This is a genomic window from Actinoplanes sp. NPDC023714, assembly GCF_040639855.1.
In the GTDB taxonomy this organism is placed as follows: Bacteria; Actinomycetota; Actinomycetes; order Mycobacteriales; family Micromonosporaceae; genus Actinoplanes.
Genome location: NZ_JBFAAR010000002.1, coordinates 1,473,138 through 1,518,994 on the forward strand (window position 1 = coordinate 1,473,138; position 45,857 = coordinate 1,518,994).

General features: G+C 72.2%; 42 protein-coding genes, 2 tRNA genes and 2 pseudogenes (1 of these 46 only partly in view). 27 read left to right on the forward strand and 19 right to left on the reverse strand.

All coding sequences use genetic code 11. The features are described from left to right. Positions 1-574, reverse strand: partial view of an LLM class flavin-dependent oxidoreductase gene (locus AB0G10_RS15080; RefSeq protein ID WP_360920526.1) — the 5' portion only. It extends 323 nt beyond the left edge of the window; the window shows 574 of its 897 coding nt (coding positions 1-574); the start codon lies at positions 572-574; the stop codon falls past the left edge of the window. Then, positions 571-2,637 carry an LLM class flavin-dependent oxidoreductase gene (locus AB0G10_RS15085; protein ID WP_360920528.1) on the reverse strand — a complete coding sequence of 689 codons (2,067 nt, stop codon included), beginning with the start codon at positions 2,635-2,637 and terminating at the stop codon, positions 571-573. The genes AB0G10_RS15080 and AB0G10_RS15085 overlap by 4 nt, the downstream gene beginning before the upstream one ends. Positions 2,638-2,715: 78 nt before the next feature. Here AB0G10_RS15085 and AB0G10_RS15090 point away from each other — a divergent pair, with 78 nt between their 5' ends. Together AB0G10_RS15090 and AB0G10_RS15095 are read left to right on the forward strand one after the other, a co-directional pair. Continuing rightward, positions 2,716-3,150 (forward strand): MarR family transcriptional regulator, encoded by a 435-nt coding sequence (locus AB0G10_RS15090; RefSeq protein ID WP_360920531.1) that lies wholly within the window; start codon positions 2,716-2,718, stop codon positions 3,148-3,150. 55 nt (positions 3,151-3,205) lie between these two features. Next, on the forward strand, positions 3,206-3,577 hold the full coding sequence (locus tag AB0G10_RS15095) for a VOC family protein (protein ID WP_360920533.1): 372 nt from the start codon (positions 3,206-3,208) through the stop codon (positions 3,575-3,577). A 2-nt stretch (positions 3,578-3,579) separates the two neighbouring features. Here the strand turns inward: AB0G10_RS15095 and AB0G10_RS15100 are convergent, their stop codons facing one another. Continuing rightward, on the reverse strand, positions 3,580-4,998 hold the full coding sequence (locus AB0G10_RS15100) for a PAS domain S-box protein (protein ID WP_360920536.1): 1,419 nt from the start codon (positions 4,996-4,998) through the stop codon (positions 3,580-3,582). Positions 4,999-5,135: 137 nt separating this feature from the next. On the opposite strand from AB0G10_RS15100, the gene AB0G10_RS15105 reads away from it, so the two are divergent. The 5 genes from AB0G10_RS15105 (at position 5,136) to AB0G10_RS15125 (ending at position 8,028) form a co-directional block, all read left to right on the forward strand. After that, positions 5,136-5,315, forward strand: coding sequence for a hypothetical protein (locus AB0G10_RS15105; RefSeq protein WP_360920538.1), 180 nt, complete (start codon positions 5,136-5,138; stop codon positions 5,313-5,315). Positions 5,316-5,328: 13 nt separating this feature from the next. After that, a complete protein-coding gene (locus tag AB0G10_RS15110) occupies positions 5,329-5,676 on the forward strand; it encodes an MmpS family transport accessory protein (RefSeq protein ID WP_360920541.1) in 348 nt (115 codons plus the stop codon). A gap of 80 nt (positions 5,677-5,756) precedes the next feature. Further along, positions 5,757-6,080, forward strand: a complete 324-nt coding sequence (locus AB0G10_RS15115) for an STAS domain-containing protein (protein WP_360920544.1) — start codon at positions 5,757-5,759, stop codon at positions 6,078-6,080. A 38-nt stretch (positions 6,081-6,118) separates the two neighbouring features. Continuing rightward, entirely contained in the window at positions 6,119-7,141 is a 1,023-nt protein-coding gene (locus AB0G10_RS15120) for a LuxR C-terminal-related transcriptional regulator (protein WP_360920547.1), read from the forward strand. Beyond that, positions 7,138-8,028, forward strand: coding sequence for a hypothetical protein (locus AB0G10_RS15125; protein WP_360920550.1), 891 nt, complete (start codon positions 7,138-7,140; stop codon positions 8,026-8,028). The genes AB0G10_RS15120 and AB0G10_RS15125 overlap by 4 nt, the downstream gene beginning before the upstream one ends. A gap of 114 nt (positions 8,029-8,142) precedes the next feature. Here the strand turns inward: AB0G10_RS15125 and AB0G10_RS15130 are convergent. Together AB0G10_RS15130 and AB0G10_RS15135 are read right to left on the reverse strand one after the other, a co-directional pair. Beyond that, positions 8,143-8,715, reverse strand: a pseudogene (locus AB0G10_RS15130) (ABC transporter permease); the annotation flags it as partial. Further along, positions 8,688-8,930 (reverse strand): annotated as a pseudogene (locus AB0G10_RS15135) (daunorubicin/doxorubicin resistance ABC transporter ATP-binding protein DrrA); the annotation flags it as partial. The pseudogenes AB0G10_RS15135 and AB0G10_RS15130, both read right to left, overlap by 28 nt. A gap of 105 nt (positions 8,931-9,035) precedes the next feature. Here AB0G10_RS15135 and AB0G10_RS15140 point away from each other — a divergent pair. Beyond that, a complete protein-coding gene (locus AB0G10_RS15140) occupies positions 9,036-9,578 on the forward strand; it encodes an EXLDI protein (RefSeq protein ID WP_360920553.1) in 543 nt (180 codons plus the stop codon). 5 nt (positions 9,579-9,583) lie between these two features. Here AB0G10_RS15140 and AB0G10_RS15145 read toward each other — a convergent pair whose 3' ends face one another. From AB0G10_RS15145 to AB0G10_RS15160, 4 genes are all read right to left on the reverse strand, one after another. Next, positions 9,584-10,036, reverse strand: a complete 453-nt coding sequence (locus tag AB0G10_RS15145) for a hypothetical protein (protein ID WP_360920556.1) — start codon at positions 10,034-10,036, stop codon at positions 9,584-9,586. A gap of 24 nt (positions 10,037-10,060) precedes the next feature. Next, positions 10,061-10,134 (reverse strand) — tRNA-Pro (locus AB0G10_RS15150). Positions 10,135-10,152: 18 nt separating this feature from the next. Further along, positions 10,153-10,235: transfer RNA gene (locus AB0G10_RS15155), tRNA-Ser, on the reverse strand. Between the two features lie 239 nt (positions 10,236-10,474). Beyond that, positions 10,475-11,842, reverse strand: coding sequence for an alpha/beta hydrolase (locus AB0G10_RS15160; RefSeq protein ID WP_360920558.1), 1,368 nt, complete (start codon positions 11,840-11,842; stop codon positions 10,475-10,477). Between the two features lie 129 nt (positions 11,843-11,971). Here AB0G10_RS15160 and AB0G10_RS15165 point away from each other — a divergent pair, with 129 nt between their 5' ends. Together AB0G10_RS15165 and AB0G10_RS15170 are read left to right on the forward strand one after the other, a co-directional pair. After that, the gene (locus tag AB0G10_RS15165) at positions 11,972-14,095 is read left to right on the forward strand and encodes an alpha-galactosidase (protein WP_360920560.1); all 2,124 of its coding nucleotides are present in this window, start codon (positions 11,972-11,974) and stop codon (positions 14,093-14,095) included. Continuing rightward, on the forward strand, positions 14,092-14,481 hold the full coding sequence (locus tag AB0G10_RS15170) for a VOC family protein (protein WP_360920563.1): 390 nt from the start codon (positions 14,092-14,094) through the stop codon (positions 14,479-14,481). The genes AB0G10_RS15165 and AB0G10_RS15170 overlap by 4 nt, the downstream gene beginning before the upstream one ends. 1 nt (position 14,482) lies before the next feature. Here AB0G10_RS15170 and AB0G10_RS15175 read toward each other — a convergent pair whose 3' ends face one another. Then, on the reverse strand, positions 14,483-15,286 hold the full coding sequence (locus AB0G10_RS15175) for a TIGR02569 family protein (protein WP_360920565.1): 804 nt from the start codon (positions 15,284-15,286) through the stop codon (positions 14,483-14,485). A 4-nt stretch (positions 15,287-15,290) separates the two neighbouring features. Further along, complete coding sequence (locus AB0G10_RS15180) at positions 15,291-16,166, reverse strand: helix-turn-helix transcriptional regulator (RefSeq protein ID WP_360920568.1); 876 nt, start codon at positions 16,164-16,166, stop codon at positions 15,291-15,293. 104 nt (positions 16,167-16,270) lie between these two features. Between AB0G10_RS15180 and AB0G10_RS15185 the strand changes: the two genes are divergently transcribed. Beyond that, positions 16,271-16,948 carry an ATP-binding protein gene (locus AB0G10_RS15185; RefSeq protein WP_360920570.1) on the forward strand — a complete coding sequence of 226 codons (678 nt, stop codon included), beginning with the start codon at positions 16,271-16,273 and terminating at the stop codon, positions 16,946-16,948. Positions 16,949-17,050: 102 nt separating this feature from the next. On the opposite strand, the gene AB0G10_RS15190 is transcribed toward AB0G10_RS15185, so the two are convergent. Continuing rightward, a complete protein-coding gene (locus tag AB0G10_RS15190; protein WP_360920573.1) occupies positions 17,051-17,467 on the reverse strand; it encodes a cupin domain-containing protein in 417 nt (138 codons plus the stop codon). Positions 17,468-17,529: 62 nt separating this feature from the next. On the opposite strand from AB0G10_RS15190, the gene AB0G10_RS15195 reads away from it, so the two are divergent. Both AB0G10_RS15195 and AB0G10_RS15200 read left to right on the forward strand, forming a co-directional pair. Beyond that, positions 17,530-19,737 carry a bifunctional diguanylate cyclase/phosphodiesterase gene (locus AB0G10_RS15195; RefSeq protein WP_360920575.1) on the forward strand — a complete coding sequence of 736 codons (2,208 nt, stop codon included), beginning with the start codon at positions 17,530-17,532 and terminating at the stop codon, positions 19,735-19,737. Between the two features lie 70 nt (positions 19,738-19,807). Next, positions 19,808-21,529, forward strand: coding sequence for an ATP-binding protein (locus AB0G10_RS15200; protein WP_360920578.1), 1,722 nt, complete (start codon positions 19,808-19,810; stop codon positions 21,527-21,529). On the opposite strand, the gene AB0G10_RS15205 is transcribed toward AB0G10_RS15200, so the two are convergent. The 5 genes from AB0G10_RS15205 to AB0G10_RS15225 all read right to left on the reverse strand — a co-directional run bounded on the left by AB0G10_RS15205 (position 21,526) and on the right by AB0G10_RS15225 (position 27,007). After that, positions 21,526-22,608 carry a hypothetical protein gene (locus tag AB0G10_RS15205; protein ID WP_360920581.1) on the reverse strand — a complete coding sequence of 361 codons (1,083 nt, stop codon included), beginning with the start codon at positions 22,606-22,608 and terminating at the stop codon, positions 21,526-21,528. The genes AB0G10_RS15200 and AB0G10_RS15205 overlap by 4 nt on opposite strands. Before the next feature lie 35 nt (positions 22,609-22,643). Next, on the reverse strand, positions 22,644-23,891 hold the full coding sequence (locus tag AB0G10_RS15210) for a PIN-like domain-containing protein (RefSeq protein ID WP_360920584.1): 1,248 nt from the start codon (positions 23,889-23,891) through the stop codon (positions 22,644-22,646). A gap of 175 nt (positions 23,892-24,066) precedes the next feature. Further along, positions 24,067-24,915, reverse strand: coding sequence for an SgcJ/EcaC family oxidoreductase (locus tag AB0G10_RS15215; protein ID WP_360920587.1), 849 nt, complete (start codon positions 24,913-24,915; stop codon positions 24,067-24,069). Between the two features lie 70 nt (positions 24,916-24,985). Beyond that, positions 24,986-25,963: a sigma-70 family RNA polymerase sigma factor gene (locus AB0G10_RS15220; RefSeq protein ID WP_360920590.1), complete on the reverse strand. Its 978-nt coding sequence runs from the start codon at positions 25,961-25,963 to the stop codon at positions 24,986-24,988. 63 nt (positions 25,964-26,026) lie between these two features. Further along, positions 26,027-27,007, reverse strand: a complete 981-nt coding sequence (locus AB0G10_RS15225) for a serine hydrolase (RefSeq protein WP_360920593.1) — start codon at positions 27,005-27,007, stop codon at positions 26,027-26,029. 85 nt (positions 27,008-27,092) lie between these two features. On the opposite strand from AB0G10_RS15225, the gene AB0G10_RS15230 reads away from it, so the two are divergent. Further along, positions 27,093-28,706, forward strand: coding sequence for a GAF domain-containing SpoIIE family protein phosphatase (locus AB0G10_RS15230; protein ID WP_360920596.1), 1,614 nt, complete (start codon positions 27,093-27,095; stop codon positions 28,704-28,706). 68 nt (positions 28,707-28,774) lie between these two features. Beyond that, the gene (locus AB0G10_RS15235; RefSeq protein WP_360920598.1) at positions 28,775-29,119 is read left to right on the forward strand and encodes an STAS domain-containing protein; all 345 of its coding nucleotides are present in this window, start codon (positions 28,775-28,777) and stop codon (positions 29,117-29,119) included. Between the two features lie 3 nt (positions 29,120-29,122). Here AB0G10_RS15235 and AB0G10_RS15240 read toward each other — a convergent pair whose 3' ends face one another. Beyond that, positions 29,123-30,361 carry a multidrug effflux MFS transporter gene (locus AB0G10_RS15240; protein WP_360920601.1) on the reverse strand — a complete coding sequence of 413 codons (1,239 nt, stop codon included), beginning with the start codon at positions 30,359-30,361 and terminating at the stop codon, positions 29,123-29,125. A gap of 97 nt (positions 30,362-30,458) precedes the next feature. Here AB0G10_RS15240 and AB0G10_RS15245 point away from each other — a divergent pair, with 97 nt between their 5' ends. Next, complete coding sequence (locus AB0G10_RS15245; protein WP_360920603.1) at positions 30,459-31,301, forward strand: phosphatase PAP2 family protein; 843 nt, start codon at positions 30,459-30,461, stop codon at positions 31,299-31,301. Here the strand turns inward: AB0G10_RS15245 and AB0G10_RS15250 are convergent. Continuing rightward, positions 31,298-31,696 carry a DUF6157 family protein gene (locus AB0G10_RS15250; protein ID WP_360920605.1) on the reverse strand — a complete coding sequence of 133 codons (399 nt, stop codon included), beginning with the start codon at positions 31,694-31,696 and terminating at the stop codon, positions 31,298-31,300. The genes AB0G10_RS15245 and AB0G10_RS15250 overlap by 4 nt on opposite strands. Positions 31,697-31,731: 35 nt before the next feature. Here AB0G10_RS15250 and AB0G10_RS15255 point away from each other — a divergent pair, with 35 nt between their 5' ends. The 11 genes from AB0G10_RS15255 (at position 31,732) to AB0G10_RS15305 (ending at position 45,644) form a co-directional block, all read left to right on the forward strand. After that, positions 31,732-32,634: an AraC family transcriptional regulator gene (locus AB0G10_RS15255; protein ID WP_360920608.1), complete on the forward strand. Its 903-nt coding sequence runs from the start codon at positions 31,732-31,734 to the stop codon at positions 32,632-32,634. Positions 32,635-32,796: 162 nt separating this feature from the next. After that, a complete protein-coding gene (locus AB0G10_RS15260; RefSeq protein ID WP_360920765.1) occupies positions 32,797-34,209 on the forward strand; it encodes a choice-of-anchor M domain-containing protein in 1,413 nt (470 codons plus the stop codon). A gap of 55 nt (positions 34,210-34,264) precedes the next feature. Continuing rightward, positions 34,265-35,380 carry a DUF916 domain-containing protein gene (locus tag AB0G10_RS15265; RefSeq protein ID WP_360920611.1) on the forward strand — a complete coding sequence of 372 codons (1,116 nt, stop codon included), beginning with the start codon at positions 34,265-34,267 and terminating at the stop codon, positions 35,378-35,380. Then, positions 35,377-36,939, forward strand: a complete 1,563-nt coding sequence (locus tag AB0G10_RS15270) for a TIGR03773 family transporter-associated surface protein (RefSeq protein ID WP_360920614.1) — start codon at positions 35,377-35,379, stop codon at positions 36,937-36,939. The genes AB0G10_RS15265 and AB0G10_RS15270 overlap by 4 nt, the downstream gene beginning before the upstream one ends. Further along, on the forward strand, positions 36,936-38,447 hold the full coding sequence (locus tag AB0G10_RS15275; protein ID WP_360920617.1) for an anchored repeat ABC transporter, substrate-binding protein: 1,512 nt from the start codon (positions 36,936-36,938) through the stop codon (positions 38,445-38,447). Before AB0G10_RS15270 ends, AB0G10_RS15275 begins: the two co-directional genes overlap by 4 nt. A gap of 8 nt (positions 38,448-38,455) precedes the next feature. Then, positions 38,456-39,334: a choice-of-anchor M domain-containing protein gene (locus tag AB0G10_RS15280; protein WP_360920620.1), complete on the forward strand. Its 879-nt coding sequence runs from the start codon at positions 38,456-38,458 to the stop codon at positions 39,332-39,334. Further along, positions 39,331-40,053: an anchored repeat-type ABC transporter ATP-binding subunit gene (locus tag AB0G10_RS15285; RefSeq protein WP_360920623.1), complete on the forward strand. Its 723-nt coding sequence runs from the start codon at positions 39,331-39,333 to the stop codon at positions 40,051-40,053. The genes AB0G10_RS15280 and AB0G10_RS15285 overlap by 4 nt, the downstream gene beginning before the upstream one ends. A 1-nt stretch (position 40,054) precedes the next feature. Further along, positions 40,055-40,915, forward strand: coding sequence for an anchored repeat-type ABC transporter permease subunit (locus AB0G10_RS15290; protein WP_360920626.1), 861 nt, complete (start codon positions 40,055-40,057; stop codon positions 40,913-40,915). Then, a complete protein-coding gene (locus AB0G10_RS15295; RefSeq protein ID WP_360920629.1) occupies positions 40,912-44,055 on the forward strand; it encodes a choice-of-anchor M domain-containing protein in 3,144 nt (1,047 codons plus the stop codon). Before AB0G10_RS15290 ends, AB0G10_RS15295 begins: the two co-directional genes overlap by 4 nt. A gap of 68 nt (positions 44,056-44,123) precedes the next feature. Next, the gene (locus tag AB0G10_RS15300; protein ID WP_360920632.1) at positions 44,124-44,828 is read left to right on the forward strand and encodes a thioredoxin domain-containing protein; all 705 of its coding nucleotides are present in this window, start codon (positions 44,124-44,126) and stop codon (positions 44,826-44,828) included. A gap of 3 nt (positions 44,829-44,831) precedes the next feature. Further along, positions 44,832-45,644 (forward strand): cytochrome c biogenesis CcdA family protein, encoded by an 813-nt coding sequence (locus AB0G10_RS15305; RefSeq protein WP_360920635.1) that lies wholly within the window; start codon positions 44,832-44,834, stop codon positions 45,642-45,644. Positions 45,645-45,857 lie beyond the last annotated feature (213 nt).

Genomic DNA, 45,857 nt, shown 5'->3' on the forward strand with positions numbered 1-45,857 from the left:
CGCCGTCGGCGGCCCGGCCGACCAGGCGCAGCATCCTGGGCTTGTAGGCGCCCACCCAGATGCTCATGTCGTGGGCCGGCGCCGGGCCGCGCTTGAGGCCCTCGATCTGGTAGTACGTGCCGGGCACGCCGACCGGCCCGGTCCGGCCGGTGTCCCACACCGCGCGGATCACCTCGATCGCCTCGCCGAGGGCCGCGACGGACTGGCCGGCGCTGAGCCGCCGCGCGCCCATCGCCTCGATGCCGTCCCAGAACGCGCCGGCGCCGAGGCCCAGCTCGATGCGCCCGCCGGTGAGGTGGTCCAGCGCCGCGTGGCTGCGGGCCAGCACGGCCGGTGGCCGCAGCGGCAGGCTGAGCACATTGCCGGCGAGGCGGATCTTGGAGGTCAGGGCTGCCGCGTACGAGATCAGCGTCCAGGTGTCGTGGAACCGGGGCAGGTAGGGGTGGTCCTGGAAGGTGGCCAGGTCCAGTCCGGCACGGTCGGCGACGACCGCCAGCTCGACGGCCTGCCGCACCGGCTGGGCGGTCGGGGTGATGAACGTGCCGAAGAGCAGGTCGTGTCCGTAATCGGTCATCGCGCCACCGTCCTGATGTTGAAGTTGTCCCGGAACAGGTTGTCCGGGTCGTAGCGCCGTTTGATTCCCCGCAGCCGTTCCATGGTGGCGGCCGGGAACGCGTCCGCCACCCGCTCCGGCGTGGGATCGGTCTCGAAGCTCAGGTACAGGCCGTCGAAGTGCGGCAGCAGCGTCGCCCAGGCCTCGTCGACCCGCCGTTTCGAGGACCCCATCACGGCGATCGAGAAGTTCGCGGAGCGGTGGGCATAAGCGGTCTCGGACGGGTCCACGTCGGCGACCGCGCCACCCACCGTGCGGATCTGGAACCAGTGCACCGCGCCGCTCGCGATCAGGGCGGCGGCGGCCCGCGCGAACGCCGGCGTGAGGTGCTCGATCAGCCCGGAGCGCGAGATCGGGTCGCCCTGCCCCTGGTGGTGGCCGTCGGCCGCATTCGCCATGACCGATGCGTACGGCTGTAGCGTCACGTTCTGCTGGTAGAGCGGGGACACCGCGGCGATCGGCTGCAGCGTGTCGATGATGGTCTCCGGATCGCTGCTGTCGACCATCGCCATGAGCTGCGCGAACGCCGGCTGCCCGGGCCGGCGCCCACCCATGATCAGCTGCCCGCTGAGGTCGCGCGGCGCCGCCTCGATCGCCCTGCCCCAGTCGACGAGCAGCTGTGCCGGGTCGTCGGCGGCGACCACGAGCTGGGCGAACCCGACGTCGCCGACCTCGTCCACCTCGAAGTCGAACGAGGTGACCACGCCGACGTTGGCGCCGGCACCGCGAACCGCCCAGAACAGGTCGGCGTTCTCGGTCACGGAGGCGCGCACCACCGTGCCGTCGGCGAGCACCACCTCGACGCCGCGCAGGTGGTCGATCGTGAGCCCGTGCTTGCGCGCCAGCCAGCCGATGCCGCCCGCCGTGGCGAGACCGCCGACGCCGACGCCGCCGTAGTCGCCGGAGCTGAGCGCCCAGCCGTGCGGAGCGAGGAACCGCGCGACGTCCATCCAGCGGGCGCCGGGTCCGACTCTGATCAGCCGGTGCGACGCGTCGAGGATCTCCATGCCGTCCATCGCGGCGAGGCTGATCACGATGCCGCCGTCGTTCGTCGAGCGCCCGCTGATGCCGTGGCCGGCGCTGCGGACGCCGAGCGGCACCCCGGGGTGCGCGCGGGCGAACGCGAGGGCGTCGGCCACTTCGGCCGTGGTGCGCGGGCGCAGCACGATCCCGGGCGCCCCGCCGCGCATGTAGGTGTTGCGCACCCGCGCGTAGTCGAGATCACCGGGCTCGACGGCGGTCGCGGCGAGACTGTCCGGCACGGCGTCGTAGTCGATCCCCACGCGACGCTTCGCCCGTACCGAAGGGGGTCTGAAAACGGACAACGGCCCGGCGGTCTCCCGCAAGGGCGACCAGGCGGTGAGATCGGGGAGCTCGTCGGCGCGGATCAGGAAGGTGTCCGCGCCCAGCGCCACCAGCTCGTCGCCGGAAAGCCCTGGCTCGATGATCAGAATGCGACGGACCTCGCTAGGGTCACGGCCCGCGTCTGCCGCGGCCTTTTCCAGAGATCGGTACGAGGTGAGCACGTCATCGCTGCTCAACACCGTGGCGTCGGCGACCCAGCCGTCGGCGAGACGCCCCGCCCGGCGCAGCTCCTCGGGATCGTCACCGGTCAGCCAGATCGGCACGCGATGGGCCGGCAGAGGACCGCGCTGCGCCTTCGGAACGTGGTGGCTCTCGCCCCGGTACCGCAGCGGACCCGGCTCGCCGGCGTCCAGGACGCCGCGAACGATTTCGGTCACCTCGCCGGCGTCCGCGCCCGTCAGGCCGATCTCCAGCCGGCCGCCGGAGAGCAGGTCGAGGCTGGCCGCGGCGCGCCCGATCACGGTCGGCTCGCGGTGCCCGGTATCGATCACGGCGGCCAGGCCGATGCGCTCGGTGTGGCCGGCGATCCAGGTCAGCAGGGTCCACGGGTCGGCGTGCGCCCCACCCGTGATCACTGCCAGGTCGTAGCCGAGCTCTTCGGCGCGGCGAGCCTCGGCCACCGAGGTGACCAGCGCGCCGAACCGCAGCCGATGTGTCATGGTGTCTCCATGGTTGATGTGTCAACTCGTTGATACATCAACCGGCGGCTGATCTGCAAACAGACGTAATATTCGACGGTGACCCCGGACGTCTCCACCACCTGGCAGGCCTATCAGCGCATGCGCGTGCTGCTGAACGGCCAGATCAGCCGCGAGCTGAGCCGCACCACCGGGCTGTCCGAAGCCGATTACGACATCCTGTTCTTCCTGGAGCAGTCCGCCGAGACCAGTGTCCGCTCGGTCGCCCTGCGCTGCGGCCTGGCCTGGGAGAAGTCACGTCTCTCACACCAGCTGCGCCGGATGGAACAGCGCGGCCTGATCGAGAAGTCGGCCGGCGCGATCATCCGCCTGACCGACAAGGGCCGCTCGCAGATCGCCGCGGCCCGGGACTGTCACGAGGCGGCGGTGGCCCGCTATTTCGGTGAGGTCCTCTCCCCCGAGCAGCTGGCGGCGCTGGCCGCGATCTCCGACCAGGTGGTGTCCCGGCTGCAGCAGGATCATCCGCACGCTTGACCTCGACAAGGCTTCACCTTGCATCCTTGCCTTCCATTGACGGAAGGGCATGGCCATGCGGGTGCGAGGGATCTCCTGGGTCGGCGTGAAGACCGATTCCTATCAGTCGATGCGGAACTTCTTCGCCGACGTGGCCGGGATGACACCGGACCACGAGGACGGCGACTTCACGGTGTTCGGCCTGCCCGGCGGCGACAAGCTGGAGATCTTCGGGCCGGGCGCCGCGGATCCGCCGGGGCAGTTCGCCGCCGGGAAGGTCGTGGCCGGGCTGCTCGTCGACGACATCGACGAGGCCATCGCCGAGCTGCGGGCCGCCGGAATCGCGCTGATCGGCGAGAAGCAGGGCGGCGACGGCTACTGGTGGCAGCACTTCCGCGCGCCGGACGGCACGGTCTTCGAGCTGGCGGAGGACGCCGGGCACCCCTGAGGTCAGGCGGGCAGGCGGGCCGGGACGTCGGTGACCGGCAGCAGGATCACGAACGTGGTGCCGATGCCGGGCGTCGAGTCGACGGTGATGTGGCCGCGGGCGTCGGTGACGATGCCATAGACGGTGGACAGGCCCAGGCCCGTACCCTGATCGATGGGTTTGGTCGTGAAGAACGGCTCGAAAAGGCGATCGCGGACCTCGGGCGTCATGCCCGTGCCGGTGTCGCTGACGGTGAGTTTGCCGTAGCGCCCGGGCGGGACCGGCGCGGCCATGCCGGCGGGCACCTCGATCAGGTCGGTCTCGATCACGACCATGCCGCCGCCGGGCATCGCGTCGCGGGCGTTGATCACGAGGTTCAGCAGGATCTGGTCGAGGCGGCCGCGGTTCGCGCAGACCGGGACCGTGCCGGGATGCAGCCGGCAGGTGAGTTCCACACCGGCGCCGATGCTGCGGCTGAGCAGGTCATACGCGCCGGCCACGGACTCGTTCAGGTCGACCTCCTCGACCTGGGTCGGGTCCCGCTTGGCGAACAGCAGCAGCTGGCTGGTCAGCGAACCGGCCTGGCCGGCGGCGTTGCGGATGCGCTCCAGGTCGGCGGCGCCCTGCGGGGTGACCTGGTCGGCCAGCATCTCGGCGTAGTTCCCGATGATCGCCAGCAGGTTGTTGAAGTCGTGCGCGACACCGCCGGCGAGCTGGCCGAGGCTCTCCATCCGGGCGGCGCGGGCCGACCGCTCCTTCTGCGTGATGTCGCGTTCCGTGGCGGCCGCCGCGACCACCCGGCCCTGCTGGTCCCGGATCGGCGCCACGGCGACCGAGACCAGCACCTCGCTGCCGTCCCGGCAGACCCGGCGGGTCTCGTCGAGCTGCACGGGCCTGCCGCTCGCCAGTTCGGCCAGCTTCTCGGTGAGCGCCTCGAGCCGGCCGGGCGGCAGCACCTTGCTGAACTTCGTACCGATCACCTCGGCCGCGGGATAGCCGTAGAGGTTCTCCGCACCCCGGTTCCAGGTGGTGATCGTGCCGTCGAGATCGGTCACGATGATCGCGTCCGACGACTGCTCGATGATCGCGGCGAGCATCTCCTGATGCTTCGCCGCGTCCGCGGCGCCGTCGAGCAGCCGGCGCAGGTGCCGGGCTATTCCCCAGCCGATCCCGGTGGCGGCGAGCACGACCAGCAGCCGCACCACCTGGTCGACCGAGCCGAGCAGCCCGTGCCGGGTGGAGACGGCCCCGGCGGCGGCCAGCGCGTAGCCGCCCACGGCCAGCACGGCGGGCGGGTTCGCCGAGGCCGCCGCGAGCGCCGGGCCGAGCGCCAGCATGCCGAAGGTCAGCATGTGCGCCGGCAGCACCGCCGACAGCACCGCCAGAACCGTCACCGTCGCGAACGACACCGCGATGTACGGTCCCGATCGCATGATCTTCATCAGGGCCGCCTTCCTGGTGATTTGCGGCATCCCTCCTGATACACCCTAGTCCCGGGCGTGACGAGTTCGCCGAGTTCGCCGACTCTTCAACCGCCGTACCCCTGCGGCCCCGGCCGTCCTGGTGAAACCGTCGGCACATGGTCTTCTTGATGACGGCGTCGATGGCCCTGCTCGGCGGAACGACGTGGCTCGCCCTGGAGTCGCCGGTCACCCGCCACCCCGAACGCACCCGCCGGCTGGCGGGCATCGGGGTGGCGGCGTGCCTGTCCATCGCCGCGATCGTCGTGGCGGTGTGGCTGCTGACCCTGTGGCGATGACTATCATGCGGCGGTGAATCGCAGGCTTCTCGCCGCCCTCGCGGTGATCGTCGTCGTGGCCGGGGCCGCCTGGGTCCATCTGGCCGGTGAACGCGAGGTCCGGCTGGAGATCACCGCCCGCAGCGGCACCGTGTCACGGATCCAGTGGCGGGCCGGCGGCGGCGCCGAGCAGTCGGCCGGTGGCCGGCTCCCGACACCCTGGTCGACGACCATCACGGTGAAGCGGCTCAGCGGGATCGTCACCCTCGCCGCCCTGTCCACCCGCGACGATGAAGTCACCTGCCGCATAGCCGTCGACGGCGAGCCCGCCACCGAATCGACGGCAAACGAGGCCACCGGCTGCACCGCGACGCTGAGCTGAGGGCCGCCGAGGCGTAGGAATTTCTGCCGATGTGACCGTCCATCGTGCCCCGTAGCGTCGGCACGAAGGGGGTGGTCGGCTTGTCGGAAACCCTCACCGTGCGGTTCTCGCGGCTCGCCTGCGGCGACTGTCTCGTCTGCGTACGAGGCGAACTCGACCTCGACACACGGTCGCTGTTCCTGGCGCGGATGGCACTGCTGCTCGCCGAGCACCGCCCGCGCCGGGTGCATCTCGACCTGACCGGCCTGACGTTCTGCGACTGCGCCGGCCTGCGGGCGATCCAGGCCGTCGGCCGGCTCGGGGAGGCGCGGCATCGGGTACGGGTCACCGCGGCGAGCCAGTGCGTCGACCTCATTCTGCGGTTGTGCCACATCGAACACCTTTGGGGGCACCGGCCCGCATGACCGGATTCCGCCGGACATACTGAAGGATGCCCGTCGTCATGGCCTTGCCGGAGCTGGCGGCGGAGCTGTCCGCGATCGGCGGCTCGGCGCTCAGCCCCGGCGACCGCGCCGATGCGGTGCTCGATCTGCTGCAGCGGGTGTATTCGTTCGACGCCGGATTCGTCGGGTTGTTCGATCCGCGCGTGCACCGTCAGGTGTCGCTCACCAGCCGGGGGCATACGGCGCGCGTCCGGCACTACCACGAGAGCCCGCAGCTGATCGACGACTTCGCCCGTGTCGCCCTGCTCCGGCCCCACCATCCACCGGTGCAGGTCAACGACCGGATGCCGGCGGTCGACGCGATGCGGGGGTGGCGGGAGATCATGCGACCGGAAGGCTTCCGTTCCGCGATCGGCCTGGTGCTGACCACGGCTGACGGTCGCTACCTGGGCAACATCGGCCTGCAGAGCACCGGCGGCAAGGGGCCCGGCGAGGAGCAGGTGCGGCTGCTGCACCAGGTCTCCCGGTTGATCGCCGACATCCTGGATCCGCTGCGTGCCGTCGCCGCGGTCGCCGCCCTGGTGGCGCACGCCCGTGCCGGGGTCGGGCTCACCCATGCCGCGACGACAGTGCCGGTTCCGGGCCTGCCCGGCGACGCCCTGCTGGCCGAGGGGTCGGCGGTGCTGCGGGTCACGGCCGAGCGGCTGCGCGGCGGGCCGCAGCTGTTCACGTTCCTGACCGGCGACCCCGGCGGCGGGCTCGTGCGGGTCACGGCGCTGGCTTGCCCACCGCAGCCGGCGAGCGATCTCCACGCGGTCGTCGTGCTGTCGCCGCCGCCCGATCAGCACGGTCTCACGATGCGCGAACTGGAGGTGCTCGGCCTGCTCGTGGACGGCTGCAGCAACACCGAGATCGCGGTCGCCCTGCGGATGGCGCCGCGCACCGCCGTGGCCCACCTCGAACACATCATGATCAAGCTGGCGGCGCCGTCCCGTACCTTCGCCGCGGTCCAGGCCCTGCGGCGAGGCCTCTTCATCCCCGCCGAGCTGACCCTCGGCCGGCAGCGGGCGGCCGTCCCGTGACCCGCCACGACGCGGTGTTCGCCGAGCTCGCGACCGTTGCGCACCGTCCCGGCGCCCCGCACGCCCGCGCCCGGGCCCTGCTCACCCCACTTCAAGACCTTTTCGGGTACGACGGAGTCGACATCGCCCTGCACGACCCGGAACGACGGAGTCACCAGCCGCTGGTCCGGCACGGGCACCCGCCGTCCGCCGACGATCTCGTGATCGCCCTGCGCGCCGCCGACGGCTCCCTCGTCGGCTGTCTCGCCCTGCACCTCCCCGGCCCCGTCCCCGAGGAGACGCGCGCCCTGCTCACCACCGTCGCCCCGATCGTCGCCCACGCGATCGATCCCCGGCCGTTGCTGGCGGAGGCGGCCTCGCTGATCACCGCACCGATCGCCGGAACCGTCCTCACCCGAGCCGGAAACACCGAGCCGCTGCCGAGCCTGCCCGGATCGCCGAAGATGCCCGGGCAGCCGAAGACACCCGGGCCGCCGGAGATGCCCGGGCCGCGGGAGATGCCCGGCCACCCGCTTCTCGCCCGCGGCTCCCCCACGCTCACCGAGGCCCGCGCCTGCCTGGCCGCCGGCGCCACCCACGCCACCTACCTGGCTGCGGCCGGGCACTTCTTCCAGGTCACCGTGCTGTCCACCGCGCACATCCCGCCCGGCCACCGCATCGGCCTGGTGCTGCTCTCCGCGCCCCAGGACCTGCGCGAACTGACCCACCGCGAACTCACGCTCCTCGGCCTCCGCCTCGCCGGACGGCGGGGACGGCCCGCCTTCGACTCGATCGCCACGATGAACGCCATCCGGGCCAAGCTGGGCGTCTCGAGCAGGAGAAAGGCCCTCCTGTACGCCGCGGCCCACGGCCTCTACCTCCCCGCCGGCCATTGCGGCGACCCGTGAAGGACCGGAACCGATCAGCGGCCACGGTCGAGGGGACTCCCGGCCGCGGGAGTCCGGATTGTGCTCGGCGAAGGTGCGGACGCCGGTGGGCATCGTCGCGATCGGGACGAAGGCCGACGACGCGAAGGTCAGCGGGAACACCCAGATCAGGCCGGCGGATTGGGCGGCCTCGGCGTTGCGGACCGACAGGCCGATCCACGCGCTGATCCAGGAGAAGACGTAGGAGAACGCCAGGACCAGCAGAAACGCGAGGGCCAGCCGCCACGGCTCCGGCCCGGGGCGGAAGCCGACGAGCAGGCCGACGGCGGTCATGACGGACAGCGTGAAGACGTTCATGACGAGGTCGGCGGCGGTCCGTCCGACGAGGACGGCGGAACGGGCGATCGGCAGGGAGCGCAGGCGGTCCACCACGCCGCCGCCGAGATCCTCGGTCAGTCCGATTCCGGTCACCAGGGCGCCGAAGATCGCGGTCTGCACGATGATGCCGGGCATCAGGTAGTCGACGTAGCTGACCGTGCCGGTGTCGATGGCGCCGCCGAAGATGTACCGGAAGAGCAGCACGAAGATGACCGGCTGGATGAACGAGAAGACGATGTACGTCGGGCGGCGCAGCGTCTTGCGCAGTTGCCGGCTGACGCATCGGGCCGGCTGACGCGCATCCGGTCGGCCGCGCCGGTCAGGTCGAATCGTTCGAGGATCTCGCGGGCCCGGCGGCGGGCCTCGGCGCGGGACAGCCGGTAGAGCCGGCCGACCATCTCGAGGTTCTCCCGGCCGACCATCTCGAGGTTCTCCCGGCCGGTCAGCTCCTGGTCGACGGCGGCGTACTGCCCGGCCAGCCCGATCGCCCGGCGCACCGGGAGCGGATCCGCGACGACGTCGTGGCCCATCACGCGCGCCGTGCCACGCGCCGGCGGCAGAGGTCCTCTACTTCCACCGGGAATTCCGTGTACGTATGCATGTACGTACTCCTACACGTATGCGTATACTACTGTCCAGAGGTGAGACACATGCCGAACAAGACCATCTACATCGCCGACGACGACATGCCCCTGCTGCACCGCGCCCAGGAGCTCACGGGCGGCAACCTGTCCGGGGCCATCGTCACCGCTCTCCGGCGTCTGGTGCAGATCGAAGAGGCGAAAAAGGCCGGGTACGACGAGATCACCGTGAAGGTGGGCGTCGGCAGTTCCTCGGTCAAACGATTCCTCGGCGTGGCCCTGGGCGAGTGGACGTCCTCGGGCAACGAGGGCGAGGAGACGTACTCCCTGTTCCGGACGAGCCGCGGCCGCTACGCCGTCCACCACTCCCGCTCCGAGCTGAACACCCCGGTCGGCCCGACCGCCGAACGCAGCCGCAAATGGTCCACCGGCTGGCGCGGCTGGATCGGCGACTGGTCACCCGACCAGGCCTGGATGCGCACCCCGGCGCAGGCCAGCTTCGCCGTCGTCGACACCGTCGAGGAGCTGGAGCCGCTGCTGCCGGCGGAGCTGTACGTGTATGCGCTGCAATCCATCCACGACGAGCCCGAGGTGGAGGATCTCGACATCTGACGCCGTCAGTCGTAGAAGAACAGTTCGAGATCCTCCACCGAGCCGGGCCCGGCCAGGAGGCACTCCACCTCGGCGACGGCCCGTTCCGGCGGCAATCCCCCGGCAGCCACTTGCTTCCTCCACAGGTCGCCCTGCTGGCCGATCGCAAGAAGGGCGGACAGCAGTTCCGCCATGCCGGCCGAGCCGATGAACGGCGGTCCGGCCGGGTGCCCGGCCACAGTGTGGATCTCCCATCCGCCGGCCCGGGCCGCAGCCCGGACCACCGTGGCCCACTCGGCGATCCGCTTCACGCGCACGTCCATCGGGTCCCCGGTGAACGGTGGCATCCGTCCGCCGCTCAAGGCACCGGTGGCCGCCACGATGTCCGCGATCACCCGCCGCTCCGTGGCGTTCCGGACCCAGCGGCCCTCCTGCGCCTCGTCGATCGCGGCGGACCACCACCGCCAGAACGACTCCATGCCACCCATCCCTGTTGCTCTCTGTCGGGTCGGCCGGATTCGAACCGGCGGCCCCTCGCTCCCAAGGCGAGTGCGCTACCAAGCTGCGCCACGACCCGTTCTTACAAAGACCTTCGCGGAAGCGGGAGGATTCGAACCTCCGTCGGTTGCCCGATCCGCCTTAGCAGGGCGGTGCCATAGGCCACTCGGCCACGCTTCCCGGTCAGGGAATGGAAGAAGCCGCCTTCCCGGACGGGGAGGCGGCTTCGCGTCGACGCGCGTGAAGCTCAGACGCCGATGCGCCTCCCGGTGCGGGGCTCGGAACTCCCGGGAATGCGGGCAGCCGGCCCCGGCAGCGTGCGCTGCGGTCGGAAGGCGGCGGACCAGCGGTTCATCGGGAAGCTCCTCGATCGGTGTGGTGATGACGATAGGGCGGGACCGGTGAGCGGGACAACGTATTTAAGCGGCGGGACAGCTGGCGCCCCGCGCCGGCACCGTCAGGTCGATCAGGTAGCGGTCCACCACCGCGACCGTGCAGGCGTTGCGCCGGTAGGACCCGTGCCCCCAGCCCTCGTACGTCACGAGCCGCCCGCTGCGGCCCAGCTGCGCCGCGACGTTCCGGGCCCACTCGTACCCGGATCGCGGATCGTGCCGGGCGTTGATCAGCAGCAGGGGCGTACGGGTGTGCACGCGCAGCCGGTGCGGCGGGTTCGCTACCGGTTGCGGCCAGCCCAGGCAGGTCGCGATCGCCAGCGGGCCGGCGCCGTAGCGGATGTCCGGGCCGGCCTCGGCCGCGACGCGCAGCAGGCGGGTGTACTCGCGGTGGTCGCGGACGGTGACCGGGAAGTCGGCGCAGAACGCGCCGGGGGCCGGCTGCGGGATCTTCAGCGGCTGCGATTCGCCGGCCGCGAGGGCGCGGATGGCCGCCAGGAATCCGGGCCAGTCCGGGGTGGCGAGGTAGACCACCGGCAGTGAGGCGATCTCGAAGACGGTGTTCGGCGCGTATTCGCCGGCGTCGGCCCGCTCCACGATCCCCCGCCAGGTGGAGCGGATGTCCGGGTCGCATCCGGTGCGCTCGCACCAGGCCACGAACTCGTCGAACGATTCTTGAAGAGCACGGGCTTGGGTACGCACGAAGCCCGTCACGTCGAGGCTGTGGTCGAACAGACTTTCCAGCACGACGGCGCGGACCCGGTCCGGATAGCGCTCGGCGTACTGCTGGCCGAGCAGCGTGCCGTACGAGCTGCCGTGGAAGGTGAGCCTGCGTTCGCCGAGGGCGCGGCGCAGGGCTTCCAGGTCCCGTACCGTGCTGATCGTGTCGGCGTGGTCGAAGACCGCGCTGGTCTCGCGGCACTGCTGCCAGTAGGCCCGGTTGCGGGCGATCCGCTCGTCGAAGTCGGCCTGGTCGCGCAGCAGGATCGGCGGGCCGCCGGGCGACGGCGTGCAGGACGGGGCGGCGCTGCCACCGATCGTGCGCGGGTCGAAGCTGACGATGTCGAACCGGTCGAGCTGCTCGTCGCTGAACCGGTCGCCGAGCCGGATCCGGTTGACGCCGGAGTCGCCGGGCCCGCCCGGGCCGAAGACGAGGGTGCCGGTCCGCTGCTTGCGGGCCTCGCGCCGGGCCACGGCCAGCTCGAAGGTGGGCCCGTCCGGCCGGGACCAGTCGACCGGCACGGTCAGGCCGGCGCAGCGCACCTCGGGCTGCGACTCCATCCCGGCGCACGGCCCCCAGTCGAGGGCGGGCGCGGGTGGCTTCGCGTGGGCGACGCCGGGGACGAGCGCGAACGTCAGCGCTCCGAGCAGGGCGGTGATGCGGCGACCGGGCATGGACCGGCTCCTTCCTCAAAGGACACTGACGATCCTCCGGGGAGGACACCGCGCCGGCCCATCGGGAAAGGCCCCTAAGTCTCAGTAAGCTCGCTGGCGCAGCTCAACGCTCTCGTCAAGGGGTGGCCCGTGACCCAGTACGTGCATTGGCGTGCCGGTGGAGTCAGTCTCGTGCTGGACTGCACCGGCCCGCGCCTGCCCCGGATCCTGCACTGGGGCGCCGACCTCGGCGACGCCGACCCGGACGAGTTCGCGGCGCTGGCCTTCGCGTCGATCCCGCAGCCGGTCTCCAACACCATCGACCGCCCGGTTCCGATCAGCCTGCTGCCGGAGCACGCGGCCGGCTGGCTCGGCACCCCCGGGCTGACCGGGCACCGCGACGGCGGCGCGTTCTCCACCGAGTTCACCGTCGAGCGGACCACCGAGGAGCCCGGCCGGCTCGCCGTGTCCGCCCGCGACGACGCGGCCGGCCTGGGGTTGCTGCTGGAACTGGAGATGACCGAGGACGGGCTGCTGCGCCAGCGCGCCACCGTCACCAACCGGGACCCGGCCGCGGTGTTCCAGCTCGACGGGGTGCTGCCGGTCTTCCCGGTACCGTCCGAGGCCACCGAGATCCTCGACTTCACCGGCCGCCACCTGCGCGAACGCATCCCGCAACGGCAGCCGTTCACGGTCGGCACCCGGCTCCGGGAGAACCGGCGCGGCCGCACCGGCGCCGACGCGGCGACCATCCTGGCCGCGGGCGCGGCCGGCTTCGGCTTCGCCTCCGGGGAGGTGTGGGGCGTCCATGTGGCGTGGAGCGGCAATCACCGTACGCTTGCCGAACGCACCTCGACCGGGGCGTCCCTGCTCGGCGGGGGCGAGCTCCTCCTGGCCGGAGAAGTGCGGCTGGAACCCGGTGGGTCCTATCGCAGCCCGTGGCTCTACGCCTCGTACGGATGCGGTCTTGATCGAATGTCGTCCCGCTTCCACCGCTATCTCCGCGGCCGGCCGCACCACCCGCGGACCCCGCGCCCGGTCATCCTGAACACCTGGGAGGCCGTCTACTTCCAGCACGACCTGGCGAGACTCACCGAGCTCGCGGACGTCGCGGCGCAGGTCGGGGTGGAACGCTTCGTGCTCGACGACGGCTGGTTCCGGCACCGCCGCGACGACCGTGCCGGGCTCGGCGACTGGTACGTCGACGAGACCGTCTGGCCGAAAGGCCTGCACCCGCTCGTCGACCACGTCCGCGCGCTCGGCATGGAGTTCGGCCTCTGGGTCGAACCCGAGATGATCAATGTGGATTCGGATCTCGCCCGAGCCCACCCCGACTGGATCCTGCAGACCGGCGGGCGGCTCCCCCCGGAGGCCCGCCACCAGCAGGTCCTCGACCTCGGACAGCCCGGCGCCTACGCCTACCTGCTCGAACGGCTGGACGCGCTGCTGACCGAATACGACATCGCCTACCTCAAGTGGGACCACAACCGCGACCTCATCGACGCCGGGCACTCCCCCACCGGTGCGGCCGGCGTGCACGTCCAGACCGTCGAGGTCTACCGGCTCCTCGACGAGCTGCGCGAACGCCACCCGGCCGTCGAGATCGAATCCTGTTCCTCCGGCGGCTCCCGCGTCGACCTCGGCATCCTCGAGCACACCGACCGGATCTGGACGTCGGACTGCAACGACGCCCTGGAACGGCAGGCCATCCAGCGCTGGACCGGCCTGCTCGTGCCGCCCGAACTGATCGGCGCGCACGTCGGCCCGACCGTCTCGCACACCACCGGCCGGGTGCACACCCTCGACTTCCGGGCCGGCACCGCCCTGTTCGGCCACTTCGGCATCGAATGGGACATCACCCGCGCCGACCCCGCCGACAGGGAACGCCTCGCCGCCTGGATCGCCCTCTACAAGCGGATGCGCGGCCTGCTGCACACCGGCACGGTGGTTCGCGCCGACCACCCCGACCCGTCCCTGTGGGTGCACGGCGTGGTCGCCGCCGACCGGTCCGAAGCCGTCTACGCCCTGGTCGCGACCGCCACCTCGGTCTGGTCACCGCCGGGCCGGGTACGCCTGCCCGGCCTCGACCCGGACACCGTCTACGCCATCAGCCCGCTCCCGCCCGGCGACCGGCTGCGCGAACGCATGCGGCACCCGCTGCCCTGGTGGAAGTCGGAGCTGCGGCTGCGCGGCCGCACCCTCGCCGCCACCGGCATCCAGGCGCCGGTCCAGCACCCGGAGCGCCTCGTCCTGCTGCACGTGGCCGCCGCGTGAACGTCGACCTGGTCGCGCTCATCGTCGACGACTACGACACCGCCATCGCGTTCTTCACCGGGGTGCTCGGCTTCGACCTGGTCGAGGACTCGCCGTCGCTCACCAACGACGGGCGGCCCAAGCGCTGGGTGGTCGTCCGGCCGCCCGGCGGGCAGACCGGGCTGCTGCTGGCCCGCGCCGACGGTGAGCGCCAGCGCGCCGCCGTCGGCGACCAGGCGGCCGGCCGGGTCGGGTTCTTCCTGCACGCCGACGACTTCGACGCGACCCATCAGCGGATGGTCGCGGCCGGGGTGACGTTCGTGCGGGAGCCGCGGACCGAGAGCTACGGGCGGGTCGCCGTCTTCCTCGACATCGCCGGCAACCGGTGGGACCTGCTGGGCGACTAGGTCAGAGGCCGATCGCCGCGGCGGCACGAGCGTATCGCCGGGCCTCGTCCCGCACGTCGACTCCCCCGCCGCCGGACAGGACGCGCTCGTTCGTCGTCGCCATCCGGAACAGCAGGGCGCGGGCCACCGCCGCCACCGGCACTCCTGCCGCCTCCGCCAGCGACGACGGCGCGTCGTGCCAGCAGAGCGCATCGGCCACCACGACGCCGTCGGCGTAGGGGGGCGGCCGCCAGTACGGCGAGATGTCGATGATCGCCGGAGGCAGCCCCGGGGCGAACAGGACGTTGCCCGTCAGGTCGGCGTGCACGAGCTGCGAGGGCCCGAGCGGCAGCAGTGCGCCCTCCAGCCGCCGTGCCAGGGCGGCGAACTCCGGCACGAACCGGACGGTCCGCTCCGCCCAGGCCGCCCTGTCCGCTTCCGCCCACCAGTCCCGGCGCGTGTCGAGGAAGGCCGGCCGGCCGAGATGGGCCACCGCCCGGTGGAACGCCCGGCCCGCCGCGAGGATCTCCGGCCACGTCGGCGCCGCGGAGTAGTCCGGTGCGGCGCCCCGGACCCGTCGCGTGGCCGACCATCCCCGCACGCTCCACGCGCCGTCCCGGGCACGTACCGGCGCCGCGAGCCGGAAGCCCTCGCACGCGACGCCGGCGAACGCCTCGCCCAGCCATTCGTGCAGGCCGCCACCGTCCGGCTTGAGCACCACCTCGCCCGCGGCCCACGAGCTGCCCTGCCCGCCCGTCAGCCGCCGCGCGGGTCCGCCGGCGCCGAAGGCGCGCAGGACCGCCGGTGAAGGGTGATCACGGGACACTCTGTCAGCGCTCCGACGAGGCCAGGTCGGAACCGGTCGTGGCGGCCCACGAGGCGAGCAGCGTCAGCGCCTCGGCGGTCGGGGAGGCGGGCTCGGCGGCATAGATGGTCATGGCCAGTCCCGGTTCTGCGATCAGATCCATGCTTTCGTACGAGAGCTCGAGCTCGCCCACGACATGGTGGCGGAACCTCTTCACGCCCGTGCCGTGGATGCGCACGTTGTGCGAGCCCCACCGCCGCCGGAAGTCGTCGCTGCGCGTGGAGAGCTCGCCGACCAGGTCGTGCAGGGCCTTGTCGTGCGGGTCCACGCCGGCCGCGGTGCGCAGGTTCGCCACCAACATCTCGGCGGCGAGATTCCAGTCGGGGTAGAAGCGGCGGGCCGCGGCGTCCAGGAACGTGAACCGGCCGAAGTTGGGCCGGCCGGTCGGATCGGACGCGTACACGTCGCTGTACATGGCCCGGCCCAGCAGGTTCGCGGCGATCAGGTCCTGCCGGTGATTCCCCACGATCGCCGGGGCGGTGATCGTGTCGAGGGTCCACTGCAGGCTGGGCCGCACCGTGGCCTGTTTCGCCCGGCTGCGCCGGATCAGCGCGCCGCTGCCGTTCGCCTCCTGCGCGAGCCGGATCAGGTGGGCGCGCTCGGCGTCGTCGAGCCGCAGCGCCCGGGCGACCGCCTCGAGGACGCCGGCCGAGACCCCGGCGAGCGAGCCGCGCTCCAGCTTCGCGTAGTACTCGACGCTCATCCCGGCCAGCGCCGCCACCTCGCTGCGCCGCAGCCCCGGCACCCGGCGCTGACCGGCGACCGGAAGGCCGGCCTGCTCCGGCGTGATCTTCGCGCGTCGCGAGGTGAGGAAGTCGTGCACTTCGGCTCGGTTGTTCACCCCTCGACGGTACGGCGGCCGCCGCTCCCCAGCGATGCACTGCCGGTACATCCCACAGCGGGCGGCCATGGCGTCATCGGCCGGGCATCGGGTATGCATGACACGTGCTCACCTCTGGTCATCTCCGGACCGGCGAACCGCGCCGGCTGGCCGCGCAGGTCCGGCGTTCCGGGGAACTCGCCGCCGCCTCCACCGAACTGCGGGTGCGGGCGGCTGCCGCGGTGGCCGGGGCGACGGCGCTCGTCTCGATGTCGACCGCCCACCGCGACCGTCTCCGGCGGCTGCGCGGCGTCGTCGCGGAGGTCCGCCCGGCTCCCGCCGCCCGCCCGCCGCGGCTGGTCAGCCGGGTGTTCACGCTCGCCGGGATCGGCGCGGTGCGGCAGCTGATCCGCACCGCGGCGGCCGGCGCCGGGCTCAGCCGGCGGGCCGTGCCCGACTTCGTCCTGGCGGTGCAGGAACTGATGACCAACGCGGTCCGGCACGGCGGCGGCTGGGGTTGCGTACGCCTGCACCGGGACGGCCCGGTCCTGGTGTGCGTCGTCAGTGACCGCGGTCCCGGCATGACCGGCGACCTGACCCGCATGGGCCGGCTCCCGGACACGACGACGGCGGCCGGCGGGCGGGGCCTGTTCCTGGCCGGGCAGATGACCGACAGCCTGCACCTGAAGAGCAGCCCGCGCGGCGTCATCGTCACGGTGACCATGAACCTGCCGGACGGCGGCCCGCCCCGGCCACCGGCGGTCGGCGCCGCCGCCCCGGCCATCGCTTCCGGCACGTCGTAGTCACCGGCCGACGAGTCCGCGAGGTTCCATCGTTTCCGGCACGTCGTAGTCACCGGCCGACGAGTCCGCAAGGTTCCAGCATCCTAGGAACCTAGGCTGAAATCACGGCCCGGCGAGCCGGTTCGCGTTCTCGTAGAGGTCGTCGGGGACCGGCTCCAGCCAGGTCGTCGGGTCGCTGCCGTCGGGTTTGGCCTCGAGCATCGCGAGGTGGCTCATGAAGGTGCCCGCCGTGGCGCCGTGCCAGTGCTCCTCGTCCGGCGGGCAGATCACCGTCTCGCCCGCGTGGATGCGCAGCACCGTGCCGTCGCGGACGCCGACCAGACCGACGCCCTCGGTGACGTGCAGGGTCTGGCCGACGGCGTGCGCGTGCCAGTTCGTACGGGCGCCGGGGGTGAACCGCACCAGCGCGACGGTCATCCGCGACGGGCCGGTGCCGTTGACGATCGGGGTCATGTAGACGTCGCCGGTGAAGGCCTGCGCGGGGGTCTTCACGGTCGGTCGGACGGGCAGGAGTTCCATCTCTTCCATGTAACCGCCCCGGATGGCCTCAACACCGCGGATCGCCCGCCGATGTCCACGACGTGCGGCGGGCGAATCTGTGGGGCTGGTGGGTGGCGGCGGGTGCCGCGGCGACCGCCGGCTACCACCTGCTGCCCGCCGGCGGCGAGGGACGCGACCTCGCCTACAACGTCATCGGCCTGGTGTCGGTGCTGGCGATCCTGGCCGGGGTCCGGCTGCACCGGCCGGAGCGCCCGGCGATGTGGTACTGGTTCGCCGCCGGTCAGGCTGCCTCGGTCGCCGGCGACCTGGTCTGGAACTACTACGTCTACGTGCTGCACGAGGAGCCGTACCCGTCCGTCGCCGACGTGTTCTACCTGGCCGCCTATCCCCTGCTGGTGGCCGGTCTGTGGCTGCTGGTGCGCGGGCGCGGCGGCGGGCTCACCGAGGCGGGGATCGTCGGCGTCGGCCTCGGGCTGGTGTTCTGGGTCTTCGTGCTGCACCCGATCGCCGCGGACACTGCGGTCACCGGTCTGGAACAGGCCGTCAGCACCGCGTATCCGGCCGCCGACGCGCTGCTGCTCGGCTTCTTGGCCCGGCTCTTCCTCGCCCGGGCCGGCACCGCGAGCACCCGCCTGCTCGCGGTCGCGGCCGTCCTGCTGCTGATCGCCGACGTCGGTTACTCCGTGGTCAGCCTCTACTCCGGGAGCGATGACGATCAGTTCGCCGCCGGCTGGCTTCTTTCGTACGTCGTCTGGGCCGCGGCCGCCCTGCACCCGTCGATGCGGGTCCCCCCGGAGCCGGAGTCCGCGGCCTCCCGCGGTGGGCGCGTGCAGGCCGCCGTCCTGGGCGCCAGCGCGCTGCTGGGCCCGGTCCTGCTGTTCGTGCCCGGCGTCGGCGGCAACGCGGTCGACCGGGCCGCCATCGGCGCCGGCTCGGTCATCCTGTTCCTGCTCGTCCTCGCGCGGGTGTACGGCCTGGCGCGGCGGGTGCGCGGGCAGGCGGCCGAACTCGAGCGCATCGCCATGCACGACGACCTGACCGGGCTGCCGAACCGCCGGCAGTTCGAGCAGGCGCTGGTCGCCGCCGCGGCGCACGGGCCGCCCTGGGTCGCCTTCGTCGGCCTGAACGGCCTCAAGAACATCAACGAGGAGCTCGGCCGCCCCGTCGGCGACCGGGTCCTCACCGTGCTGGCCGGCCGGATCGCGCTGGCCGGGGGCGTCGCGGCCCGCATCGGCGGCGACGAGTTCGCGGTGCTGCTGAGCAGCTCCGCGGACGCCGGCCCGGCCGCCGAGCGGCTCGCCGCGACGCTGGCCGAACCGGTCGCGGCGGGCGGCCACGAACTGCTCGTCGGCGCCGGCGTCGGCCTGGCCGAGGCCGCCGACCCGGTCGAGGTGCTGCGCCGGGCCGAGGCCGCCATGCACGCCGCCAAGGAGACCGGCGAGCCGTACCGGACGTGGACCGCCGAGCTGGACGAGCGGGCGGGCGAGCACGCCCGGGTCGGCGCCGAGCTGCGCGCCGCCCTCGACGCCGGCCAGTTCCAGGTCGTCTACCAGCCGATCGTCGCGGTGCCGGAGGGCCGGATCGCCGCCGTCGAGGCCCTGGTCCGCTGGCACCACCCGCAGCGCGGCCTGGTCAGCCCGGCCCAGTTCATCCCGGTCGCCGAGCACACCGGCCTCATCGTCGAGCTCGGCGCGTGGATCCTGCGCACCGCCTGCGAGCGGATGGCCCGGTGGCGGGCCGAGCTCGGTGCGGGCGCGCCGGACCGGGTCAGCGTCAACGTCTCCGCCCGTCAACTCGCCCGGCCGGGCTTCTCCCGTACCGTTGCTGATGCTCTGGCCCTTGCGGGACTGCCTCCGGAATGCCTCACCGTGGAGGTGACCGAGACGGCGGTGTTCGGTGGCGGGCAGGCCGTCACGACGCTGCACGAGCTGCGCGCGGCCGGCGTCCGGATCGCCCTCGACGACTTCGGGACCGGCCATTCGTCGCTCGGGCTGCTGCACACCGTGCCGGTCGACGTGCTCAAGGTCGACAAGTCGTTCGTCGACGACGTCACCGAGGCGGGCCGGCACACCGTCATCGCCCGCGCGCTGATCCAGGTCGCCGACGGGCTCGGCCTGACCGCGGTCGCCGAAGGGGTGGAGACCGCGGAACAGGCCGAGGCGCTGTATGCGCTGGGCTACCGGCTGCTGCAGGGCTACTACTTCGGCAAGCCCGCCGCCGAGCTGCCGGCCACGATCAGCCGACGGCCTCGACCCGAAAAGGCCACTGACCTGCCCGTCCGGGCGTAACGTCCGACAGGTGGGGCGGCAGCGCACTGCGAATCGTCAGAGCCGGGGATTCGGAGTCGCTCGGCGATCGGTGCTGCTCCTGGTCCTCGTCGCGGTGCTCGGGCTGGCCGGCACGGCCGCGGCCTCGCTCGGCCTGTGGCGCGGGGAGGAGCGGCTCGCCGCGCGCGCCGCCGACCAGCAGGCGGCCCGGGTCGCCGAGGCGGTCACCGACGGCGTACGCCGCTACAGCGACTACCTGACCGGCCTCGCCGCCTCGGTCGGCGCCCAGCAGACGCTCGAGGCCGAGGAGTTCGCGGCCATCGCGGCGCCGATCGACCGCACTAACCTGCCCGGGGTGACCGGGCTCGCCTACGTCGTGCCGTCGACGCCGGCGCAGATCGGCGAGGTGCAGGCGTACTGGCGGGCGCACGGCGCCGACGGCCTGGTCCTGCGCCCCGGCGAGGCCGGCGCGCGGAACGGGCAGCACCTGTTCATCGTGCTCGGCCACTCCGCCGACACGGTGCCCACGCCGGTCGGCGGCGACCTCACCGCCACCCCGGCCGCGGTCGCCGCGATGCGGGCCGCCCGGCAGAGCCGGGAACTGGTCATGAGCGCCACCCACCACCTGATCAAGGATCGGGCGCTGCCCGCGGAGAAACAGCAGGCCTCGTTCGTGATGGCGGCCGCCATCCACGCCACGGCCCCGGCCCGGGACGCCGGCTGGTTCCGGGGCTGGCTGCTGCTCGGCCTCCGTGCCGGGGACTTCCTGCGCGCGACGGTGGAGGCCGTCGCCACGCAGGCTTCCGCCGTACGGATGATGGATCCCGGCACGGACGGTGACGTGCCCCTGGTGCTCTGGAAGGCAGGCCGCGAAAGCGGCCCCGGCAGACTCGACCGGCAGGTGAGCGTCGATGTGCTGGGCCGCACGTGGGACCTGACCATCCAGCCGGCGGCGCGGCTCGTGGATCGGCGGGGGCCGGCGCCGTACGTGATCGCGCTCTACGTCGGCGGGGTGATCAGTCTTCTGCTGCTGGCGCTCACCGCGACCGTGACGACGTCGCGGGATCGCGCGGTGCGGCGGGTGCGGGAGGCCACCACGGCGCTGCGCACCGACATCGCCCGGCGTGAGGCCGTCGAGCAGCAGCTCCGGCACCGCGAGACCGAGCTGCGCGGGTTCGCCGGGATTGTCGCACACGACCTGCGGGCGCCGCTCGCGAGGATCACCGGCTATGCCGAGCTGCTCGCCGCCGACGCCGCCGACCGCCTCGCACCGGACGAGCGCGACATGCTGGGCCGGCTGCACGACGGCGCCAACCGGATGACCATGCTCATCGACGATCTGCTGGACTACGCGACCGCCGACAACACCGCCCTGCGGATGGCGCCGGTCGATCTCGGGCCATTGCTCGCGGAGATCATCCGCGATCACGCCGGCGCGGTCTTCACGGTGGGGTCGCTGCCGGTCGTGGAGGGCGATGTGGTGCTGTTGCGGCAGGTCTTCGCCAACCTCGTCGGGAACGCCGTGAAATATTGCGCTCCGGGGCGCCGGCCACGCATCGACATCTCGGCGCGCCGCGCGGGTGACCGGTGGCGGATCGAGGTGGCCGACAACGGCATCGGCGTCCCGCCCGACCAGGTGGAGGCCGTGTTCACCGCGTTCACCCGGGTCGAGGAGCACCGGCACTATCCGGGCACCGGCCTGGGTCTCGCGATCGTCCACCGGATCGTGCAGCGGCACGGCGGCGAGATCGGCGTCGAGCCGAACCCGGACGGCGGCAGCCGCTTCTGGCTCACCCTCGGCGCCGCCGCCTAGTCCTCGCTCCCCAGCACCGGCCGGAACCACCAGCTCCACGCCGCCACCGCGACGCCGAGCGCGCCGACCCAGGCGAAGTTCCAGGCCTCGAGGCGCAGCAGCGGCGCGGCCGGCACCGCCAGCGCCGCCGCGACCAGCACGTTCGCCGGCGTGAACAGCCACGTCCAGATCCGCTGCATGTTCCGCATCACCACCCACGCCGACGAACTGGGCGGACGCCGCGGCAGCCATCGTCCCGCGCGGCCGCTCCTCGTTCCCTCCGCCCAGAACCGCGGCGGCATGAGCAGGCTGTCGTAGGAATACATGGTCACCAGATAGAGGGCCAGAGCCGAGAGCAGAAGAACACAACTGATCTGTACGCCGGACTGCCCGTCGTAGGAGAACCCACCGAGCTCGGCCCGCGCCGCTGCCAACCCGTCCCACCGGTCGGCCGTCAGCAGCGCGCCCAGCAGTGCCGTGAGGACCAGGGTGAGGACGCCGCTCAGCAGCTTCGCCGACTCCATCTTGCCCTTCACCTTGTCGGTGACCGCGGCGAGCGCGGCGCTGTCGTCGGGCGTGAGGGTCCACAGAAGGTCCCCGCGCCACCCGCCCTTCCGGCGCTTCCGCTTCCTCAGACGCAGGCAGGCCACTTCGGAGTGGGTCAGCGGGATCGCGGAGCGCCCGGTGAGCCGCGCGCTCAGCCGGCTCAGCTGAGGCTGATGACCGACCAGCAGGAGGGTGTCCGTCTTCGCCAGCTCCCCGTCGATCCTCTCGTATGCGTCACCCTCCGGCAGGGGATCCAACTCCGGCCAGACACCGTGATCGCCTCGCGGCAGGGCCGGTTGCCGCGGCCTCTCATCGGCGACGATCACCTCGTTGCGCAGGCGCCGCAGCAGCACGGCCGCGGTCGCCCGGGCCTCGGGAGTGCCGGCATACCCGACGGCCGGCTTCCGGCTGCCGAGCTCCTCGGCGAGTGCCCGCCCCACGGCGTCGCTCGGAAATCGCCAGCGGTCGTCGTCGCCCCGGACCGCCACGAGCCGGCCGTCGAGGTGCCGGGCGTGCCGGCAGAGCAGGACATATCGATAGTTCCGGTCGGCCATCGCGGTCCCTCCCGGAACCAGGATGCACCCTCCGGTCAGCCGGGTGCAGCAGCCCGTGGCGGCTGCAGACGCACCACGTGAATCTCGATCCTCGGTCTCACCGCATTCCCCGCGTCAAAGACGTCCTTGAACCTCAGGCGGGCCTCACCATCACCGGAGAACTCCAGGATGCTCTGTAGCTGACCCGTTGCCATGGTCTCCACGGGAAGCAGGGGTGGATCCCCACTCGATTCACATGCGGACACCACGACCGCCAAGGCGTCCTCGAAAGTACGCCGCTCAGCGCCGGAGAGGCGCGCGAAAGCGGATCGCGCCTGGTCCGACCACACGACTCGCACCTTCCACAGCGAGTCGAACTCCTGCGCCTCGGCCACGGTTCCGCCACTGATCCGATGCCCGAGATAGTCGGGCGCCATGGCGAGGAAGCCGGCGACGGTCACCTTGTAGAAGTACGAGCCGGTCTCCTTCGCGAACTCCAGCACCAGTTCGGGGCGCGGACCGACGATCTCCCCGTGGGACTTCGCCACCCAATCGTCCTTCTCATCGTTCGAGATGAGGAGCACGGGGCGGTCGTGCTTCCCGGCCTCCACGATGAGCTGGCGCCAGAGCAGGTAGTCCCCCGCCCTTCGCTCGTCCTCGTCACCCTTCTTCGCGTCCGCGTAACCGGGCGGGATCTTCGCGGCGATCCGTCGCTCCGCCTCGGCCAGGGCGGCTTGATGGTCGGGCTTCGGCAGGGCCGGACCCACCCGGCCGTCGAAGAGACCGTCGAACGCCTTGACCACCACGTCGACGCCGGCACGGACATCGGCGAGGTCGATGTCGTATCCGCTCTCGTCGCCGAGTGATGCGCGCGCCCGTTCCGCGAGATCCTCGATCTCGGCACACAGGGCGGCACGCTTGGCGTCGTCGACCTGGTATCTGCGGGAGAAGCTCCTCACCTTGCCGCCGGCCTGAGTCAGCAGACTGCCGATGTCCGCGATGTCGTCCGCGGTCCCGGAGATTCGTTCCCGCACGACATCCAGGCGGTTGCGGTAGAACTCCCTGGCCGCCTGGTGCGTGACGAAAAGGCGATCTCTCATGTCCGACAGCAGACCGAGGAGATCACCGCGCCCTCGCGGGGTGAACCGGTAGAGATCGAGCAACGCGTTGGCGTCGAGGGTGACGAGGCCGCGCTGGAAAGCCGCCCGGCGCTGCTCCTCGCTGAGCTGGTAGTAGCCGGGAAACAGCGATCGCGGGCTCGCGCCGCCGGCGATCTCGATCGCGTCGTCATCGACCTCGGCCACAGCGCTCCCGCCCCGTCGGTCTGAATCGTCGGGTCGCCATGCTACCGGCGGCGTTCTCCACCGTGGACCGTCGCGGAAGGGGTCGGCCGTGCCCGCGTCGATGAAGGTGGGGCGCGTTCGCATCGGCGTCACCGTGACGCCGATGCGAACGCGGGAATGAGGCGGAGGCTTGTCGTCAGGGCCGCAGATCGGTACGAACGGCCCCGGTCTGCGGATCCAGGGGGTAGGACAGGTGCTGGTGCACCATCGACCATGCCGAGTCGGTGCGGCGGAACACGCGGGTGCCGCGGGACCACGTCTCGATCAGCTGCCCGTCCGGGCCCTCGGCCTGCACTCGGTTGAGGCCCCAGGCGACGGCGACGTCGTCCGCGGTGACGACCGTGAGGTCCGGCACCTGCCAGGTCACCTCACCGGTTCCTGCTTCCAGCCCGTCTTGGCAGACCTGCCGGACCTGCGCCCGGCCGATGTGTTCCAAGGGTGTGATGTGCTCGTAGGAGACGACGTCGTCGGCGATGCCGGCCATCAACCCGTCGAGGTCCTTCGCCGCCGTTCGCTCGAACCACTGTTCGTGCAGAGCCCTGATCTCCAGCTCTGCGGCCGCCCGGTCAGCCGAGTCCGCCAGCGGGAACGAGTGGTGTTCATGGGCGACGAGCCACCGGTCGGCTTCCTTGCGGAGCCCCAGGGTGATGCGCAGCCGGTGGTCGGGGCGGCGGGCGAGATCGTCGGGTGTGCCGCACCGCAACAGCACGTGCGCGAAGGCGACGTCGGCTCCGGCGGTCACGTCGGTGGTGACGATCTCGAACACGGCGCCGCCGGCGAGCCATCGGAAGAACGGCGGCCAGGCGTCCCGGTACGCGTCGATGCCGCGGACACCGTCCTGGGGCGGTGGCACGTCGAACATCACGATGTCGTCGGCGTGACCGGCAAGGACCTCCGGCAGGTCACCCGCCCGTATCGCGGCCACCCAGTGCTCGATCAGTTCGGTGATGAGTTTCTCGTCGTCTCGGTGCTGCTGCACAACCATGTGTGCCTCCTTTCACCGGTACAACCCGGTGCGGGTGGCAAATCCATCGCTGTCCGGCAGACTCCCGCCGTCATCCGGGCAGGCTCGCCGGCAGCCCGAACGCCGTGAGGTCGGCATCCAGGAACGACACGACCTCCCCGATGTGCCTGTCGCGCAGGGTCAGAACGTCGAGCCCGCCGGGAAGGTAAGCGGCCTGCTGCTCGTCCCAGCGGTACGTCCCGAAGGCGAGCTGGCCGTTCGCCGTCGTGGGCAGAAATCGCCAGCGACACCGCAGAGGACCGGCGAGCAGGAATCCGCGGATGGCCACCCGGCCGGCGAACCAGGTCGCCACCGGCGGCATCGAGTATCGCGCGTCATCGGTGAGCAGCGCGACGATGGTCTCGACATCGCCGGCCTCCCACGCTCGCGCGTACCGCCGGGCCAGGTCCCGAACCGCCTCGTCGCCCAGCTTGCGCATCGTGGCCTGCTGCGTCGCGGCGGGCAGGACCGGGTCGAGGACCGCACGCGCTCGTTGCATCGCGCTGTTGACGGCTGCCACGCTCGTGTCGAGCTGTTGCGCCACCTCACGCGCGCTGAAACCCAGCACCTCGCGCAACAACAGCACCGCACGCTGTGGACCGGACAGCCGCTGAAGAGCAGCCACGAACGACAGCTCGATGCTCTCCCGCGCCAATGCCCGCGGCTCCGGACCGAGCCGTTCGTCCGCGTAGGGCTGCAACCAGACCACCTCGGCGTCGGCCCCGGCAGCGTCGTCGAGATGGACGGGAAGCTCCCGGCGGCCCCGCCGCTCCAGCATCGACAGGCACCGGTTCGTGGCGATCCGGAACAACCACGGCCGTACCGATCCGCGTGCCTCGAATCGGCCGAGTGCTCGCCACGCCCGTTCCAGCGTCTCCTGGACAGCATCCTCAGCGTCGTGGAACGAGCCCAGCATCCGGTAGCAGTGCGCCCGAAGCTCACCACGCAACGGACCGACCAGAGCCGCGAACGCGTCCGGGTCTCCGGCTTGTGCCGCCGCCAGCAGAGTCGGCTCCGAACCCGGTACCACAGCGCTGTTCCTCCCGCAGAGGGGTCATTTACCGAATCCGCATGGTAGCCGCGCCGGTAGGACTCAGCCGCCGTGGTTCGGGCGGAACGGCTGGGGCAGGGTGCGGGCGGCCGCCGCGGCGGGCGCGGCGGGCAGGCTGTCGAACAGCGCCCGGCCGATCCTGGCGTGCGCCTCGACGGCCGGGTGGGTGGCGCCGTAGTTCTCCGGGTCGCCCAGGCCCTCGGCGAACATCGCGTAGGTGAGCAGCGGCGCCCCGTCCGCGCTGAACATGATCCCGGCCTCGTGCCGGGACTCCCCCAGCTCGTTGAAGTCGGCGCCGTACTTGGTGGCGACCCGCTCCCGCTCCTTCGACGACATGACCCGGCGCACGCCGTCGTGGTACCCGTTGAGCCACCGGGTGACGCTGAGCAGGAAGTCGCACGACTCGGGCGTGAGCAGCGTCCTGGTTCCCAGCCGCCACAGCAGGTCGTGCATCTCCCGCGGCGTCGTGGTGCCCAGGAAGAACCGGTTCGGGTTCGCCACCGGTTCGACGCGGGTGTGCACGAAACCCTTCGCCGCGAGGATCTCGTTGATCTCCAGGGCCGGCACCACCCGGCCGCACATCCGCACCGCCGTGTTGTCCGAGACCAGCAGCATCGCGGTCAGGAAGTTCGCCACGGTGATCTCGTCGCCCCACACCCGGTGCAGGTGGTAGATGCCGGAGCCGCCCAGGATGATGCTCGCCGGCAGGTCGAGCTTCGTGCCGAGCGTCAGCTCACCGCGGTCGATCTTGTCCATCACCGCGGTGGCGACCGCGAGCTTCTGCACGCTGTAGCCGTGCGTCACGTGGTCGGCGTCGTCCTCGACGATCGGTTTCGGCACGCCCCGGCGGTCGACAGCGGCGATGTGGGTGTGCCACACGCCGCCGGCCCTCCGCTTCTCCCGGGCGTACACCTTCCGGACGCTCGCCGGACCGGCCGGCGCCGCGGAGGCGGGGCTGCTCACGGCCGCTGCCGCCACGGCGCCGATACCCAGGGCCGACCGGCGGGACATGCTCGCTGACATCGCTCTCCCTCGATGAGTGATCGATCACGCGGCAACGTACACCACGCCCGCTCCTCAACAGATCGACGATGTGTGACCATTAGCCGTGAGTTCCGCCGACACGCCGCCGCTTGCGGGGGCGGATCCCGCGCTGGAGCGGTTCGCCGCGCTGGTGCGCACGGCTCTCGGCGTGCCCGGAGCGCGCGTGGATCTGCGGCCGGGAAATCTTCAAGATCAAGAGCTTGCGGGGTACGCGTCGGCGCCGCTGACCGACGCGGACGGCCGGGTCATCGGTCATCTGCGCGCGTTCGACAGCGTCCCGCGGCAGTGGAGCGATGCCGAGCTCCGGCTGCTGGCCGATCTCGCCGCGGCCTGCTCGGAGACGCTGCGGCTGCGCGCCGCCAACCGTCTCCTCGAGCAGCGCCAGGGCCGGGCCGCCGCGCAGGGGGTCTCGGCCGACGCGGCGTTCGACCGCAGCCAGCTGCTGCTGCGCGCCAGCGTCGCGCTGGCCGCCACCGGCACCGCCGAGGACGTCGTCGACGTCGTCCGCGACCTGGTCACCAGCACCCTGAACCCGGCCTACGTGGGGATCTCGATGCTCGACGCCGACGGCCGGGTGTCGCTGCAGTCGGGCCGCTCGCTGCCGCCCGGCGTCGCCGCCCGCTGGGACCTCTACGACAGCGCCGCGACCACGCCGTCCGCGCTCGCCACCCGCGGCGGCGTCCCAGTGCTGCTGCCCGACATGGCCGCGGTCCGCGCCCTGGCGCCGGACGCGGCCGGCACGTTCGTGGAGATGGGCTGGCAGTCCGCCGCGAGCGTGCCGCTGCCCGGACCCGGCAGCCCGGTCGGGGCGCTCACCTTCGTCTGGAAGCAGCCCTACGTCCTCGACGCCGCCGAGCAGGCGATCCTCGCGGCGCTGGCCGGGTACGTGGCCCAGGCCCTGCGCCGCGCCGACTACCTGTCCTCCCGGGAGAACGCCGCGAGGGTGCTGCAGACGGCGCTGCTGCCGGACCTGCCCGACGTCGCTCCGTTCGAGCTGGCCGCCCGCTACGAGCCGGCGTCCCGCGGCGAGCACGTCGGCGGTGACTGGTACGACGCCGTCACCGTCGACGAGGACCGGCTCGCCGTGGTCGTCGGCGACGTCACCGGCCACGACATGCGCGCCGCCGCCCGGATGGGCCGGCTGCGCAGCAAGCTGCGGCTGCTCCTGGTCGACCGCCACGAGTCACCGGCGGCCGTGCTGCACCGGCTCGACACCGCCGGCCAGGCCCTCCGCGACCTGATCACCGCGACCGCCGTGCTGGCCTACCTGCAGCCCGGCCCGGACGGTGCCGGCCACGTGCTGAACTGGTCGAACGCCGGTCACCCGCACCCGCTGCTGATCACCGCGGCCGGGGCGGTCCCGCTCGGCGGCCGCGATCCGCTGCTCGGGCTGCGGGCGGCCCGGCGGCGCACCGACCACGGCCGGCACCTGCCGCCCGGCTCGACCGTGCTGTTCTACACCGACGGGCTCATCGAGACCCGCGGCGCATCCCTCGACGACCGGGAGCGGCTGCTGTGGGAGACCGCCGCGGCCCGCGCCGGCGCACCCCTGCCGGACCTGCTCGATCACCTGTACGCGGTGCTGGCCGGCGACGATCACGAGGACGACGTCGCGATGATCGCCATCCGGACGCCGCCGGCGACGCGACGGTCATCGGGCTCCGACCGGGGCGAGTAGGGTGTATTGATCCAAGCGTCGCGGCGCCGGCAGGCCGAGCGCATCACCACCGACGCAAGGACACCTCGATGTCCGACATCCCGCTCTGGACGGCGGCCGTCACGGCCCGGGACGGCACGCACGTCGTCACGCTGACCGGCGAGATCGATCTGGCCGCCGCCGATCAGCTCCTCGACCTGCTCCGCGCCGAGATCGACACACCGGCGAGCGTCGTGGTCATCGCCGACCTCACGGGCGTCACCTTCCTCGACTCGGCCGGCCTGGGCGCCTTCGTCGGCGCCTACAACCACGCGGGCCTGGCCGGGCGCCGCTTCCAGCTGGTCAACCCGGGCAGGCCGGTCAAGCGGATCCTCGAGATCAGCGGCGTCTACGACGTCTTCGTCCCCTCGCAGGCCGGTGACGACGACCGCTGAGGCTCAGTGCACGACCGCGAGGGCCGGCTCCAGGTCCTCCACCGGGAGCCGGCTCGGGCGCACCACCAGGAAGCACACCAGCGACGCCGCCAGCATGCCGCCGAACACCACGACCGCCATCGCGACCGAGCCCACGCCGAGCACGCCGACCAGCGGCGCGGCCAGCGCGCCCACGCCGAACTGCACGGCGCCGAGCAGGGCCGCCGCGGTGCCGGCCGCCTCGCCGTGCCGGTTCAGGGCCAGCGCCGGGGCGTTCGGCATGGCCAGGCCGACCATGGTGAGCACCAGCCAGAGCGGCACCAGGATGCCGGCCAGGCCGCCGATCCCGGTGACCGCCAGGACCAGCAGCACCAGGCCGAAGCCGAGACCGGCCAGCAGCGCGAAGCTCATGATCTGCTGGGGCGTCCAGCGGCGCAGCAGCCGCACGTTCAACTGGGTCGCGGCGATCAGGCCGACCGCGCCGGCCGCGAACACGAGGGCGAACTGCTGCTCGCTCATGCCGTACTCGTCCTGGAAGACGAACGACGCCCCGCTCACGTAGGCGAACAGCGCGGCCATGGCGAGACCCGCGACCAGGATCAGTCCGACGTACACGCGATCCTGGAAAAGCGCTCCGTAATCACGCAGCGTGCCCACCACCCCACCGCTGCGCCGGCGGGACGCCGGCAGCGTCTCCGGCAGCACCAGCGCGGCGGCCGTCGTGATGGCGACGCCGATGACGGTGAGCACGACGAACACGCCGCGCCACGAGGTCCAGTTCAGCACCAGGCCGCCGATGGTCGGCGCCAGGATCGGCGCCACCCCGACGACCAGCATGAGCCGGGAGAAGAGCCGGGCCGCGGCCATCCCGTCGAACAGGTCGCGCACCATCGCCATCGCGACGACGGCGGCCGCGGCGGCGCCGAGACCCTGCAGCACGCGCAGCGAGCCGAGGACGGCCAGGTTCGGCGCGAACACGCAGAGCACCGAGGCGAGCACGTGCACGCCGATGCCGGCGAGCAGCGGCAGCCGCCGGCCCAGCGCGTCGGAGAGCGGCCCGACCAGCAGCTGGCCGAACGCCAGGCCGATCAGCGTTCCGGTGAGAGTGAGCTGCACGGCCGCGGCGGTCGTCGCCAGGTCGGTGGTGATCGTCGGGAGCGACGGAAGGTACATGTCGATCGTGAGGGGTCCGAGCGCGGTCAGGAAACCGAGCACGAGGACGATCCCGAAGCGACGCTGGTCCGATGTTTTCTCTGGGGCCACGCCCTCGACAAGTTGTCCCGCGCCGAGGATCTTCCGGCATCCCGCAATCCGTAACGGCGGTCACACGCGCTTGACACCAGCGGTTACGCTCAGTCACTTGGATCACATCGGCCGGCGTCTCACGGCGCCCTTCCTCATCGGCGTGCTCGCCACCCTCGGCACGCTGGCGACCTATCACGTCTTCGTCCGCACCATCTCCGGCCAGTGGCTGGACACCGCGGCCATGCTCGGCACCGACATCAGCCACCCGCGGCTCGCCGGCCTGCTCAGCCGTTCGCTGGACGCCACGAACATGCGTACCCTGCTGGTGATCTGCCTGATCGTCGCCGCGATCGGCCTGGCCCGCAGGCGCGCCGACCTGGCCGCCGGGGCGGCCGTCCTGGTGCTCGGCGCCAACATCACCACCCAGCTGCTCAAGAGCCGCCTGCCGCGCCCGGCCCTGGACGGCCTCAGCTATCCGAACTCGCTGCCGAGCGGGCACACCACGGCGGCCGCCTCGGTGGCGTTCGCCGTGGTCCTGGTCCTGCCCGAGGCCGTCCGCGGGCTCGCCGCGCTGGCCGGGTCGCTCGGCACCGCGGTCATCGCGATCGGCACGGTCTGGGCGCGCTGGCATCGCCCCAGCGACGCCATCGCCGCCCTGCTGGTCGTCCTGGCGTGGGGCGCGCTGGTCGCCTTCGCCATCCGGCTCAGACCTTCGCGTACGCCGCGAGGACCTTCGCGGACGCCGCGCCCGAGCCGGATCGGCACCCTCCCGCTCCTGGTCACCGGCGCGGTGGCGGTGCCGGTCACGGTGGCCGGCCTGCTCTTCGGCAAGACGTCGTCGGCCATGGCGACACTGCCCGAGCCGAGCCGGCTCACGTTCGTGACCGGGGCGGCCGGGATCGCGGCGGTGGTGGCGGTGTCGTTCCTGGCCTGGTTGTGGCTGACCTCGTCGGATTAGCGCCGGCTGCGCATGGCCCTCGTGACCGTCCCGGTCCGGGAGAGCCGCTCGTAGTCGGCCGACCCCATCGGCACCAGCGCCACCCGCCCCTCGCCGTCGCAGTGGATCCCCCAGCCGTACCGTTTGCCCAGGTCGCTGGCGCGCAGGCAGGGTTGCCCCGTGGCGAAGAACTTCTCCCGTGCGGCGGCCCGCTCCTCCTCCGGCAGCCCCTTCCGGTCGGCCCACACGGTGAACACCACGTCGTCGGAGGTGTGCGCGTAGGGCGCCTCGGCGATCATCCGGAACGTCCGCTCGGCGACGCTCGGCGTGGCCCGCTCCGGCGGAATCGTCGCGGCCACGGCCGTGGTGTCCTCGGCCACCTGGATGAACGTGTTCACATAGTTGGTGGAGTGCATGGCGGCCATCCTGCGGGGCGCGGAGGGAGGAAGTCTTGGAGATTCGCGACAGGCCTTCTCTCCCCGGTGGCGCCACGGACGCCGCGCGGCCCATCGGCCGCTTCGAACGCTCCGGCGTCCTCCACCCCGAGAACCTGGACCGCTACGCCGCGACCCGGCACGAACCCGACCCGGCGATCGGCGCGGTGGTCGACCACTTCTGGACCGTCGCCTGGAACCTCCCCGACGGCGAGCGCATCGAGCAGCGCATCCTCACCGACCCGGCCGTCACCCTGACCGTCGAGGCCGGCCACGTCCCGGCCGAGCTGGTGGTGACCGGCGTGCACCGCAACGCCTGGACCCGCGAGATCGCCGGCTGGGGAACCGGCTTCGCGATCCGCCTCCGCCCCGCCGGTCTCGCCGTCCTCAGCGACCTGACGCCGGCACGGATAGCCGACCGCACCTGCGCCGTCTCGCCGGCCCCCTCCCCCGCCCCTGCCGGTGCCCCCTCCCCACGCCGGATCCCGGAGGTGGTGGATCGGCGGCTGGCGGCGCTGCTCCGGGCCGTCGCCGGAGAGCCGGACACCCCCTCGCGCATCGCCCGGGCCACCGCGCTGATCACCGCCGCGATCACCGCCCGCCCGCCGACCCCGCGCCGGCTCCTCGCCAACGCCGCGATGGACGCGATCACCCGCGGCGACCCGCTGCCGGCCGGCCCCTCGCTGCGCACCGTCGAGCGCGCCCTGCGCGAGACCGTCGGCCACGGCCCGGCCTGGCTGCGCCGCCGGGTCCGGCTCCAGGAGGCGGCCCGCCGGTTCGCCAGCGACGGCGAGTCCGGGGCGGCCGCCATCGCGGCGCACCTCGGCTACGCCGACCAGTCCCACCTGATCAACGAGTTCCGCGCGGCGACCGGCCGCACCCCCGGCGAATACCTCAGGTCCCTCGCCCTCGGCAGCTGACCCCCGCGGATGCACGTCTGCGCATGTCAGCAGCCATCGATGACCGTCATCGACCCCCTGGAGACGACATCGAGCGCCGTGCTACCTTCTCGCCACCACGAAAACGAGAGTCGTTTTCATTAAGGTGATCAAGAAGGGAGACGACGCGTGAAGAGACCCCTCCTGGCCGGTCTCACCCTCGTCGCGACCACCCTCTTCGCCGCCTCCCCCGCACACGCCGCCGAGCAGGTGACCCTCGCCAAGGGTCACACCGACGCCGTGGACATCCGGTACGAGAACGGCGAACTGAAACTCAAGGTCAAGGACGACACGGTGAGCCCGGCGGTGGTACGCGACCCGGCCGACGTCACCTTCCAGGTGCTGCCCGCGGCCGAGACGACGGTTCCGGACCTGCCCACGTTCGGCTTCCTCGGCGAGCCGGGCGACCGGATCTGGATGCTGCCCCAGGTCCAGGACCCGAACCTGCTCTGGCCCGGCTGGAACACCACCGAGCTGAAGAGCGGCACCTTCGCCGGCGACAAGGTCACGCTCAGCCTGATCGGCGCGGACGGCCCCGGCGACGTGACCCTGTTCGACACCACGTCGCTGGGCGTGCCGAACATCAAGTTCCGCAGCGCCGACGGCCTGCCGGACCGGCTCGACGTGCCGGTGCACACCCACGCGCACGCCGGCTGGGTCTTCTCCGAGCAGGGCGAGTACACGTTGCGGTTCCAGGCGGACGCCACGCTCGCCGGCGGGGCGACGGTGAGCACCGGGCCGGTCGACTACCGGTTCACGGTCGGCGAGACGACGACCGGGAGTGTCCGGATCGACGGCATGGGCGACGGCGAGTACCAGCCGGGCGACACCGTCACCCTGCAGGCGGTCCAGACCCCGGTCACCGGGAACGCCACCTACCAGTGGTTCAGCCGCAAGCCCGGCGAGGACGGCTTCACCGCGATCGAGGGCGAGACCGGCGCCGCCTACCAGTTCACCGCTACCCGCGCCCTCAACGGCACCGAATACCAGGTGAAGCTCGGCGACGGCACCACCAGCGAGGGCGTCTGGCTCTGGGTGGCGCTGCCGCAGGAGGGCAGCAGCACCGCGAAGTCGATCACCGCGACCATCAACGCGTCCGAGGGCGCCCTCGTGATCAGCGTCGATCCCGGGGACCGTGCCGTGACGCTGCCGGCCGCCACGCTGTCGGCGGCGGGCGACCGCTGGGAGAGCACCGGCGCGCTGAAGCCGGTCACGGTCACCGACACCCGGGTCGCGAAGCCCGGCTGGACCGCGACCGGCCAGGTCGCGGACGGTTTCCGTACCGATGACGGCAAGACCTTCGCCGGCAGCTACCTCGGTTGGACCCCCACGATCGTCGCGCAGAGCGACGGCCAGGGTGTGATCGCCGGTCCGGTCGCCGTGCCCTACGTTCCCGGTCAGCCGGGCGTCGGTCTCGGTGACAGCGCGGCGCTCGCGGCCGCGCCGAACGGCTCGGGTCTGGGCACCGCCCGCCTCGACGCCCAGCTCAAGCTGAGCGTTCCGACGAACACGGCGGCCGGCACCTACACCGGCACGCTCACTCTCACCGCCATCTGAGAACCCCGCGGGGGGCGCGCTTCCTGCGCCCCCCGCGGCCTTCCGGAGACCCTTCATGCGTACGGCCTCAGCCGCCACTGCCATCGCCATCCTCCTGACCGCCGTCCCGGCCCAGGCGGCACCTCGAGCCGAGCCGCTGACCTGGTCGGTGACCCCTTCCGGCCCGGCCGGCCCGAACGGCCGTCCCCACCTGGACTACAAGCTCGACCCGGGCGCCGCCGTCACCGACCACGTCGCGGTCACCAACCACTCGAACCGGCCGCTCACCCTGCGCCTCTACGCCAGTGACGCCTACACCACCGCGGCCGGCGGCTTCGACCTACTGGCCGCCGACAGGCCACCGACCGGCGCGGGCCGCTGGATCACCCTGTCCCGGACCACGCTCACCCTGCCGGAGTCCTCCCGCGCGATAGTGCCGTTCACCGTGAAGGTCCCGGCGAACGCGACCCCGGGCGACCACGCGGCCGGGGTGGTCGCCTCGCTGACGGCCGCCACCACCGACGCGAGCGGCAACCAGGTCACCGTCGATCACCGTGTGGGAGCCCGCGCCTACCTGCGCGTCACCGGCCCGCTGCGGCCGGCCCTGTCCCTGACCGACGTGGTTCTGACGACCGAGACCTCCTGGAACCCACTGACCCTGCCCCGGATCACCGCCGCGGTCACGATCGCGAACACCGGAAACGTACGCCTGGCCGCCACCCCCGAAGCCCGGGTGGAGGGCCCGTTCGGCCTGGGCCGCCGAACCGCCACCGCCCCGCCGATCCCGGAGATCCTCCCCGGCGGCGCCCTGCGGACCACCATCCCCCTGAACGCGGTGCCACCCCTGCTCCGCGAACACCTCACGGTGGCCGTGACCCCCTCCCCCGCCGACGGCCGCCCCATCGACCCGGCTCCCGTCCGCGCCACCACCGACCACCACCTCTGGCTGATCCCGTGGTCCCAGCTGGCAGTCCTGGCCCTGCTCCTGGCAGCGGCCACCACCTGGCTCCTCCTCCGCCGCCGCCGGATCCGCCGCATGACCGCAGCCCTGGCCGCCGCCGAACAGCGAGGCCGCGCCCAAGCCACCCGCCCCCAGGAAGCCCGCACCCAGGAAGCCCGCACCCAGGAAGCGGGCCGTACCGAGGAAGCGGGCCGTACCGAGGAAAGCCGTGCCCAGGAAGGAACGCCATGAACAAGCCTGATCTGCGCAGAGCCGCCGCCGTCGCGGCCGCCTCGCTCGCCGTGACCTTGGGGACGGGCACCCCGGCTGTCGCCGCCGGGCCCGAGGCGGACGGCGCTGATCTCGTGTCGTTCTCGGTGGAGTCGGGGCAGCTGCGGATGAGCTTCCGCGGCGCCGGCGAGGGTGGTGAGGATCCGCAGTCGGTGCGGTTCAGCACGTCCGCCTCGCCGGCCGGGGTGGTGCCCGACGATCCGGACTTCGCGTTCCTGGGCAGGCCGGGAACCCCCGTGTGGTCGCTGCAGGACGGGTCGCCGTTCTCCACCTTCGACACGACCGCGATCGACGGCGGGCCGGTCACCCTCGAACTGGCGTCGGTGGAAGGGCCGGGGGCGTTCGCCGCCTACAGGCTGTCCGCGTGGGGGCGGCCCACCCTGCTGCTCGACAGCGACGGGCGGACCAGCACGCGACTGCCCGCCGGACAGCGGCTCGGCGGGGTGGTGTGGCTGTTCGACGCGGCCGGGGAATACCGGGTCACGCTGCGCGCGGTGGCCGGGACGTCGTCGGACGTGGCGACCTACCGCGTCGAGGTGCCGCAGGGGGATCAGTCGGGAGAAGCCGCCCCGGAAGCGGGTGCGCCGGGGGTGGGACTGCCTCGGAGGGCCGGCGCGACTGCCGGTGATGGCGGGGAGCGCGGTGCTTCCGTCGTACCGAAGAAAGGGACGGTGACCACCGCCCAGGCGGCGGCAAGCCGCAGGGTCATCGCGGACGGGCATGTGGACATGGGGCCGCAGCTCGACGGGGACGCTCTGGCGGTCAAGCTGAAGGACGACTCGACCACGCCGCCCACCTGGCGGGAGCTGGCCGACGTCGTTCTGAAGGTCACCGACAAGGCGCTGATCGACGTGCCGGCCGGGGCGGGATATGCGTTCCTGGGTACGGCCGGCGACAAGGTCTACCTGCTCCCGCAGTCGCAGCAGGCCGGGATCGTCTGGCCGGGGTGGAACACGCAGCACGCGTCGGTGGTCGAGGGCACCCGCGGGAACGTGACGTGGCGGCTCAAGGAGGTGAGCGGGCCGGGTGCGTTCAAGCTGTTCCTGACCGGGTCGTTCGGCACGCCCGAGGTCATCTTCGACTCCGCGAAGAGGCTTCCGCAGCAGCTCGGTGTCGCGCCCAACACGCATGCTCACGGGAACTGGGCTTTCACCGAGGCGGGGACGTACCGGCTCAGTGTCGAGATGAGCGCCACGACGACGGCCGGCAAGACGGTGTCGGACACGAAAGTGCTGGTCCTGGCCGTCGGCGATGCCACCCAGACCGGCGCTGACAACGGTGAGGGCGGGCCGAGCGAAAACACCGGCAAGGGCGAGGACACCGGCAAGGGCGAGGGCGCCGGCATCGGGAGCGACGGGAGCGGGGAAGGGACCGACGAGGGCAGCACCGGCGGCGGGAATCTTGCCCGGACCGGCGCGAACGTCATGTCGGTGGCCGGCGGCGGCGCCCTGCTGCTGATCGGCGGCACCACCGCGGTCATCCTGGCCCGCCGCCGCCGCGACGAGGCAGCGCCGGAATGAGACGCACGCTCGCCCTGATCCTCGTCGGCTGCCTCGCGGCCTGCTCGGCGCCGCCGGCCCTCACCGGCAGCGACGACCGGGTGCAGGTGGTGACGACCACCGGGGTCCTCGCCGATCTGGTGCGCCAGGTAGGCGGCGACCGTGTGCTCGTCGACTCGATCGTGCCGGACAACGCGGACGCGCACGCCTACGAGCCGACGCTCCGCGACGTCCGCAACATCGTCTACGCCGACCTGGCGTTCAGCAACTACCTGCTGCTCGAAGCGCAGAACGTGATCAAGACGCTGGACGCCAACCTGCCGGACGGCGTCGAGCAGATCTCGCTGGCCGAGGGCGCGACCAAGTACGCCGCCGAGATCATCCCGCTGGTCGAGGACGTCTCGCTGGACACCATCTGGCTCGGCCTGCGTGCGGCCGGCACCGGTTCCGCGTACGGGGTGACCCGCTCCTCCGACATCCGGCTCTCCGCCACGGCCGTGAGCGGGCCGGGCCGGATGATCGCGTATCTGACCGAGTCGTTCGGCAACCCGGACACGTTCCTCGACTCCGGCGACGGCTTCGACGCCGCGAACGGGTTCCGGGACGACACCATGATCCTGCCGCCGGACGCGCACACCCACATGAGCTGGGCGTTCACCGAACCGGGCATCTACCGGCTGGCCCTGCGCGCCGAACTCGCGGTCAGCGCCGGGAGCCGGCCGATCCCGATGGGCGAGCAGACCCTCACGTTCGCGGTCGGCGTCGACCCGCACCTCGGGGACGCGACGGTGCTGCGGGACGGGCACACCGACGTGACCGTCGACGTCGACAGCGGCGAGATCTACTACTACTCCGACGGTCGTCGGAACGATCCGGCCCGCACCGTCGTCGAGGTCCCGTCGAAGGCGCTGCGCGAGGTACCGGCCGGCCCGGGGCTGCGGTTCCTCGGCCGGCCGGGCACCCGGATCCACCAGCTGCCGCAGGCGGTGCTCGGGCGGCACGTGCACGGCGAGATCGACCCGCACCTGTGGCAGGACGTCGGCAACGCGCAGGCGTACGTCGAGCTGATCCGGGACAGCCTGATCGCCGCCGATCCGCGCGGTGTCCGGCAGTACCGGGTCAACGCCGACCGCTACCTCGCCGAGCTCGAGGAGCTCGATTCCTACGTACAGAAGCAAATCGATCTCATCCCGGAGACGCATCGCCATCTCGTGACCACGCACGACGCGTTCGCCTATCTCGCGAAGGCCTACGGCATGCGGGTCGCCGGTTTCGTCACGCCGAACCCCGCGGTCGAGCCGAGCCTCGCCGACCGCCGGCGCCTCACCGAGACGCTGCGCAACCTGCGCGTCAACGCGGTCTTCCTGGAGCCGTCGCTGCGCGCCCGCTCGTCGACGCTCGTCGAGGTGGCCGCCGAGCAGGACGTCCGCGTCTGTGACATCTACGGCGACGCCTTCGACGGCCGGGTGCGCGACTACGTCTCGATGATGCGCTTCAACGCCGACTCCCTCCGCCGCTGCCTCTCCTAGGACTCGACTTGATCAATCATGTGCTCGCTCTGACGCTGACCCTCGCCCTCGCGCCGGCGCCCTCTCCCGACCAGACGCTCGACGCCGGCCAGTCCGAGGCGGCCGGGCGCGCCGTGCTCGAAACCGGTCACGTCGACATCGGCCCCCGCCTGCGCGACGGGGAGTGGACCATCCAGATCCACGACGACCACGCGGTGCCGCCGGTGTGGCGGGACGCCGCCGACACGGTGCTGCGCGTGCGCGACACCGCCGAGCAGCAGATCCCGGCCGACGACGCCTACGCGTTCCTGGGCGCGCCGGCCGGATCCACCGCCCATGTGGTGCCGCAGACCGAGAAGCCGGGCGTCGTCTGGATCGGCTGGAACACCCAGGACCCGGGCGTCCTCGCGGCGATCGACCGCGGCGTCACGATGTCCCTGCGCGGGGTGCAGGGTCCCGGCGCCGTGACCGTTTTCCTCCAGTCCGGAAACCTGGGCGCGCCGCAGGTCCTGTGGAGTTCGGCGCGCCCCTATCCGCAGCCGCTCTGGGTCGAGACGAACACCCACACCCACGCCAACTGGGTGTTCACCAAGCCGGGCACGTACCTTCTCGCCGTCGACATCTCCGCCGACCTCGCCGACGGTTCCACGACATCGGCACAGACGGTGCTGCGGCTGGCCGTCGGCGACGCCACCGAGCCCGATTTCGATACGCCGTTCACGGCGCCCCTGCCGTCCGGTTCCGCTCCTGCCGCTGCCGCGGCCTCCTCTTCGGGTACGGGCTCTTCGAGTACGGGCGGAGCCCTCGTGCTGATCGCGATCGCGGCGACGGCGGCCCTGACCGTCGGCGGCCTCGTGATCCGGCAGTCCACGGTCCGTCGCCGAGCCGAGCGGGAGGCGGGCCGATGACCGCCGCTCTCCGGATGACCTCGGTCGACGCGGACCTGGGCGGACGGCCGGTGCTGCGCGGTGTCGACCTCAGCCTGCACGCCGGTGAGTTCGCGGCGCTGCTCGGCCCCAACGGCGCCGGCAAGACGACACTGATCCGCGCCGCCCTCGGGCTGATCCCGCTCCGCGCCGGCGGCATCACCTGCACCGGCGCCGGATATGTCCCTCAGCGCCACGAGTTCAGCTGGGACTTCCCGGCGAGCGTGCAGGACGCGGTGCTGTCCGGGCTGGTCCGGCGGATCGGGTTGTTCCGCCGCCCGGCGGTGGCGCACTGGCGGGCCGTCTGGGACGCCCTCGACCAGGTGCACCTGGCCGACCTGCGGAAACGGCCCGTCGGCGAGTTGTCGGGCGGCCAGCGCCAGCGGGTCCTGGTGGCCCGGGCGCTGGTGCTGCAGCCGTCGGTGCTGCTGCTCGACGAGCCGTTCACCGGGCTCGACATGCCCGCACAGGAGACGCTGACCGCCCTGTTCACCGCGATAGCGCGGGATCGTGCCGTACTCATGGCCACCCACGACCTGGCCGCCGCGGCCTACACCTGTGACCGGCTGATCCTGCTCAACCGGAGCGTCGTGGCGGCCGGGCCGTTCGCCGATCTGCGCGACCCGGAGATCTGGATGAGGACGTTCGAGGTCGGTCCGGCGAGCCACCTGCTCAAGTCCCTGTCGCTGGCCGGAGTCTGACGTGTCCCCTCTGCAGTTCCTCGCCGACCTCGCCAACCCCGACCTCGCGTTCCTGCCGAAGGCCCTCACCATCGCGGTGCTCTCCGCGATCATGTGCGGGGTCGTCGGCTGCTACGTCGTGCTGCGCGGGATGGCCTTCATCGGCGACGCCGTGGCGCACGCCGTCTTCCCCGGCCTCGCGATCGCGTTCGTCTTCTCCGGCAGCCTCGTGGTCGGCGGCACCGTCGCGGGTGTCGTGACCGCCCTGCTGGTGACCGTCTTCGCGCAGAACCGGCGGCTCAAGGAGGACTCCGTCATCGGGATCTTCTTCGTCGCCGCGTTCGCCCTCGGCATCGTGATCATCTCCCGGGCGCCCGGCTACGCCGGCTCACTGCAGCAGTTCCTGTTCGGATCGATCACCGGCATCCCGGACCGCGACCTGTACGTCGTCGGCGGCACCACCGTCGTCGTACTCATGGCGGTCTATCTCCTGCACAAGGAGTTCGTCGCGGTCACCCTGGACCGGGAGACCGCCCGGGCGCTGGGCCTGCGCGTCTTCTGGCTCGACCTGGTCCTCTACGTGCTGGTCACCCTCGCCGTGGTGATGGCCGTGCAGACGATCGGCAACATCCTCGTGCTGGCCCTGCTGGTGACCCCGGCCGCGACGGCGCGGCTGCTCACCGACCGGCTCACGGTGATGATGCTGCTCGCCCCGCTGATCGGCGCCGGATGTGCGCTGCTGGGCCTCTACCTCTCCTGGTCCTGGGACCTGCCGGTCGGCGGAACGGTCGTGCTCACCCTGACCGGCGCCTTCCTGCTCGCCCACCTGGCGGCGCCCCGGCACGGAGTCCTCCCCGCAATCGTGAAAGGAAAGTCAGCTTGATCCTCTCGTCCCCACCCCGCCGCCGGGCGCTCGTGCTCGCGGCGATGACGCTCGCGGTCGCCGCCGTGCTCGCGCCGGCCTCGACCGCCACGGCCGCCGAGGGACCCGCCCCGGAACCGCGGGACCATCGCCTCATCGCGGGCGTGCACACCGACGCCGTGTCCACCTTCCTCGACGACGGCACGCCGGCGCTCGCCTCCAAGGCCGACGTCGCCGAGGGCAACGGCACCCGCTTCGCCGCCGACGACATCCGCTTCCACCTGGCCGACGACGCGAAGGTGACGGTTCCGGCCGGCTACGAGTTCCTGGCGCCGGCCGGCGAGCAGGTGTGGATCGCCCCCGAGTCGAACCCGGGAACCGGTCGCCTCTGGCCCGGCTTCTCCACCGAGTCCGTCCCGGCCGGGGCGGTCGAGGCTGACCGGACCACCTTCACGCTGACCGGCGTCGAGGGGCCGGGCCGGTTCGAGCTCTTCACCGCGGGCGGCCTCGGCTGCGTGAAGCGGCTGTGGTCATCCGCCGGCGGGTTCGACTCCTTCACCGTCGGGCGCACCCACATGCACGCGAACTGGGCGTTCACCGCGGCGGGCACCTACCGCATCGGCGTGCAGGCGGCCGTCGTCATCGGCGGGCGGGAGCAGACGGCCCGGGCCACCTACACGTTCGTCGTCGGCGGCCTGCCCGTGGCGACCCCCACGACCACCGCGCTGTCGGCGTCGGCCACCGGTCTCGTCGCGGGCGAGGCGGTCAGCCTGACCGGCACGGTGACCCCGGCCGGCGCTCCCGGCTGGGTGGAGTTCCTCGACGGCGGCACCATCCTCGGGCACGCCGCCGTCCAGCAGGGACGGGCCACCCTCGACGTGCCCTCCCTGCCGCTGGGCAGCCGGCAGCTGACCGCGCGGTTCGTCCCCCGGGTGATCGACGACTTCGGGCGCTCCACGTCCGATCCGGTGACGATTACGGTGACCGAGCAGGCCGGCGGCGAGGTCTTCGCGATCACCGGGATGGCCGATTCCTACCAGGCCGGCCAGCAGATCGACCTGCGCTTCACCGGCATCACACTCCGCGAGGGCGACCAGGCGCGCTGGCTGATCAGGCCCGCTGGCATGACCACGAACTTCCTGGCCACGCGCGGTGAGCGGTACAGCCGGGACGCCACCGTCGCCCTCGACGGCTCCGACGTCAAGGTGCAGATCCGGGATGCGTCCAACACCGTGGTGCAGGAGACCGGCTATCGCCGGCTGTCCGTTTCCGGCCCCAATCCGGGGACCGGCGAGGTGGTCACGGTGAGTGAGTTGGCGCCGGCTTACTTCAACGGCGATTTCGTACGGGTGACCGCCGGCCACCGTCCCCTGACCGGCGGCGAGACGACCCGGTGGGTGAACCGCACCGTGCCCAGCGGCGTCGACTGGCGGATTCCGCACGAGACCGCGCTGCCCAAGGAGGAGGCGGACGGCCACGTCTTCGACACCTCGTGGCTCAACCAGTACGAGTGGGCGTACGAGATCGTCGCCGCCGACGGCACCGTCATCGGCCGCTCCCCCGCGCTCGCCACCCGGATCGACCGGCGCGAGCTGCAGCTCTCCGGCATCCGCACGGTGTACCGGGCCGGGGACACGCTGCGGGCCTCCTCCGAGCTGTATCCGGCCCGCGAGGACGTCACCCACGAGTGGAGCATCGTCGACGGCGGCACCTTCACCGCGATCCCGGGCGGCACGGCGGCGTCGCTGGAGCTGCCGGTCACGGCCGGCCTCGACGGGACCTACCTGTACCTGACCACGACCGACGCCCGCACCGGCCACTACATCGCCGGCGCGCAGCAGCAGCTGCGGGTCACCGACGCGGCGCCCGGCGAGCAACTGCTCTTCCTCGACTCGCTGTCCGGTCACTACCACCAGGGCGGCGCCGTGAGCCTGCACGCCTCGGCGGACCCCGTCGCCGGCGACTCCGACACGTACAGATGGCTCTGGAAACGCCCGGACCAGGCCGGCTTCGTCGTGATGGACGGGATCACCACGGCGAAGCACGAGGTCCGCGCGGAGCAGGCGCTGGACGGAACCCTGGTGAAGGCGGAGCTGTACTCGGCCGCGGGCACGCTGCTCGCCACCAGCGAGCCGGCGACCATCCACGTCGACGACCACGGGGCCGCGCCGCAGCAGAAGGTGACGGTGGCGAGCGAGCGGCGGGACGGATCGGTCACGCTCAGCGCCTCGGTGGCGCCGGCGTCGATGCTGTCGCGCTGGGAGTGGTACGTCGACGGGCAGCTCGTGACCGGCGAGAACGACGCCCGGCTCACCCTGCCCGCCACCGACGGCGCCACCGTCGTCGCCCGGCTGACGTTCGACGACGGCCGCGCCTACGTCGAATCCGAGCCGGTCACCCTGGAGGCACCCCTCGCGCTCGCGGTGTCCGGGATGGCGTCCTCCTACGCGTCCGGCGAGGCCGTCACGTTGCAGGCGGTGCAGACGCCGCAGGGGCCGCTCGACGCGTATCAGTGGTTCAGCCGGAAGCCCGGCGCCGACGACTACACGGCGATCGACGGGGAGACCGGGGCGTCCTACCGGTTCACCGCCAGTGAGTCCCTCGACGGGACCCGCTATCTGGTGAAACTCTCCGACGGCTCCGCCGTGGTGGCCACCAGCGCGCCGGTCATGCTCGCGGTGACGTCCGGACCGGCCGGCGGGGACGCCGCCAAGACGGTCACCGCGACGATCAGCGAGACCGAGGGCGCCCTCGTCATCAGCGTCGACGCGGCGGACCGCGACGTCACGCTGCCGGCGGCCGCGCTGAACGCCGCGGGCGACCGGTGGGAGAGCTCCGGCGCGCTCAAGCCGGTGACCGTCACCGACACCCGGTCGTCGCAGCCCGGATGGACGGCGTCCGGGCAGATGGCCGGCGGATTCCGGAGTGCCAGCGGGGAGTCGTTCAGCGGGGATCACCTCGGGTGGACGCCCGTCGTCGCCGACGGGGGTGGGTCGGGCGTGGTGGCCGGCCCGCGCGACACGAGCCTCGGCGACGGTGCCGTGCTCGCGTCCGGGTCGGGACGGGGGACGGCTCGGCTCGACGCGCAGCTGACGCTGAGCGTGCCGACGTCCACCGAGGCCGGGGTCTACACGGGTGTGTTGACGTTGACCGCGATCTGACGTCCTTCCAACGGGGGGCTTAGCACAAAAACGGCACGGCGGGCGCCGGCGTCGCCGATCCTGCGCCGATGAGGAGTTCCAAAACTCAGGCTCGGCTGCAGGCTCGGCGGCGCAACCGGCGCATCGGCCTCGGGGTCGTCGCGATCGTCGCCTTCCTCGGCGTGGTGCTCACCGCCCACCTCACCGGCGGCCGGGAATCCGACGACACCCGGGCGGCCTCGGCTCCCTTCATCCGCCGCGAACAGCACGACCCGATGGCGATCGGTGACGTGGACGCGCCCGTCGTGCTGGCGCAGTGGACCGACATGCGCTGCCCGTTCTGCGCCGTGTTCAGCAGGGAGATGCTGCCGGTGCTGCGGCGGGAGTACGTGGACACCGGCAAGGTCCGCCTCGAGGTCAACGACGTGTCGTTCTTCGGTGAGCAGTCCGCGGACGGCGCCGTCGCCGCGCGGGCCGCGGCCGAACAGGGCCGATTCTTCGAATACCTCTCCGCGCTGTATGCGAAGGCCCCCGAGAAGGGACATCCGGATCTGCCTCGCGCGACGCTCGTGTCGTTCGCACGGGAGGCCGGCGTACCCGACATCGCCCGATTCACCGCGGACCTGGACCGACCGCTGCTCCACTCGGCGGCTCAGGCCAGCAACAGCGAGGCCGCGGCGATCGGCGTCACCACCGTGCCGTTCTTCGTGGCCGGCGACAAGTCCCTCTCCGGCGCCCAGTCGATCCCGGTGTTCCGCGAGTTCCTGGACGCCGCGCTCGCCGCCGCGAGCTGATCGGTGGAACTGGGACTGCTCGGCGCCCTGGCCGGCGGCGTGCTGACGCTGCTCAGCCCGTGCTCGGCGATGCTGCTGCCGGCCTTCTTCTCGTACGCGTTCACCGGCCCGGCCCGGCTCCTCGGCCGGACCGCGGTGTTCTACCTCGGCCTGGTCACCACCCTGGTGCCGCTCGGGGTGCTGGCCGGAACCGCCGGCGCCTTCGTCACCCAGCACCGCCAGGCCTTCGTCACCGGCGCCGCCGTCGTGGTCATCCTGCTCGGTCTCGTCATGCTGGCCGGCGTCTCACTTCCGGGCCTGCCCGCCGCGGCGGCGCAGGGCACCTCGGCGGCGGCGGTATACGCGCTCGGCACCATCTACGGCCTCGCCGGAGTCTGCGCCGGGCCGCTGCTCGGAGCGGTCCTGACGGTCGCCGCGGTCGGAGGCAATGCCCTCTACGGCGGGATCGTCCTCCTCGTCTTCGCCGCCGGCATGTGCTGTCCGCTGCTGTTTCTCGCGCTGCTGTGGGGTCGGCTGCCGTTCGTGCGGCGGATGGTTCGCCCACGCGGCGTGCGGGTTGGCGGGTGGAGCAACACGTGGGCCGGTATCGCCGGTGGGGTGCTGACCGTGGCGATCGGCGTGCTGTTACTGGTCACCGATGGGACGGCGTCGCTCGGTGGGGTTCTGGGCGCTTCCGAGCAGGCGGCGGTGGAGGGGCGGGTTCGGGAGATCACCGGCGGGGTTCCGGATCTGGCGGTGGCCGGGGTCGTGGTGGGTGGTGCTGGGGTGGCGTGGCTGGTGGCGCGCAGGCGACCGGCTCGCCGGTGTCAAAAGTGATCACGCAGCCGGCTGGAGCCGATGGCAGTCAGCCTGGCGAAGCGCGTAATCGATGTGGGACGGCGGTTCTACACCTGATTCACTCGATTTCGTGGGCTCAGAGACATCCGGCTGAAGGCTAGAGCGAATCTGACGGATCATGGTCGGCTCCGGTCGGGTTTCGCACGGAGCCAGATCATGATTGAGGCGACGGTAACCGTTGCCTCGTAACGG

What these genes read in the sequence shown, in the direction of transcription:
- AB0G10_RS15285 (WP_360920623.1), top strand. Translation starts at nt 39,331, where the DNA reads ATGACCGCCGCTCTCCGGATGACCTCGGTCGACGCGGACCTGGGCGGA.
- AB0G10_RS15085 (WP_360920528.1), bottom strand. Translation starts at nt 2,637, where the DNA reads ATGACACATCGGCTGCGGTTCGGCGCGCTGGTCACCTCGGTGGCCGAG.
- AB0G10_RS15140 (WP_360920553.1), top strand. Translation starts at nt 9,036, where the DNA reads ATGCCGAACAAGACCATCTACATCGCCGACGACGACATGCCCCTGCTG.
- AB0G10_RS15225 (WP_360920593.1), bottom strand. Translation starts at nt 27,007, where the DNA reads ATGTCAGCGAGCATGTCCCGCCGGTCGGCCCTGGGTATCGGCGCCGTG.
- AB0G10_RS15095 (WP_360920533.1), top strand. Translation starts at nt 3,206, where the DNA reads ATGCGGGTGCGAGGGATCTCCTGGGTCGGCGTGAAGACCGATTCCTAT.
- AB0G10_RS15250 (WP_360920605.1), bottom strand. Translation starts at nt 31,696, where the DNA reads ATGCACTCCACCAACTATGTGAACACGTTCATCCAGGTGGCCGAGGAC.
- AB0G10_RS15265 (WP_360920611.1), top strand. Translation starts at nt 34,265, where the DNA reads ATGCGTACGGCCTCAGCCGCCACTGCCATCGCCATCCTCCTGACCGCC.
- AB0G10_RS15105 (WP_360920538.1), top strand. Translation starts at nt 5,136, where the DNA reads ATGGTCTTCTTGATGACGGCGTCGATGGCCCTGCTCGGCGGAACGACG.
- AB0G10_RS15190 (WP_360920573.1), bottom strand. Translation starts at nt 17,467, where the DNA reads ATGGAACTCCTGCCCGTCCGACCGACCGTGAAGACCCCCGCGCAGGCC.
- AB0G10_RS15120 (WP_360920547.1), top strand. Translation starts at nt 6,119, where the DNA reads ATGGCCTTGCCGGAGCTGGCGGCGGAGCTGTCCGCGATCGGCGGCTCG.
- AB0G10_RS15270 (WP_360920614.1), top strand. Translation starts at nt 35,377, where the DNA reads ATGAACAAGCCTGATCTGCGCAGAGCCGCCGCCGTCGCGGCCGCCTCG.
- AB0G10_RS15235 (WP_360920598.1), top strand. Translation starts at nt 28,775, where the DNA reads ATGTCCGACATCCCGCTCTGGACGGCGGCCGTCACGGCCCGGGACGGC.
- AB0G10_RS15145 (WP_360920556.1), bottom strand. Translation starts at nt 10,036, where the DNA reads ATGGAGTCGTTCTGGCGGTGGTGGTCCGCCGCGATCGACGAGGCGCAG.
- AB0G10_RS15215 (WP_360920587.1), bottom strand. Translation starts at nt 24,915, where the DNA reads ATGGTTGTGCAGCAGCACCGAGACGACGAGAAACTCATCACCGAACTG.
- AB0G10_RS15205 (WP_360920581.1), bottom strand. Translation starts at nt 22,608, where the DNA reads ATGGCCGACCGGAACTATCGATATGTCCTGCTCTGCCGGCACGCCCGG.
- AB0G10_RS15275 (WP_360920617.1), top strand. Translation starts at nt 36,936, where the DNA reads ATGAGACGCACGCTCGCCCTGATCCTCGTCGGCTGCCTCGCGGCCTGC.
- AB0G10_RS15160 (WP_360920558.1), bottom strand. Translation starts at nt 11,842, where the DNA reads ATGCCCGGTCGCCGCATCACCGCCCTGCTCGGAGCGCTGACGTTCGCG.
- AB0G10_RS15100 (WP_360920536.1), bottom strand. Translation starts at nt 4,998, where the DNA reads ATGAAGATCATGCGATCGGGACCGTACATCGCGGTGTCGTTCGCGACG.
- AB0G10_RS15300 (WP_360920632.1), top strand. Translation starts at nt 44,124, where the DNA reads ATGAGGAGTTCCAAAACTCAGGCTCGGCTGCAGGCTCGGCGGCGCAAC.